Origin of the sequence: Streptomyces megasporus (genome assembly GCF_000718985.1) — a bacterium.
In the GTDB taxonomy this organism is placed as follows: Bacteria; Actinomycetota; Actinomycetes; order Streptomycetales; family Streptomycetaceae; genus Streptomyces; species Streptomyces megasporus.
This window is the reverse complement of record NZ_JODL01000003.1, coordinates 171,320-227,716: the sequence shown is the minus strand read 5'-3', so window position 1 is coordinate 227,716 and position 56,397 is coordinate 171,320. Positions and strand designations below refer to the sequence as shown.

Below are 56,397 nucleotides of genomic sequence, written 5' to 3'. Positions count from 1 at the left end.
GAGGTTGCTCGCACCGGACAGCTCCAGCGCCTTGACGACCTGGCCGTCGGGCAGGGTGACCCGCGTGCCGGCCGTCAGGTACAGGCCCGCCTCCACGATGCAGTCGTCGCCGAGCGAGATGCCCAGGCCCGCCTCGGCGCCGAGCAGGCAGCGCTTGCCGATGGAGATGGTCTGCTTGCCGCCGCCGGAGAGGGTGCCCATGATCGAGGCGCCGCCGCCGATGTCGGAGCCGTCGTCGACGACGACGCCCGCGCTGATCCGGCCCTCGACCATGGAGGTGCCCAGCGTCCCGGCGTTGAAGTTGACGAAGCCCTCGTGCATCACGGTGGTGCCGGAGGCGAGGTGGGCGCCCAGCCGCACACGGTCGGCGTCACCGATGCGCACGCCCTTGGGGATGACGTAGTCGGTCATCCGCGGGAACTTGTCGACGCTGGTGACCGTGAGCTGCTTCCCGGCGGCGCGGGCGGCCAGACGGGCCTGCTCGATCCGCTCGACGGGAACGGGCCCGAGGTTCGTCCAGGCCACGTTGGCGAGGAGGCCGAAGACACCGTCGAGGTTCTGGCCGTGCGGCTTGACCAGACGGTGGCTGAGCAGGTGCAGCCGCAGGTAGACGTCGTGCGCGTCCAGCGGCTTGTCCTCCAGGGAGGAGACCACCGTGCGGACGGCGATGACCTCGACGCCGCGGAGCGGGTCCGGGCCCAGCGCCTGCGGCGCGGCGTCGCCCAGCAGCTCGGCGGCGCGCTCGGCGGTCAGCCGCTCGGTTCCGGCCGGGCCGGGCTCCTCGACCAGTTCGGGGGCGGGGAACCAGGTGTCCAGGACGGCCCCACCGTCGGAGGCGATGGTGGCGAGTCCGGCGGCGGCGGCGCCGGTCCTGCGGGGGGAGGGTGCGGGTGCTTCGGTCATGCTCAAACGCTAACCGGACGTGCTCCGCGAAGGCGAACCGGTCCACCGGCCGGACGCGCCCGCACGTGTCGGAACGGCACGGGCGACACGGGCGACACAAACGGCACAGGCGCCACGGACGGCACGGACGGCACGGACGCCACGGACCGCGCCCGAGCGCGCCGATCGCCGTCCGCGCTGTGAAGAGGAGATGGAGGGGCGATGGAGGATCGTCGGAGGAGGAGGATCCGATTCCCGATTGGTGACGGCAGGCCGCTTGAAGCGAGCGAACATCCCTAGGATGATCAGGCATTCCAGCGCCCGTGACGGACGTGGGTGGGCCCTGGCCTCACCAGAGCCGCGCTCGGCCCGCCGCCTCGAATCCGATGGACCGTCGGAGCCGGCCACTTCCGCGTGTCGCGTTCCCTCCCGGGCCTGACGCCCTGCCCTCCCCTGCCCGAGGACCCGATGACACAACACATACCGGAGGCGGTGTTCTGGTGCCTCGCCACGGCCGCTCCCGCGGCCGTGCTGCTGGTGCGCCAGAGCCGGATCAGCGCCCGCCTGCGCCGTCGCCTGACGAGTTCCGAAGCCGCCCTGCGCTCTCGTGAGGAAGAGGTCCGGCATCTCGTCGAGGTCCGGCTCGCCGCGCTGGTCGAGACGCCGCACGGTGCCGCGTCCGTACCCGGCCCGCTCGACGCGGAACTCGCCACGACGGCGTACGGGGCGAACCTGGAGAAGGTCGTCGAGATGTTCGCCAACGCCGCCGCGGCGGCGCGCTCCCGCGCCGACCAGTCGGCGAAGACCGCGCTGAAGGGCGCGGTGCGCGCCCTGCAGGCCCTGGCGAACGAACAGCAGTTGTCGATCTCGGACATGCAGGACCGCCACGACAACCCCGACGTGCTCCGCGACCTGCTGGAGATCGACCACGCCAACGCGCAGTTCGGCCGGAGGGCCCAGGCCATCGCCGTGCTCTGCGGCTCGTGGCCCGGACGGCAACGGGACGCCTCGCCGCTGATCGACGTCGTGCGCGGGGCCACGTCGCGCATCCGGGACTACCGGCGCGTCAAGGTCCACTCCCAGATGGAGACGGCCGTGGTCAGCCGGGCCGTCGAGCCGGTGGTCCTCGCGGTCGCCGAGCTGCTGGACAACGCGGCGCGGCACTCCCAGCCGAACACCACCGTCGAGGTCGGCATCCGCCCCGCGCACAACGGCGCCAGCATCATCATCGACGACGCGGGCGTCGGCATGGACACGCACGAGGTCGAGGAGGCCACCCGACGCCTGTCCGGCCGGGAGGACATCGACATCAACCGGCTCGGCGACCCGCCGCAGTTCGGTTTCGCCGTCATCGGCGTGCTCGCCGCCCGGTACGGCTTCAGCGTCTCCGTCGACACGCAGTCCCCCTACGGCGGTGTGCGAGCCGTCCTCTTCCTCCCCAACACGCTTCTCGAGCGGAAGGCGCCCGTGGAGCCGGCCGCCGCCCGGCGGACCGAGGCCCCGGCCTTCCCGTCCGGGACCGCCTCCGCCGGGGAGGCCGCGGGCGAGCCGGCCGCTCCGACGGCTCCCGCCCTCTCCCTGCCGACCGCCCGGACCTCCCCGGCGGAGGCGGCGGTGCGGGAGTCCACGGCCGGGGGGCTGCCCAAGCGGCGCCGGCGCGAGCCCCGACCCCTCACCCCCGCCGACGGCGCGACCCCGACCGACTCCGGTCCCGCGCTGGTCCGTCCGGCCACCGAAACCGCCTCGCGCATGAGCGCGTTCGCCCGCGGCACCCGCTCGGGCCGCGGCGCGTCCCAGGACAGTGAAGGGAATCCCCAGGAATGAACGGCCACATGACCAACGAGCTGGGCTGGATGCTCGACGAGGTCCTCAAGGTGCCGGAAGCCCGCCACGCCATCCTGCTCTCCGCGGACGGCATGCTCCGCGCCCATTCCCAGGGCATCCAGCGCGACGAGGCCGAACGGCAGGCGGCGGCCCTGTCCGGCCTCCAGTCGATCAGCCGCAGCACCGCCGAGTTCTGCGCGGACGAGTCCTCGCCGTGGCAGCAGACGCTCGTGGAGTTCGTCGACGGATACGTCTTCCTGGTGGCCGCCGGCTCGGGCGCCTACCTGGCGGTCTCCGCCGGTCACAACGTCGACATGGAGGCGGTCACCTACAGCATGCACAAGCTGGTCGACCGGCTGGGCAAGGAGCTCACCACTCCGCCCCGGCAGGACTCCGTGTTCGGTAACTCATGACTCCGCCGCGTCCCCGGCGTGACAGAGGACTCGTACGGCCGTACGTCGTCACGGACGGCCGAGCCCATCCGACGCGCAACACACTCGATCTCGTGACGCTGGTGACCGCGGTGAGCGGCCGCTCCCTGAGCGGTCTGAGCCCGGAGAAGCGTCGCGTCATGGAGCTGTGCCGGGGAGGGGCGCTGTCGGTCGTCGAGGTCTCGGGGCACCTCGGTCTGGCCACGAGCGTCACCAAGGTGCTGCTCAGCGACCTCGTCGACAGCGGCCACATCAGCATTCGGCCCCCCATCCCCAAGGCACAACTCCCCGACGCCCAACTCCTGCAGGAGGTACTCGATGGGCTCCGCTCTCGTTTCTGACCGGGTCTACGTCGCGGACACGGTCACCACCGCGGTCAAGATCCTGATCGTGGGACACTTCGCCGTGGGCAAGACCACGTTCGTCGGCACGCTCTCCGAGATCCGGCCGCTGCGCACCGAGGAGGTCATGACGCAGGCCGGCGAGCTGATCGACGACCTGGCCGGCGTCCCCGACAAGACCACCACCACCGTCGCCATGGACTTCGGCCGCCTCACGCTCAGCGACTCGCTGGTGCTGTACCTGTTCGGCGCCCCCGGGCAGAAGCGCTTCATGCGGCTGTGGAAGGACATGATGCAGGGCGCCCTCGGCGCGCTGGTGCTGGCGGACACCCGACGGCTCGACCAGTCCTTCGACATCATGAGCGTGCTGGAGGAGCACGGCATGCCGTACGCCGTCGCCGTCAACCAGTTCGACGACGCGCCGGTCTTCCCGGAGGCGGAGATCCGCGAGGCTCTCGACCTGCTCCCGGAGACGCCGCTGGTCATCTGTGACGCGCGGGAGGCCGAGTCGTCCTCCAAGGCGTTGATCTCCCTCGTCGAGTACCTCCGGACCCTCACTTCCCAGGAGCAGCGATGACCATGTCCCGACCCGAGTCGGGTCCCGTACCGCCGCCGGGCTGTCCGGCGCACACCGGGCACGCCGGCGGGGCCGCGGCCCCACAGACCGGCTCCCCCGCCCTCGAGCGCCTGTACGGTCCGGAGTTCGCCGCCGACCCCATGGGGACCTTCACCCGTCTGCGCGCCCACGGCTCCGTCGTCCCCGTGGAGATAGCGCCGGGCGTCGACGCCTGGGCGGTCATCGGGTACGAGACCGCCCTGGAGGTGCTGCGCAGCCCGGACCGGTTCTCCAAGGACCCGCGCCGCTGGAAGGCGCTCGCCGACGGGAGGGTTCCGGCGGACAGCCCGGTCGTCCCGATGATGATGTACCGGCCGAACGCCCTGTGGACCGACGGTGAGGAGCACGACCGTCTGCGCGCCGTCATCGCCGACAGCCTCGGCCGTGTGGACCCCGCCGCGCTGCGGGATCACGTGGAGCGCGGCGCCGACACCCTCATCGACCGGATCGGCCCCGAGGGACGGGCCGACCTGCTCGGCGAGTACAGCGCCGTGCTGCCCCTGCTGGTCTTCCAGCAGCTCTTCGGCTGTCCGGAGGACATCGGGAGGAAGCTGGTCCAGGGCACGGCCGGGATCTTCGACGCCGACGCCGACTCCGAGAGGGCCAACGCCGTGCTGGCCGAGGGCCTCGCCGAACTGGTCGCGCTCAAGCGGAGGCAGCCGGGGCCGGACGTGACGTCCTGGATGATGGCCCACCCCCACAAGCTCACCGACGAGGAGATGATCCACCAGTTGGTGCTGCTGCTGGGCGCGGGCGTCGAGGCCGAGCAGAACCTGATCTGCAACGGCCTGCGGCTGCTGCTCTCCGACGACCGGTTCGCCGGCGACCTGGCGGGCGGCAGCATGCCGGTCGAGGACGCGCTCGACGAGGTGCTGTGGAACGACCCGCCGATGGCCAACTACGCCATCCACTACGCGATCCGGGACGAGGAGCTCGACGGGACCCTGGTGCGCGCGGGCGAGCCCATGCTGATGAGCTTCATCGCCCTGAACAACGACCCGGCCCTGGCCGGTGACCGCCGGACCGGCAACCGCGCCCACCTGGCCTGGGGCGTGGGCCCGCACACCTGTCCGGCGAAGAGCCCCGCCCGGCTGATCGCCACGGTCGCCGTGGAGAAGCTCCTCGACCGCATTCCCGACATCGAGCTGGCCGTCGGGGAGGAGGAGCTGCGGTGGCGGCAGGGGCCCTTCAACCGGAGCCTGGTCTCCCTGCCGGTGCGCTTCCCCCCGATCGCCCCCGCACAGCCGGCCGCCGCGCAGCCGACCGCCGAGGGCCGCGGGCGGGGCACGGAGCCCGCCCCCGCGCCGTCGCCGTCTCCGTCGCCGGCCTCTTCCGCGCCGGCGCCCGGGTCGGGAGCGGCCGGAGCCGCGCACGGCGCTCCGGGGCGCTGGCGGGGCTCCCTGGCGAGGTGGTGGCACGGGCGTTAGCGAGCCCGGCGACGAACGCCACGGCCCGGGCCCGCCGGTGTGTGCCGGCGGACCCGGGCCGTGTCCGTGTCGTGTCGCCCGCGCCCTCGAAGGTCGCCCCTCGGCGCGGGAGCGTCAGACGTTGAAGCCCAGGGCTCGGAGCTGCTCGCGCCCCTCGTCGGTGATCTTGTCCGGGCCCCACGGCGGCATCCAGACCCAGTTGATCCTCAGCTCGTTGACCAGGCCGTCGGTCGCCGACCGGGCCTGGTCCTCGATCACGTCGGTCAGCGGACACGCCGCGGACGTCAGGGTCATGTCCAGGGTGACGCTGTTGTCGTCGTCGACGTGGATGCCGTAGATCAGGCCCAGGTTGACGACGTCGATGCCCAGCTCGGGGTCCACCACGTCGTAGAGCGCCTCGCGGACCTCGTCCTCGCTCACCGGTGTCGTCGTGGTCGGGGTCTCGCTCATACGGTCTTCTCCTCGGACCTCTCCTCGGCAAAGCCGCCGCCCAGGGCCTGGGCGGTGGCGTCCTTCCATGCCATCCAGCTCAGCAGTGCGCACTTGACGCGCGCCGGGTACTTCGAGACCCCCGCGAACGCGACCGCGTCCTCCAGGATCTCCTCCATCGCGTCGTCCGGCTCGATCCGTCCTTTGGACTGCATCAGCTCCAGGAAGGTCTCCTGGATCCTGCGTGCCTCGTCGAGCCCCTTGCCGACCAGCAGTTCGTTCAGCACCGAGGCGCTGGCCTGGCTGATGGAGCAGCCCTGCCCCTCGTAGCTGACGTCCGCGATGGTGGAGCCGTCGAGTTTCACCCGCAGCGTGACCTCGTCTCCGCACGTCGGGTTGACATGGTGCACCTCGGCGTCACCGTCGCGGAGTCCCCGTCCGTGCGGGTGCTTGTAGTGGTCCAGGATCACGTCCTGGTACATGGAGTCCAGCTTCACGAGTCACCTTCAGCCGCTGCAGTCGTCCGTCACGGTCACGGAACATCAACCGAAGAAGTTCCGTACGTGTTCCAGCCCCTCCACCAAGGCGTCGACCTCGGCGGGAGTGGAATACAGATAGAACGACGCTCGCGTGGTCGCGGGAATTCCGTACCGCAGGCAGACGGGCCGGGCGCAGTGGTGTCCGACCCGGACGGCGATGCCCAGCTCGTCGAGCACCTGCCCCACGTCGTGGGGGTGGATGTCGCCGAGCGTGAAGGAGATCGCCGCGCCCCGGTCCTCGGCCGTGGCCGGTCCGATGATCCGCAGGTCCGGGACCTCCCGCAGCCTGGAGACCGCGTACTCGGTGATCGCGTGCTCGTGGGCGGCGATGCGCTCCATGCCGATCGAGGTGAGGTAGTCCACGGCGGCGCCCAGCCCGACGGCCTGGGCGATCGGCGGGGTGCCCGCCTCGAACTTGTGCGGGGCGGGAGCGTAGGTGGAGGAGTGCATCGAGACGGTCTCGATCATCTCGCCGCCGCCGAGGAACGGCGGCAGGTCCTCCAGCAGCTCCTGCCGTCCCCACAGCACGCCGATGCCGGTCGGGCCGCACATCTTGTGGCCGGTGAAGACCACGAAGTCGGCCTGGAGCGCCTGCACGTCCAGCGGCATGTGGGGGGCGGCCTGGGAGGCGTCGACGACCACGAGGGCGCCGACCTCCTGGGCGCGGCGGACGATCGTCTCGACCGGGTTGACCGTGCCCAGGATGTTGGAGACCAGCACGAACGAGACGACCTTGGTCCGCTCGGTGATGATCTCCTCGATGTTCGACAGGTCCAGGCGCCCGTCGTCGGTGAGGCCGAACCACTTCAGCTTCGCGCCCGTGCGCTGCGCGAGCAGTTGCCACGGCACGATGTTGGAGTGGTGCTCCATCTCCGTGATGACGATCTCGGTCCGGTCGTCGACGCGGTAGGGGTCGTCCGCCCAGCCGAGCATGTTGGCCACGAGGTTGAGCGACTCCGAGGCGTTCTTGGTGAAGACCACCTCGTCGCGGCTCGGCGCGTTGACGAAGGCGGCGACCTTGTCGCGCGCTCCCTCGTACAGCGCCGTGGCCTCCTCGGCGAGCACGTGCACACCGCGGTGGACGTTGGCGTTGTGCCGCACGTAGTAGTCGTTCAGCACGTCGAGCACCTGGTTGGGCTTCTGCGAGGTCGCCGCGTTGTCCAGGTACACGATCTTCTTGCCGTCGTGGACCACGCGGTCCAGTACGGGGAAGTCCTTGCGGATCGCCTCTGTGTCGAGAAGGCCCGGCAGCTGTGTCACGCCCTTGTTCCTCCGTTCGCCCCGCCGTCCGGACGGCCGGGGACAGCCCCCGGCCACGGGGCCGGGGGCATGGTGCTGTCACCCGTCCGGCGGGGCCGGGCGGGACGGTCGGTGGCCCGCGGATCCGCGGTGGCCCGGCGCGTGGAGGTCACGCGGCCCGGCCGCCCTTCACATAGGCCTCGTAGCCCTCTTCCTCCAGCTTGTCCGCCAGCTCCGGACCGCCGGACTCGGCGATCCGCCCGCCCGCGAAGACGTGGACGTGGTCGGGCTTGATGTAGCGCAGGATACGCGTGTAGTGGGTGATCAGCAGCGTGCCGACCTCACCGTTCTCGCGGACGCGGTTCACGCCGTCGGAGACGATGCGCAGGGCGTCCACGTCCAGGCCGGAGTCGGTCTCGTCGAGGATCGCGACCTTCGGCTTGAGCAGCTCCAACTGGAGGATCTCGTGGCGCTTCTTCTCACCGCCGGAGAAGCCCTCGTTGACGTTCCGCTCGGCGAAGGCGGGGTCGATGTGGAGGCGCTCCATGGCCTCCTTGACCTCCTTCACCCAGGTGCGCAGCTTCGGGGCCTCGCCGCGGATGGCGGTGGCGGCGGTGCGCAGGAAGTTGGAGACGGACACGCCGGGGACCTCGACCGGGTACTGCATGGCGAGGAAGAGGCCGGCGCGGGCGCGCTCGTCGACGCTCATCTCCAGGACGTCCTCGCCGTCCAGGGTCACGGTGCCGCCGGTGATCGTGTACTTGGGGTGACCGGCCAGCGAGTAGGCGAGAGTGGACTTTCCGGAGCCGTTCGGGCCCATGATCGCGTGCGTCTCGCCCTGCTTCACGGTCAGGTCGACGCCGCGCAGGATCTCCCGGGGGCCGTTCTCGGCCTCGACGGAGACGTGCAGGTCGTGGATCTCAAGCGTTGCCATGGGGCTTCAGGACTCCTGGGTGACGGAGACGAGCACAGCCGCGTCGGGGCCGTCTCCTTCGATCTTGACGGGGTATACGGGGACGGGGCGCGTTGCGGGCGGGCCGGAGGGCTTGCCGGTGCGCAGGTCGAAGCTGGAGCCGTGCAGCCAGCACTCGATCCGGCAGTCCTCCACCTCGCCCTCGGACAGGGAGACGTTCGCGTGCGAGCAGATGTCGTTGATCGCGAAGACCTCGCCCTCGGTGCGGACGAGGGAGACCGGCGTGCCGGCGATCTCCACCCGACGGGGGGTGTCCTCCTCCAGCTCGCCGAGCGTGGCGACGCGGACGAAGCCCTCCACCGGGCCCGCCGTGTCTTCCGCGGTGCTCATGCGACCGACTCCTCCAGCTCTTCCTCGATCTTGGCGATCAGACGCTCCTGGAGGTCCGGCAGACCGATCTGCTGGACCAGCTCCGCGAAGAAGCCGCGCACCACCAGACGGCGGGCCTCCTTCTCCGGGACGCCGCGGGCCATCAGGTAGAACAACTGCTCGTCGTCGAAGCGGCCGGTGGCCGAGGCGTGGCCGGCGCCGACGATCTCACCGGTCTCGATCTCCAGGTTGGGGACCGAGTCCACCCGCGCGCCGTCGGTGAGGACGAGGTTGCGGTTGAGCTCGTAGGTGTCGGTGCCCAGGGCCGAGGCGCGGATCACCACGTCGCCGATCCACACCGCGTGCGCGTCCTCGCCCTGGAGGGCGCCCTTGTAGACGACGTTGCTGCGGCAGTTCGGGGCCTCGTGGTCGACGAGGAGCCGGTGCTCCTGGTGCTGGCCGTTGTCGGTGAAGTACAGGCCGTACAGCTCGGCCTCGCCGCCCGGGCCCGCGTAGTTGACGCGCGGGTGGAGGCGCACCAGGTCGCCGCCGAAGGTGACGACCACGGACTTGAAGGTGGCGTCCCGGCCCACCAGCGCGCTGTGCTGGGCGCAGTGCACGGCCGTGTCGTCCCAGTCCTGCACGGAGACGACCGTCAGCTTGGCGCCGTCGCCGAGCAGGTACTCGACGTTGGCGGCGCGCACGGCGTCACCGACGTGGTCGATGACGACCACGGCCTCGGCGAAGGCCCCCAGCTCGAAGACGGTGTGCCCGTAGGAGACACCGCCCTGGCCCTGCACGCTGAGCCGGATCGGCTCCTCCAGCACGGTCTCCTTGGGGACGGTGACGACCGTCGCCTTCTCGAAGGAGCTGTACGCCTGCGCCGCGACCCGGTCGACGGGGACACCGGCCCGGCCGAGACGGGAGTCGTCGCGGCCGACCGTCTCGACGGTCACGCCGTCGGGCGCGGAGACCTCGGCCTTGACGCCGCCGTTCGGGGTGGCGGTGCCGTCGTGCAGTCCGCGCAGCCGCTCCAGGGGAGTGAAGCGCCACTCCTCCTCGCGGCCGTGGGGGACGGGGAAGTCGGCCACGTCGAAGGACGGCGGCGCGCTCATCCTCGTGGCGACGGTGGACTCGGCGGCCACCGCGATCGCTCCGGTGGTCGTGGACCCCGCCGGAATGTTCTGAGCCTCAGCCATGGCTGTCGTGTTGCTCCTAATGTTTGTGTTCGCTCGCCTCGGGGCTTGCCGTCCGCCGCCGACGCTTCTCGACGGCGGCGCCCCCTTCGGCTCGCTCACGGTCACACGGGGTGGGCCGGGGGCCGGCCCGACCTGTCCCGGTCGGGAAACCGGCCGGACGGGGTGCCCGCCGGACGGACGGGGGACCGTCCGGCCGGCGGGACCGACCGCCGGTCAGCCGACCGCGCCCTCCATCTGCAGCTCGATCAGCCGGTTCAGCTCCAGCGCGTACTCCATGGGGAGTTCCTTGGCGATCGGCTCGACGAAGCCGCGCACGATCATCGCCATCGCCTCGTCCTCGGACAGGCCGCGCTGCATGAGGTAGAAGAGCTGGTCGTCGCTGACCTTGGAGACCGTCGCCTCGTGGCCCATCGTCACGTCGTCCTCGCGGACGTCGACGTACGGGTAGGTGTCCGAGCGCGAGACGGTGTCCACCAGCAGCGCGTCGCACAGCACGTTGGACTTGGAGTTCTCGGCGCCCTCCGCGATCTCGATCAGGCCGCGGTAGGAGGTGCGGCCACCGCCCCGCGCCACCGACTTGGAGACGATGTTGGAGGAGGTGTTGGGCGCCATGTGCACCATCTTGGCGCCGGCGTCCTGGTGCTGGCCCTCGCCCGCGAACGCGACCGAGAGGGTCTCGCCCTTGGCGTGCTCGCCCATCAGGTAGACGGCCGGGTACTTCATCGTCACCTTGGAGCCGATGTTGCCGTCGACCCACTCCATGGTCGCGCCCTCGTAGGCCACGGCGCGCTTGGTGACCAGGTTGTAGACGTTGTTCGACCAGTTCTGGATGGTCGTGTAGCGGCAGCGGGCGCCCTTCTTGACGATGATCTCCACGACCGCGGAGTGCAGCGAGTCCGACTGGTAGATCGGCGCGGTGCAGCCCTCGACGTAGTGGACGTAGGCGTCCTCGTCCACGATGATCAGCGTCCGCTCGAACTGGCCCATGTTCTCGGTGTTGATCCGGAAGTAGGCCTGGAGCGGGATGTCCACGTGGACGCCCTTGGGCACGTAGATGAACGAGCCGCCGGACCACACCGCGGTGTTCAGCGCGGCGAACTTGTTGTCGCCGGAGGGGATGACGGTGCCGAAGTACTCCTGGAACAGCTCCGGGTGCTCCTTGAGGGCCGTGTCGGTGTCCAGGAAGATGACGCCCTGGCTCTCCAGGTCCTCACGGATCTGGTGGTAGACCACCTCGGACTCGTACTGGGCGGCGACGCCGGCGACCAGGCGCTGCTTCTCCGCCTCGGGGATGCCCAGCTTGTCGTAGGTGTTCTTGATGTCCTCCGGAAGGTCCTCCCACGACTGGGCCTGCTTCTCGGTGGACCGCACGAAGTACTTGATGTTGTCGAAGTCGATGCCGCTGAGGTCCGACCCCCAGTTGGGCATGGGCTTCTTCTCGAAGAGCTTCAGAGCCTTCAGGCGGCGCTTCAGCATCCACTCCGGCTCGGACTTCTTCCCCGAGATGTCGCGGACGACCTCCTCGGAGAGGCCACGCTTGGCCGACGCGCCGGCGGCGTCCGGGTCGGCCCAGCCGTACTCGTACTTGCCCAGGCCCTCCAGCTCAGGGTGGGCAGTCTCCGTGGGGAGAGTCATGCGGGGTTCCTCCCGGCTGTGCTTGCAGATGCTGTGGTGGTCTTGGAGGTGGGTCCGGGGACTGTCCCGGGGATGAACGTCGTGCACACTCCGTCGCCGTGGGCGATGGTGGCCAGACGTTGCACGTGGGTGCCGAGCAGGCGGGAGAAGACCTCGGTCTCCGCCTCGCACAACTGCGGGAACTGCTCGGCGGCGTGGGCCACCGGGCAGTGGTGCTGACAGAGCTGCTCTCCACCGGCGGCGGGCGCGCTGCGCGCAGTGGCAGCGTACCCGTCCTTGGAGAGGGCCTCGGCCAATGCCCTGGCGCGGTCCTCGGGGGCCGCCCGCTCCAGTTCCTCGCGGTACCGCTCGGCCTGCGCGGCGACCCGCGCGCGGGCGAAGGCCGCCACCGCGGCCCGGCCCTTCTCGCCGCCGCCCGCCGCCTGCGCTATCCAGCGCATGGCGTCGACGGCGAGTTGGTCGTACGCCTGGTCGAACGCGCCGCGACCGCGGTCGGTGAGCGCGAAGACCTTGGCGGGACGGCCCCGGCCGCGTGAGCCGTAGACCCGCTTCTCGCGGGGCTCCACGACCCCCTCGGAGACGAGGGCGTCGAGGTGGCGGCGGACCGCGGCCTGGGTCAGCTCCAGGCGTTGGGCCAGTTCGGCCGCGGTGGAGGGGCCGTGGTCGAGGATGGAACGCGCGACCCTGTTGCGGGTGCCGTGCTGCTCCTCCGGAGCGGAGGACGTGGGGGTGCGCGTGTCGCCGCCGCCCTGTCGGACCGCCATGATCGTTCGCGCCTCCTCACTTCCGTGCCGTTCCGCCGGGCCGGATCACCGTCCCGCCGGGCGCGCGTTTTTCGCAACGCTATTGTTGCGTAATTCAAAGGACGGCGGCAAGTCGCGCCCCGACCGGCCGGGATGGTATGCGTCACGTAAGGCATGCCTAACTCTCCGGAACCGTCCGCGGCCCGGCGCCGCCGCGTGGCCCCCGCGTGACCCTCTCGTGGCCCCAGGACCCCGCCGTCGCCCGCCGCTCCCTAGACTCGCCCCTATGCGAGACACGGCGGCCGTCGAGGTCACAGGGCTGGTGAAGCGGTACGGGGACCGGACCGCGGTGAACGGGTTGGACCTCACCGTCCGGCGCGGCACCGTCACCGCCGTCCTCGGCCCCAACGGGGCCGGGAAGACCACCACCATCGAGACCTGCGAGGGCTACCGCCGCCCCGACGCGGGCACCGTCCGCGTCCTGGGCCTCGACCCGATCTCCGACGCGACCGCCCTGCGGCCCCGGATCGGCGTGATGCTCCAGAGCGGCGGCATCTACCCCACCGTCCGCGCCGCGGAGATGCTGCGGCACACGGCCGCCCTCCACGCCCACCCGCTGGACGTCGACGCCCTGATCGAACGCCTGGGGCTGGACGGCTGTGGCCGCACCCCCTACCGGCGGCTGTCGGGCGGCCAGCAGCAGCGACTCGCGCTGGCCATGGCCGTCGTCGGCCGGCCGGAGCTGGTCTTCCTCGACGAACCGACCGCCGGTCTGGACCCCCAGGCCCGCCGGTCCGCCTGGGACCTGGTGCGGGAGCTGCGCGCGGACGGCGTGACGGTGGTGCTCAGCACGCACTTCATGGACGAGGCCGAGGAACTCTCCGACGACGTCGCCATCATCGACGCCGGACGGGTGATCGCGCGGGGCAGCCCCGAGGAGCTGTGCCGCGGGGGCGCCGAGAACACCCTGCGTTTCACCGGCCGGCCCGGGCTCGACCTGCGCTCGCTGCTCAAGGCGCTGCCCTCGGGCACCGCGGCCGCCGAGCCGGTGCCGGGCTCGTACCGGCTGACCGGCGCCGTGGACCCCCGGCTGCTGGCCACGGTGACGTCCTGGTGCGCGCAGAACGGGGTGATGCCGGACAGCATCTCCGTCGAGCGGCACACTCTGGAGGACGTCTTCCTGGAGCTGACGGGCAAGGAGCTGCGGTCGTGAACACCAAGACCACCCGGACCACGGGGCACGGCACGTACTCCCCCCGACCGGGCGCCGCGCCGCTGTCGAGGATGATCGCGGCGCAGGCCGCGCTGGAGACGCGGCTGCTGCTGCGCCACGGCGAGCAGTTGCTGCTGACCATCGTCATCCCGACGCTGCTGCTGGTGCTGTTCGGCACCGTGGACGTCGTCGACCTCCCCGGCGCCGACGACGGGGCCGGGCGTGTGGACTTCCTGGCGCCGGGCGTGCTGGCGCTGGCCGTCCTCTCCACCGCCTTCACCGGCCAGGCCATCTCCACCGGCTTCGAACGCCGCTACGGCGTCCTCAAACGGCTGGGCGCCTCGCCGCTGCCCCGCTGGGGGTTGATGACCGCCAAGACCTGCGCGGTGCTGGCGATCGAGGTGCTGCAGGTGGCGCTGCTGTCGTCGGTCGCCCTCGCGCTGGGCTGGTCGCCGCACGGCGACCCGCTCTCCGTGGTGCTGCTGCTGGCCGCCGGGACGGCCGCCTTCTCCGGTCTCGGCCTGCTGATGGCCGGGACGCTCCGGGCCGAGGCGACGCTGGCGGGGGCGAACCTCGTCTTCCTCCTGCTGCTGGTCGGCGGCGGAGTGGTCGTCCCGCTGGAGAAGTTCCCCGCCCCGGTGCGCGACGTGCTGGAGTGGCTGCCGATCTCCGCGCTCTCCGAGGGACTGCGGGACGTGCTCCGCGACGGCGCCGGGATGCCGTGGGGGAACCTGGCCGTCCTCACGGTGTGGGCGGTGGCGGGCCTGGCCGCCGCGGCCCGGTTCTTCCGCTGGGAGTGAGTCCGCCGCCGGGAGCGTGGGCGGAACGGCGTGAGCGGGAGCGCGTGAGAGGGACGGCACAGGTTTTCCCGCCCCCCTCGTGAAAGTTCGCACAAGCACGCGCCTACGATGGGCCCGTGCCCAATCTGCTCGAATTCGCACGGAACCCCGTCGCGTACGTCGCCAGGCGCTGGACCCCCGCCCAGCGCACCGTGGAACGCGCCACCCTGACCGCGCTCACGATGAGCGTGGTCATCGTGGTCACCGGTGGGGTGGTGCGGCTGACCGGCTCGGGGCTGGGATGCGAGACCTGGCCCAAGTGCAGCGGCGACAGTCTGGTCGCCACGCCCGAGATGGGCCTCCACGGCGCCATCGAGTTCGGCAACCGTCTGCTGACGTACGTGCTGTGCGCCGCCGTCGGCTGGGCGATCCTGGCCGTGCGCTCCGCCGAACCGCGCCGCCGGGGCCTGTCGCGGGCGGCCTGGGCGCAGTTCTGGCTGGTCGTCGCCAACGGCCTGCTGGGCGGCGTCACCGTGCTGATGGAGCTCAACCCGTACACCGTCGCCGCGCACTTCCTGCTCGCCACCGCGCTGATCACCGTCGCCGCGGTGACCTGGCTGCGCGCACGCGAGGGCGACGAGGAACCGCGCCCGCTGGCACCCCCGCGGGCCGGACGGCTCGCGGTGGCGTTGACGGCCGTGACCGTGGCGCTGATCGTCGTCGGCACCATGGTGACGGGCGCGGGGCCCCACGCGGGCGACAGCAGCGACGTGCCGCGGATGGGCGTGGACTGGGAGGCGACCACGCGGGTGCACGCCCTCCTCGCCTGGGCCGTGGTGGGCCTGACGGTGCTGCTCTGGCTGGCGCTGCGCGCCGCGGACGCGCCCTCGGGGCCGCTCGCCCGCACCCGGGAGCTGCTGCTGGTGCTGCTGGCGCAGGGCGCGATCGGGTACGTCCAGTACTTCACCGAACTGCCCGAGGTGCTGGTGGCGCTCCACCTGTTCGGCTCCTGCCTGGTGTGGATCTTCACCCTGCGGACGCTGCTGTCCCTGCGCGAGAGGGGTCTGCCTCCCACGGCGGACGCCGTCGCGGCTCCCGTGCCCGCCGTGGTGCGGGAGCGGCCCTCGGACGCCACCCCGGCCGGTTCCGCGTCCGGTCTGTGAACCAGGATTCCGGCCGATCCCGGCCGTGTGCGTGGTGCCCGCCGCCCCTAGGGGCGGCGGGCACCACGCACACGGCCGAAAGTGTGTTCGCTCCACTCCGCACGGACGCCCGGGCCCCGGCGGTCACGGACGCCGGGGGCGGTGACGACGGCGGTCGCGGGCGCGGCGTGCGGGAGCGCGGCACGGTCGGAGCCGCTGGTTCGAGACGGGGCGGTTGGAGACGGTGGTTCGGGGCGGGGTGGCCCCGGGTGCCGGAGGACGCCTCCGCTCCCCGTGAACGGTCGGCCTTCCCCCGTCGGACCCGCCAAAAGGCCGGTCACGGCGGCGCGCGCGACGCCCGGTGGGTGTCGCGCGCGGTGCGGCCTCAGCGGTTCTTCGGGCCTCCGACCTGGATGCCGGCCATCCGCTCCCACTCGTAGGGGCCGGTGCGGATGCGGGCGGCGAGGTCGCCGTCGAGGTCCTCGTGGAGGGTGACCCCGGCCTTCTCGGCGGCCTTCTCCGCCACCTCCCGCGAGGGGGCCACCAGGTCGCCCCAGCCGCCGTCGGCGCCGACGAGGACGAGGCGCACGCCGCGCTGCCCGATGTAGGCGATCTGGCCGTCGGCGCCGCCGCCGCGCTCCTTGGCGAACGCGGTGATCTCCTTGGCGAGCTTCGTCACCCAGCGCTGGGCCCGGGCGTCGGGCCTGGTCTCTTCCGCCTGCTGTGTCTTGGCCATGCACAGGATGCTACCGATGGGTAGATCACCTGGCGACCGCGGCCGTCAGTGGCTTGTGCCACTCCCCGTTCCTGCGCGGCGTCAGCGCAGGAACGGGTCCACCGCCACCGCCACGAACAGCAGCGACACATAGGTGATCGACCAGTGGAACAGCCGCATCTCCTTGAGCTTCGCCCCGGTGACGCCGGCCTTGGCGCGGGCGTGGAGGGCGTGGGCCTCCCACAGCCACCAGGCGCCCGCGGCGATCGCGACGAGCGGGTAGAACCAGCCGACGTACCCCAGCGGCCACAGGGTCAGCGAGACGGCCACCATGACCCAGCTATAGATCACGATCTGCCGGGCCACGGCCTTGTTGCCCGCGATCACCGGGAGCATCGGCACCCCGACGCGCGCGTAGTCGTCCTTGACCTTCATCGACAGCGGCCAGTAGTGCGGCGGCGTCCAGAAGAAGATGACCAGGAAGAGGACGACGGCGGCCCAACTGACCTCGTTCTTCACCGAGGACCAGCCGATGAGGACCGGCATGCAGCCCGCGATGCCGCCCCAGACGATGTTCTGGGCGGTGCGCCGCTTGAGGATCATCGTGTAGACGACGACGTAGAAGAGCAGCGCGCCCAGGGAGAGGGCGGCGGAGAGCCAGTTGACGAGCAGCCCGAACCACGCCGTGGAGATCACGGCCAGGGCGAGGCCGAAGACCAGTGCCTCGCGCGGCGAGATCAGCCCGGTCACCAGCGGACGCCGCTCGGTGCGGTGCATCAGCGCGTCGATGTCCCGGTCGAGGTACATGTTCAGCGCGTTGGCGCCGCCCGCCGAGAGGTAACCGCCCACGCAGGTGGCCAGCACCAGCCACAGGTCGGGCACTCCCTGCTCGGCGAGGAACATCACCGGAATGGTGGTGATCAGCAGCAGCTCGATGATCCGCGGCTTGGTCAGCGCCACGAAGCCCTTGATGCGGGCCCCGAGCGGCCGGTGCACTGGGCTCGGATCGAGCTCCCCCACAGCCCTCCGGGCGTGGGCGGTACCCCCACCCGTGGGACGGGATTCGACGGCCGTCACGGACACCCCTGATCACGATGCGACATGTGCGGCTCGCGCCGCATGGGACAAGCGAGCAGCGACCGGCACCCGGTCGCGACTCGCGCATACCACGCCACTGTAGACGCCGGCCATGCGTCGCCCCTCCCCGGGGTGGCCCGTACCGCCCCCTCCTCCCCCGGAAGGCGTCGTCACGGAGAGTGGGCGCCGGCCTGTCGACGGACGCCCGCGCTCATGTGCGCTCCGTGTTCATCACTTGCCCGACGGACGCCCGCCGAGCGTCCGATTCGAGGTGTTTCGCACCCCGCCTCGTCGCCGTGTTGCCCGAAGGATGAGCAGTCGAAAAGGGGGAACACCGGCGGGGGTACGCTCGACAGCGCCCGGTGTGACCCAACCGACACCGGCCTTCGACATGTGGAGAGGAGCCCTGACGCAGGGTGAGCACCAAGCCGACCACCACAGATCTCGAGTGGACCGAACTGGATCAGCGGGCTGTCGATACCGTCCGAGTCCTGGCCATGGACGCCGTGCAGAAAGTCGGCAACGGCCATCCGGGTACGGCCATGAGCCTGGCGCCCGCGGCGTACCTGCTCTTCCAGAAGCTGATGCGGCACGACCCGTCCGACGCGCAGTGGGTCGGCCGGGACCGGTTCGTCCTCTCCCCGGGCCACACCAGCCTGACCCTCTACATCCAGCTCTACCTGTCCGGCTACGGTCTGGAGCTGGACGACCTCAAGGCCTTCCGCACCTGGGGCAGCAAGACCCCCGGTCACCCGGAGTACGGCCACACGGTCGGGGTGGAGACCACCACCGGTCCGCTGGGCCAGGGCATCGCCAACGCCGTGGGCATGGCGATGGCCGCCCGTTACGAGCGGGGCCTGTTCGACCCGGACGCCGCTCCGGGCACCTCCCCCTTCGACCACACCATCTGGACGATCGTCTCCGACGGCGACCTGGAGGAGGGCATCTCCGCCGAGGCGTCCTCGCTGGCCGGCCACCAGAAGCTGGGGAACATCGTCGCCCTGTACGACGACAACCACATCTCCATCGAGGGCGACACCGCGACCGCGATGTCCGAGGACGTCCTGAAGCGGTACGAGGCGTACGGCTGGCACGTCCAGCGCATCGAGCAGGCGCCCAACGGCGACTTCGACGTGCGGGCGCTGTACGCGGCGCTGAGGGCGGCGCAGGAGGAGACCGAGCGGCCCTCGATCATCGCCGCCCGGACGATCATCGCCTGGCCCGCGCCGAACGCCCAGAACACCGAGGCCTCGCACGGTTCCGCGCTCGGCGCGGAGGAGGTCGCCGCCACCAAGCGCGTGCTGGGCTTCGACCCCGAGAAGGACTTCGAGGTCACCGAGGAGGTCCTCGCGCACGCCCGCAAGGTGGTCGACCGGGGCCGCGAGGCGCGCGCCGAGTGGGAGAAGCGGTTCGCGCAGTGGCGCGACGCCAACCCCGAGCGCGCCGCCGAGTACGACCGGATCGCCGCCGGGAAGCTCCCCGAGGGCTGGGAGAAGGTCCTGCCGGTCTTCGAGGCGGGCAAGGACGTGGCGACCCGCAAGGCGTCCGGCGCGGTGCTCAAGGCGCTGGGCGGGGTGATCCCCGAGCTGTGGGGCGGCTCCGCCGACCTCGCGGGGTCGAACAACACCACCATCGACGCCTCGTCGTCGTTCCTCCCGGCGGACAACCCGCTGCCGGAGGCGGACCCGTACGGCCGCACGATCCACTTCGGCATCCGCGAGCACGCCATGGGCTCGACCATGAACGGCATCGCGCTGCACGGCAACACCCGGATCTACGGCGGCACCTTCCTGGTGTTCTCCGACTACATGCGTCCGGCGGTGCGGCTGGCGGCGCTGATGAAGCTGCCGGTCACCTACGTGTGGACGCACGACTCCATCGGTCTGGGCGAGGACGGTCCGACCCACCAGCCGGTGGAACACCTGGCGGCGCTGCGCGCCATTCCGGGGCTGAACATGGTCCGCCCGGCCGACGCCAACGAGACGGCCATCGCCTGGCGCGAGATCATGCGCCGCCACGGTGAGCGCCCGGCCCCGCACGGCATCGCGCTGACCCGGCAGAACGTGCCGACCTACGAGCCGAACGAGGACGCCGCCCGCGGCGGGTACGTGATGTTCGAGGCGGAGGACTCCCAGGGCGGCGCCACCGAGCCGCGGGTCGTGCTCATCGCCACCGGCTCCGAGGTGCAGCTCGCCGTCGCCGCCCGCGAGACGCTCCAGGCCGAGGGCGTGCCCACCCGGGTGGTGTCGATGCCGTGCCTGGAGTGGTTCGAGGAGCAGGACCGGACGTACCGTGACAGCGTGCTGCCGCCGCAGGTGAAGGCGCGCGTGGCGGTCGAGGCGGGCGTCGGGCTGACCTGGCACCGGTACGTCGGCGACGCCGGTCGGATCGTCTCCCTGGAGCACTTCGGCGCCTCGGCCGACTACAAGGTGCTCTTCCGGGAGTTCGGACTGACGTCGGAGGCCGTCACCGCCGCCGCCCGGGAATCGATCGACGCCGCCGCACGCTGACGCCAAGAGGCCGTCAAGAAGGCAGAATCAGGAGATGCATTTCCCATGACAGACGCACTCAAGCGCCTCACCGACGAAGGCGTCGCGATCTGGCTGGACGACCTGTCGCGCCAGCGCATCACGTCCGGCAACCTCGCCGAGCTGCTGGACGAGCAGCACGTGGTGGGCGTCACCACGAACCCGTCCATCTTCCAGAAGGCGATCTCCGAGGGGCACGGTTACGACCGGCAACTGACCGACCTGGCCTCGCGCGGGGTCACGGTGGAGGAGGCCATCCGGATGATCACCACCGCCGACGTCCGGGACGCCGCCGACGTGCTGCGCCCGGTCTACGACGCCACGGGCGGTCTGGACGGTCGGGTCTCCATCGAGGTGGACCCGCGGCTGGCGCACGCCACGCGGCCCACGGTCGCCGAGGCCAAGCAGCTCGCCTGGCTGGTGGACCGCCCCAACACCTTCATCAAGATCCCCGCCACCCGCGCCGGCCTCCCGGCGATCACGGAGACCATCGCCGCGGGCATCAGCGTCAACGTCACGCTGATCTTCTCCATCGAGCGCTACCGGATGGTGATGGACGCCTACATGGCGGGTCTGGAGAAGGCCCGGGAGAAGGGTCTGGACCTGTCGGGGATCCACTCGGTGGCGTCGTTCTTCGTCTCCCGGGTGGACACCGAGGTCGACAAGCGCCTGACCGCCCTGGGCACCGACGAGGCCCTGGCGCTGAAGGGCAAGGCGGCGCTGGCCAACGCCCGGCTGGCCTACCAGGCGTACGAGGAGGTCGTCGCCTCCGACCGCTGGGCGTCCCTGGAGTCCGCCGGCGCCAACCGGCAGCGCCCGCTGTGGGCCTCCACCGGCGTGAAGGACCCGGCCTACCCCGACACCCTCTACGTCACCGAGCTGGTCGCCCCCGGCACCGTGAACACCATGCCGGAGGCCACCCTGGCGGCCGTCGGCGACCACGGCGAGATCACCGGCGACACGGTGCGCGGCACCTACGAGCAGGCCCGCGCGGACCTCGACGCGATCGCCAAGCTCGGCATCGACTACGACGAGGTCGTCGAGCTGCTGGAGGTGGAGGGCGTCGAGAAGTTCGAGAAGGCCTGGAGCGACCTGCTGGCCTCCACCGAGGCCGAGCTGAAGCGTCTCGCCCCGAAGGAGGCATGACGCAGGTGACCGACGCAGCCAACCCGCTGCGTGACGCACAGGACCGACGGCTCCCGCGCATCGCGGGGCCGTCGGGCCTGGTGATCTTCGGCGTCACGGGCGATTTGTCACGGAAAAAGTTGATGCCCGCCGTCTACGACCTCGCCAACCGGGGTCTGCTGCCGCCGGGCTTCTCCCTGATCGGCTTCGCCCGTCGCGACTGGGAGGACCAGGACTTCTGCCAGGTCGTGCACGACTCGGTCAAGCAGTACGCCCGCACCCCCTTCCGCGAGGAGGTCTGGCGGCAGCTCGGCGAGGGCATGCGCTTCGTGCCCGGCGTCTTCGACGACGACGACGCCTTCCGCAACCTGAAGGCGACCATCGAGGACCTGGACAAGTCGCGCGGCACCGGCGGCAACTTCGCCTTCTACCTCTCGGTGCCCCCGAAGTTCTTCCCCACCGTCCTCCAGCAGCTCAAGAAGCACGGGCTGACCGACGCCCCGGACGGCTCCTGGCGCCGCGCGGTCATCGAGAAGCCCTTCGGCCACGACCTGGCCAGCGCCCAGGAGTTGAACCGGGTCGTCCACCGGGTCTTCCGCCAGTCCGACGTCTTCCGAATCGACCACTACCTGGGCAAGGAGACCGTCCAGAACATCCTGGCGCTGCGCTTCGCCAACACGATGTTCGAGCCGCTGTGGAACCGTTCCTACGTCGACCACGTGCAGATCACGATGGCCGAGGACATCGGGATCGGTGGCCGTGCCGGCTACTACGACGGCATCGGCGCCGCGCGCGACGTCATCCAGAACCACCTGCTCCAACTGCTCGCCCTGACCGCCATGGAGGAGCCCTCCTCCTTCGACGCCAAGGCGCTGGTCACCGAGAAGCTCAAGGTGCTCAACGCCGTGCGGCTGCCGAAGGACCTGGGCCGCTACACCGTGCGCGGGCAGTACCAGGCCGGCTGGCAGGGCGGCCGGCGGGTGCCCGGCTACCTGGAGGAGGAGGGCATCGACCCGGCCTCCCGGACCGACACCTACGCCGCCATCAAGCTGGAGATCGACAACCGCCGCTGGGCGGGCGTCCCCTTCTACCTGCGCACCGGCAAGCGGCTGGGCCGCCGGGTGACCGAGATCGCGGTGGTCTTCCAGCGCGCCCCCTACTCCCCCTTCGACGCCACCGACACCCGCGAGCTGGGGCAGAACGCCCTGGTCATCCGGGTGCAGCCGGACGAGGGCATCACCATCCGGTTCGGCTCCAAGGTGCCGGGCACCTCGATGGAGATCCGCGATGTGACGATGGACTTCGCCTACGGCGAGTCCTTCACCGAGTCCAGCCCCGAGGCGTACGAACGGCTCATCCTGGACGTCCTCCTGGGCGACGCCAACCTCTTCCCCCGGCACCAGGAGGTCGAGCGGTCCTGGGAGATCCTCGACCCCATCGAGGAGTACTGGGACGCGCACGGCAGGCCCGAGCCGTACACCGCCGGGACCTGGGGTCCCCGGGCGGCCGACGAGATGCTCGCACGCGACGGACGGAGCTGGCGGCGGCCATGAACATCGACCTGACCGACACCACTTCCGGCGAGATCAACGTGACCCTGGTGAAGGCCAGGCGGGCGATGGGCAGCCCGGCCGTCGGCATGGTGCTCACGCTCGTGATCGTGACGGACGAGGGCAGCCACTACGACGCGCTGAAGGCCGCCAACGAGGCGTCCAAGGAGCACCCCTCGCGGATCCTCGTCGTCATCCGGCGCCCGGGGCGCTCCCCCCGGGACCGCGCCATGGCCCGGCTCGACGCCGAGGTGCGGATGGGCGGCGAGACCGGCACCGGCGAGACGGTCCTGCTGCGGCTCCACGGCGAGCTGGCCTCCCACGCCCACAGCGTCGTGCTGCCCCTGCTGCTGCCGGACGCCCCGGTCGTCGTCTGGTGGCCCGCCGACACACCCGAGCACCCCTCGAAGGATCCGCTGGGCACCCTCGCCCAGCGCCGGATCACCGACGCGGCGGAGACCGAGGACCCGGTCATGGCCCTCCGGACGCGCGCCGGGTCCTACGCGCCCGGCGACACCGACCTGGCCTGGACCCGCATCACCCTGTGGCGCAGCGTGCTGGCCGCCGCGCTGGACCAGAAGCAGGCCCGCGTTCTCAGGGCGGAGGTCCAGGGCGAGGAGTACAACCCGAGCACCGAACTGCTGGCGCTCTGGCTCGCCGACCGGCTGAACGTCCCCGTGGAGCGCACCGTCTCCGACGGTCCGGGCCTCACGGCCGTACGGCTGGTGACGGAGGAGGGCGACATCTGCCTGAGCCGTGGCGACGGCGCCCTGGCCCGGCTGACCGTGCCCGGCCAGCCCGACCGGAACGTGGCCCTCCACCGGCGTTCCAACGCCGAGCTGATCGCCGAGGAGCTGCGGCGCCTGGACCCGGACGAGACCTACGCCCGAACGATCCGCTTCGGCCTCGACCGGCTGCTCGCCGCCTCGGAGCCGACGGCGGACGGGACGGCCGGCGACGGGGGCGGCGCCACGGGCGGCGAGGAGACCGCCGAGGAGACCACCGAGAAGGCCGCCGAGGGGAAGGGCGACGGCGAGAGCGCCGCGGAGAGCCCCGGAGAGGCCGTCGTGGACCGATCCGGCGGCAAGGGCAAGGCGAAGGGGAGGACCCGATGACCACCTCCGAGCGGACACCCCCGCGGATCGTCGTCCACCCCGACAAGGAACGGATGGCCAGGGCCACGGCGGCGAGCCTGATCACCACCGTCGTGGACGCCCAGGCCACCCGCGGCCACGCGTCCGTCGTGTTGACCGGTGGCCGCAACGGCAACGCCCTGCTGGCGGCCCTGGCCGAGGCGCCGGGCCGGGACACGGTCGACTGGTCCCGCGTCGACCTGTGGTGGGGCGACGAGCGGTTCCTGCCCGACGGCGACCCGGACCGCAACCACACCCAGGCCCGCGCGTTCCTGGACGCGGTCCCGCTGGACCCGGCGCGTGTCCACGCGATGCCCGCCTCCGACGGACCGCACGGCGACGACGTGACGGCCGCGGCCGAGGCGTACGCGGCGGAGCTGGCCACGGCGGCGGAGGCCGAGGGCTCCGGGGGAGGCGAGAACACCGAGGGCACGTCCGTGCCCCGGGTGCCGTCCTTCGACGTCCTGCTGCTGGGGCTGGGCCCGGACACCCACGTCGCCTCCCTCTTCCCGGAGCACCCGGCCGTGGCGGAGACCGGGCGCTCGGTCGTCGGCGTCCGCGAGGCCCCCAAGCCCCCGCCCACCCGGATCTCCCTCACGCTCCCGGCCCTGCGGGCGGCCCGGGAGGTCTGGCTGCTGGCGGCGGGCGAGGACAAGGCGGAGGCGGCGGACTCCGCGCTGAAGGGCACGGACCCGCTGCGGACCCCCGCCTCCGGCGCCCGGGGCCGCGAGCGCACCCTGTGGATCCTCGACGAGGCCGCGGCGGCCCTCCTCCCCGCCTCGGCACGGGACTGACCCGGCACCGGCCGGAACACCCGGGAAGACACCCGGGGAGAGGACGAACGGCGGTCTCGCTCCCACCGGTGGGAGCGAGACCGCCGTTTCCGTCACTCGGGGCGCGTGGGGCGCTCGGGGCGCGTGGGACCGTGTCCGGCCGTGCCCCGCGCCCCGTTTGCCCCGCTGCGCCCGTTGCCGCGTCAGCGACCGCGCAAGGCCCGGTAGCGGGCCACCAGGGCCGCCGTGGAGGCGTCCAGACCCTCCACCTCGGCGCCCTCGGTCAGCGCCGGCTCGACCCGCTTGGCCAGGACCTTGCCCAGCTCCACACCCCACTGGTCGAAGGAGTCGATGTTCCAGATCGCGCCCTGGACGAACACCTTGTGCTCGTACAGCGCGACCAACTGCCCCAGCACCGACGGGCTCAGCTCGGAGGCCAGGATCGTCGTGGTGGGGTGGTTGCCCCGGAACGTGCGGTGCGGGACCTGCTCCTCGGCGACGCCCTCCGCGCGGACCTCCTCCTCGGTCTTGCCGAAGGCCAGGGCCTGGCCCTGGGCGAAGAAGTTGGCCATCAGCAGGTCGTGCTGGGCCGCGAGCGCGGGCGGCAGGGCCTCCACCGGCCGGGCGAAGCCGATCAGGTCCGCGGGGATCGTCCTGGTGCCCTGGTGGAGGAGTTGGAAGTAGGCGTGCTGGCCGTTGGTGCCGGGGGTGCCCCAGACCACCGGGCCGGTCTGCCAGCTCACCGGCTCGCCCTGCCGGTCCACCGACTTGCCGTTGGACTCCATGTCGAGCTGCTGCAGGTACGCGGTGAACTTCGACAGGTAGTGGCTGTAGGGCAGGACGGCGTGGGACTGCGCGTCGAAGAAGGCTCCGTACCAGACGCCCAGCAGGCCCAGCAGCAGCGGGGCGTTCTCCTCGGGAGGGGCGGTGCGGAAGTGCTCGTCGACGGTGCGGAAGCCGTCCAGCATCTCGCGGAAGCGGTCCGGGCCGATGGCGATCATCAGCGAGAGGCCGATGGCCGAGTCGTAGGAGTAGCGTCCGCCGACCCAGTCCCAGAACTCGAACATGTTGGCCGTGTCGATGCCGAACTTCGCGACCGCCGCCGTGTTGGTCGACAGCGCCACGAAGTGCCTGGCCACCGCGGACTCGTCGGCGTCCAGGCCCTTCAGCAGCCAGTCCTTGGCCGCGCCGGCGTTGGTGATGGTCTCGATCGTGGTGAAGGTCTTGGAGGCGACGACGAACAGCGTCTCGGCCGGGTCCAGGTCCCGCAGCGCCTCGTACAGGTCGGCGCCGTCCACGTTGGAGACGAAGCGAACGTCCAACTCCCGGTCGGTGTAGGCGCGCAGCGCCTCGTACGCCATGGCGGGCCCGAGGTCGGAGCCGCCGATGCCGATGTTGACGACCGCCCTGATCCGCTTCCCGGTGTGCCCGGTCCACTCGCCGGCGCGCACCTTCTCGGCGAAGGCGGACATCCGGTCGAGCACGGCGTGCACGGCGGGGACGACGTTCTCCCCGTCGACCTCGATCACCGCGTCCCGCGGGGCCCGCAGGGCGGTGTGGAGCACGGCCCGGTCCTCGGTGACGTTGATCTTCTCGCCGCGGAACATCGCGTCCCGCAGCCCGGCGACGTCGGTCGCCTCGGCCAACTCGCGCAGCAGTCGCAGCGTCTCGTCCGTGACCAGGTTCTTGGAGTAGTCCAGGTACAGGTCCCCCACCCGGACTCCGTACCGCTCGCCGCGCCGTGGGTCGTCGGCGAACAGTTCGCGCAGATGCACCTCCCCCAGCTCCTCGCGGTGCCTGGCCAGCGCCTGCCACTGCGGCATACGGTCGAGCCTTCCGCGGCCTTCAGCGTTCATCTGCGAATTCAGTCCACTTCTCTCGTGACAAACCCCGCCGCACCCCAACCTAATGGAACGACGGCCCGTCCGCGCGCCCTGTCAGGGCGTGCGGACGGGCCGTCGTCGGCGTCCTCGCCGGCCGTTCCCCCGTGGTGGGATCCGCGGTCAGATCTCCCCGCGGAGTTTGGCCAGCGCCTCGGCGAGGATGGCCTCGCCGTCGGCGTCGCTGCGCCGCTCGCGCACGTACGCCAGGTGCGTCTTGTACGGCTCGGTGCGCGGAGGGTCCGGCGGGTTGTCCCGGTCCTTGCCGGCCGGGAAACCACAGCGCGGACAGTCCCAGGTGTCCGGGATCTGCGCGTCACTGGCGAAGCTGGGCTGGGTCTCATGCCCGTTCGAGCACCAGAAGGAGATGCGGATGCGCGGCGCGGACTCGCCTCGCTCGGCCTCCCCCATCGGCCCCGCTCCGACCCGGCTTCCCCGGATCGCGTTGCCACTTGCCACGGTCGTAACTCCCTGCCTCATGGTGCCGCGGAGCATGGGCGGCTCCGCTGCGGGTGCCCCAGTGTACGTAGGGCCCAACGCACGTCCACAGACCGGAGTTACCGCCCCGGGCCCGTTGGACGCGAGCCTCATGATAGGCCGGGAAAACGGCGCCGCGTCAGGAGTCGAGCTTCATCAGGACACCGAGCGCGACGATGATGGCGAACCAGATCAGGCCCACCACGACCGTGATCCGGTCGAGGTTCCGCTCGGCGACCGAGGAGCCGCCGACGGAGGACTGCATGCCGCCGCCGAACATGTCGGAGAGGCCGCCGCCCTTCCCCTTGTGCATCAGCACGAGCAGCATCAGCAGCAGGCTGAAGACGACGAGGGCGATGGAGAACCCCATGATCACGGCTGGACCAACTCTCTCGGACGGATGACTGTGGACAACTCTCGGGACTTGCAGGGTACGGGGCCGGGAGACCCGTGTGGGTTCGCTCCCGGCCCCGTCAGGGTACGACGTGCGCGGCCCCGACGTCACCGGCCGCCGATCGTGTCACTGGTCGCGGAAGCGGACGATCTTCACGAACTCGTCCACGTCCAGCGAGGCTCCGCCGACCAGCGCGCCGTCCACGTCCGGCTTGGCCATGATCGCGGCGACGTTCCCGGCCTTCACCGAACCGCCGTACTGGATGCGGACCTTCTCGGCCGTCTCCCGGTCGTACAGCTCGGCCAGCCGGCCGCGGATCGCGCCGCACACCTCCTGGGCGTCCTCGGGGGTGGCGACCTCGCCGGTGCCGATGGCCCACACCGGCTCGTAGGCGATCACGATGCTCGCCACCTGCTCGGCCGGGACGTCCTTCAGTGCCCCGTCGACCTGGGCGAGCGTGTGGGCGACCTGGTTGCCGGCCTTGCGGACGTCCAGGCCCTCGCCAACGCACAGGATCGGAGTCAGACCGTGCCGGTACGCGGCCTTGACCTTGGCGTTGCACAGCTCGTCGGTCTCGTTGTGGTACTGGCGCCGCTCGGAGTGGCCGATCACCACGTAGGCGCAGTTCAGCTTGGCCAGCATGGCTCCGGAGACCTCGCCGGTGTAGGCGCCGGAGTCGTGCGCCGAGATGTCCTGGGCGCCATAGCGGATCTTCAGCTTGTCGCCGTCGACCAGGGTCTGCACCGAGCGCAGGTCGGTGAAGGGGGGCAGGACCGCGACCTCGACGGCGTCGTGGTCCTTGTCGTTCAGGGCGAAGGCGAGCTTCTGGACGTGGGCGATGGCCTCGAGGTGGTTGAGGTTCATCTTCCAGTTGCCCGCCATCAGCGGAGTGCGGTTCGCCATGCCTCTGCCTTTCCGTTCGCTCCGCCGCGGCAGCGGCTTCCGTCGGTGTGGCCCGCGCGACCCGGGTGCGCGGGCGTCGTGGTCGTCCGCGGCCCGAGGGCCGCGCGTTCTGTCCCGGCTGCCGCCGGGGGGTACCCTCGGCGCACGGGCTCAGCCCTCCAGGGCGGCGAGGCCGGGGAGCGTCTTGCCCTCCAGGTACTCCAGGCTGGCGCCGCCGCCGGTCGAGATGTGGCCGAACGCCTTCTCGTCGAAGCCCAGGATGCGGACGGCCGCCGCGGAGTCCCCGCCGCCGACGACGGTGAAGGCCGGGCTGTCGATCAGCGCCCGGGCGACGGCCCGGGTGCCCTCGGCGTAGTCCGGGTGCTCGAAGACGCCCATGGGGCCGTTCCAGAAGACGGTGGCGGCGTCGGCGAGCTTCGCGGCGTACAGCTCGCGGCTGCGGGGGCCGATGTCCAGGCCCATCAGGTCGGCCGGGATGGCGTCCGCGGCGACGACGGTGGGGTTGGTGGGGGCCTTGGCCCCCAGGTCCGGGAACTCGGCGGCGGCCATGACGTCCACGGGCAGGACGAACTCCACGCCGCGCTCCTTCGCGCGCTCCAGGTAGCCCCGGACGGCCGGGAGCTGGTCCTCCTGGAGCAGCGAGGCGCCGACCTCGTGCCCCTGGGCCTTGAGGAAGGTGTACGCCATGCCGCCGCCGATGACGATGCGGTCGGCGCGCTCCAGCAGGTGCTCGATGACGCCGAGCTTGTCGGAGACCTTGGCGCCGCCCAGGACGACGGTGTACGGGCGCTTCACGTCCTCGGTGAGCCGGCGCAGGACGCCGACCTCGGTGGCGATGAGGTCGCCGGCGGCGTGCGGGAGCCGCGCCGGGAGGTCGTAGACGGAGGCGTGCCTGCGGTGCACGGCGCCGAAGCCGTCGCCGACGTAGAGGTCGGCGAGGGCGGCGAGGCTGTCGGCGAAGGCGCCGCGCTCGGCGTCGTCCTTGCTGGTCTCGCCGGGGTTGAAGCGCAGGTTCTCCAGCACCGCGACCCGGCCGTCGCCGAGGGCGGCGACGGTGGACTTCGCGGAGTCCCCGACGGTGTCGGTGGCGAACTCCACGTGGGCGTCGAGGAGTTCGCCCAGCCGCTTGGCGACGGGGGCGAGGGAGAACTTCGGATCGGGGGCGCCCTTGGGACGGCCCAGGTGGGAGGCGACGATCACCTTGGCGCCGGCCTCGGCCAGCCTGGTGATCGTCGGGAGGGCCGCGCGGATGCGGCCGTCGTCGGTGATCGTCTCACCGTCGAGGGGGACGTTCAGGTCGGCGCGGACGAAGACCCGCCTGCCCGCGACCTGAAGGTCGTCGATCGTCTTCATGTGCGGCTCCGTGGTGATCCGTGGAGTGGTCCGTGGGGTGGTCGGTCATGGGAGAGGGCCCGCGGGACGCGGCATCGCGCCCTGCGAGCCCTCTCCTCTCACAGTCCCGTGTCCTCTTCTACCGGACTTCTGTCGGAACTTCTGTCGGACGGTGTCAGAGCCGCTCGCCGACGTAGAGGGTCAGGTCCACGAGACGGTTGGAGTAGCCCCACTCGTTGTCGTACCAGCCGACGATCTTGACCTGCTTCCCCTGGACCATGGTCAGGGAGGAGTCGAAGGTGCAGGAGGCCGGCCAGTTGACGATGTCCGAGGAGACGATCGGGTCCTCGGTGTACTCCAGGATGCCCTTCAACTGGCCCTCGGCGGCCTTCTGGAAGGCGTTGTTGACCTCGTCCTTGGTGACCTCGCGGTCGAGCTCCAGCACGAGGTCGGTGACCGAGCCGGTCGGGACCGGCACGCGCATGGCGATGCCGTCCAGCTTGCCCTTGAGCTGCGGCAGGACGAGGGCGGTGGCCTTGGCGGCGCCGGTCGAGGTGGGGATGATGTTCTCGGCGGCGGCGCGGGCCCGGCGCAGGTCCTTGTGCGGGAAGTCCAGGATGCGCTGGTCGTTGGTGTAGGCGTGAACGGTCGTCATCATCCCCTTGACGATGCCGAAGTTCTCGTCCATGACCTTCGCCATCGGCGCCACGCAGTTGGTGGTGCAGGAGGCGTTGGAGACGACGTGGTGCTTCTCCGGGTCGTAGGAGTCGTTGTTGACCCCCATGACGACGGTGATGTCCTCGTTCTTGGCCGGGGCCGAGATCAGGACCTTCTTGGCGCCGGCCGTCAGGTGCTTGGCGGCGTCGTCGCGCTTGGTGAAGATGCCGGTGGACTCGATGACGATGTCGGCGCCCAGGTCGCCCCACGGGAGGGCGGCCGGGTCGCGCTCGGCCATCGTCTTGAAGGTCCGGCCACCCACCGTGATGGTGTCGGAGGTGTGGCTGATCTCCTGCTCGAGGCGGCCCAGGATGCTGTCGTACTTCAGCAGGTGCGCCAGGGTCGCGTTGTCGGTCAGGTCGTTGACACCGACGATCTCGACGTCCGCGCCCTGCTCAAGGAGCGCGCGGAAGTAGTTGCGACCGATGCGGCCAAAGCCGTTGATGCCTACGCGGATCGTCACGAACCGATCTCCTCGTTGGTACGCCGGTGCGGACACCGACGAGTGTTGTTAGGGACGTCCCCGACCACTTACGACCCTACCGCGCCAGGGGCCGCCGAGTGACATCGACCACCCGCCGGGCGCGGTGCGGCGAACGGGTCGCGCGACGGCCCGAAGCCCCGCGGGAGACGGGAGGGGGCGGCGGTGAGAAAGGTGCGTACGTGACGAAAGGGGCGGCCGTGGCGACGGGCGTCAGCCGACCATCTCCTCCGTCAGGTTGGACTCGGTGCCCGGAATGCCCAGGTCGGCGGCGCGCTTGTCGGCCATGGCGAGCAGGCGACGGATACGGCCGGCGACGGCGTCCTTGGTCAGCGGCGGGTCGGCCAGCGCGCCCAGCTCCTCCAGGGACGCCTGCTTGTGCTCCATCCGCAACCGGCCGGCGGCGGCCAGGTGCTCGGGCACGTCGTCGCCCAGGATCTCCAGCGCGCGCTGCACGCGGGCGCCCGCGGCGACGGCGGCCCGCGCCGAGCGGCGCAGGTTGGCGTCGTCGAAGTTGGCGAGCCGGTTGGCGGTGGCGCGGACCTCGCGGCGCATCCGCCGCTCCTCCCAGGCCAGCACGGACTCGTGGGCTCCCAGCCGGGTGAGCAGGGCGCCGATGGCGTCGCCGTCGCGGACGACGACGCGGTCCACGCCCCGCACCTCGCGGGCCTTGGCGGCGATCTGAAGCCGGCGGGCCGCGCCGACGAGGGCCAGGGCGGCCTCGGGGCCGGGGCAGGTGATCTCCAGGGAGGAGGAGCGGCCGGGCTCGGTGAGCGAGCCGTGGGCCAGGAAGGCGCCGCGCCAGGCGGCCTCGGCGTCGCAGGTGGCCCCGGAGACCACCTGCGGCGGCAGTCCGCGCACGGGACGGCCGCGGCCGTCGACCAGTCCGGTCTGCCGGGCGAGCTGGTCGCCGCCCGCCACCACCCGTACGACGAAGCGGCTGCCGCGGCGCAGGCCGCTGGGGGCCATCACCACCAGGTCCGAGGTGTGCCCGAAGATCTCCAGGATGTCCTTGCGGAGTCTGCGGGCGGCGATGCCGGTGTCCAGCTCGGCCTCGATCACGATGCGCCCGCTCACCAGGTGCAGTCCACCCGCGAATCGCAGGACCGACGAGACCTCCGACTTCCGGCAGCAGGTCCGGGTGACGGGGAGCCGGGAGATTTCGTCCTTCACCGCTGCCGTCATCGCCATGGGCCGATCCTTCCATGCATTCGAAAAATACGGTCGTACGCGGCGGCCAACAGTTCCGGGTCGTGTCGGGGCGGACCCTCGCCGGACGCGGCCACCGGCGCCAGCTCGACCGTGCCGCCGAGCCGCCGGGCGGCGTCACGGAGGCCCTCCTCGTCGGGCACGGCGGCCCGGTCGGCCAGCACCACGTCGAAGGCGAGTTTAGGGGCGTGTCGGGCCAAAACCTCCAAATGACGCTGCGGGGAGAAGCCGTCGGTCTCCCCCGGCTGCGGCGCGAGGTTGAGGGACAGCACCCGGCGCGCCCGGGTCTCGGTGAGCGCTTTGAGCAGTTCGGGCACCAGCAGGTGCGGGATCACGGAGGAGAACCAGGAGCCCGGTCCGAGCACCACCCAGTCCGCGTCGAGGACCGCCTCGACCGCCTCGGGGACGGCGGGCGGGTCGTGCGGGACCAGGTGCACCTGCTGCACCTCTCCGGGGGTGAGGGCGACGGTGGCCTGTCCGCGGACGGTGGTCACCTCGTCCGGTCTCGCGGGGTCGTGGCCGCGCACCAGCGCCCGCAGCTCCAGCGGGACGGCGGACATGGGGAGCACCCGGCCGTGCGCGCCCAGCAGTCTGCCGACCAGGTCCAGGGCCTGGACGTGGTCGCCGAGCTGCTCCCACAGGGCGACGATGAGGAGGTTGCCCACCGCGTGTCCGTGCAGCTCGCCCCCGCTGACGAAGCGGTGCTGGACGACCCGGGCCCAGGTCCGGCCCCACTCGTCGTCGCCGCACAGCGCGGCCAGTGCTTTGCGGAGGTCCCCCGGAGGGAGCACGTCCAGTTCGTCGCGGAGGCGTCCGCTGGAGCCGCCGTCGTCGGCGACGGTGACGACGGCGGTCAGGTCGCGGGTGATCCGGCGCAGCGCGGCGAGCGAGGCCGACAGCCCCATGCCGCCGCCGAGCGCCACCACCTTCGGGGTCCCTCCGCGGCTCGCGCGGGCGGTGACCAGCCGCCGCAGCCGCCGGGTGCGGATGGTCACTCGCGTCCCATGTCCCGGTGGACCACGACCGTCTCGACGCCCTCGGAGGCCAGGCGACGGGCGAGCTTCTCGGACATCGCGACGCTGCGGTGCTTGCCTCCGGTGCAGCCCACGGCGATGGTCACGTACCGCTTCCCCTCCCGACGGTAGCCCGCGGCGATGAGCTGGAGCAGTTCCGCGTAGCGGTCCAGGAACTCCTTGGCGCCGGGCTGGTTGAAGACGTACTGGGCGACCTCGTCGTTGAGTCCGGTGTACGGCCGCAGTCCGGGCACCCAGTGCGGATTGGGCAGGAAGCGGCAGTCGACGACGAGGTCGGCGTCGACCGGGAGGCCGTACTTGTAGCCGAAGGACATCACGGTCGCCCGCAGTTCGGGCTCCTCCTCGCCGGCGAACTGGGCGTCGAGCTTGGCGCGCAGTTCGTGGACGTTGAGGGCCGAGGTGTCGATGACCAGGTCGGCGTCGCCGCGCAGTTCGCGCAGCAGGTCCCGCTCGGCGGCGATGCCGTCCACGATCCGCCCGTCGCCCTGGAGGGGGTGGGGGCGGCGCACCGACTCGAAGCGGCGCACCAGGGCCTCGTCGGAGGCCTCCAGGAAGACGATCCGGCGGGTGACGTTCTTGGCGTCGAGGTCGGCCAGGGACTCGCGCAGGTTGTCGAAGAAGCGGCGCCCGCGGACGTCGACGACGACGGCGATCTTCGCGACGTTGCCCTGCGAGCGGGCGCCCAGGTCGACCATGGTCGGGATCAGGGCCGGCGGCAGGTTGTCCACCACGAACCAGCCGAGGTCCTCCAGGCACTTGGCGGCGGTGCTGCGGCCCGCGCCGGACATCCCGGAGATGATCACCAGTTCGGGGATGGCGGCGGTCCCGTCGCCGCCGGCGCCGCCGGTGTCGGTCGCCGTGCCCGTGCCCGTGTCCGTCGACGTGGACGTGTCTGTGGGCGCGGCGGTCGTGGCCTCCGTGCCCGTGTCGGTGCCCACCCGCGCTCCGCCTCCTGCTCGCTCGCTCATCCGCTCTCTCCCCCGTTGTCCGTACCCTCGTGCCACTCGTGTCCGCTCGTGCTCACCGGTCCTCCAGGATCTCACCCGTGGCGGTGTTCACCGCCGGCGCGGTCGGAGCCGCCTGTCGCAGGGCCTCGGCCACGGTCTCGGCGGTCTTGCGGCCGATGCCCGGGACCTCGCAGATCTGCTCGACCGTGGCGGCCCGCAGCCGCTTGACCGAGCCGAAGTGCTTGATCAGCGCCTGTTTGCGGGTCTCCCCGAGGCCGGGGACGGCGTCGAGGGGGCCCGCCTTCATCGATTGTGACCGCTTGCCCCGCTGGTAACGGATGGCGAAACGGTGGGCCTCGTCACGGACCCGCTGGAGCAGGTACAGCCCCTCGCTGGTGCGGGGCAGGACCACCGGGTCGTCCTCGCCCGGCAGCCACACCTCCTCCAGGCGTTTGGCCAGCCCGCACACGGCGACGTCGTCGATGCCCAGTTCGTCCAGGGCCCGCCGCGCGGCGGCCACCTGGGGTTGCCCGCCGTCCACCACGACCAACTGCGGCGGGTAGGCGAACTTCGGCGGCGCCGTCCTGCCGGGGGGCCGGCCGACGTCCCCGTCCGCGGTCGCGTTCCGCTCGGCCGGGGCCGTGCCGTCCGTCTCCGCCGCTCGGTCCTCGAGGGCGCCCTCGGGGCCGTCCTCGGGTCCGCCCGTGGCCCACTCGCCGGTGCGCTGCCTCTCCTGGAGGTAGCGGCGGAAGCGGCGGCCGATCACCTCGTGCATGGCGCGGACGTCGTCCTGGCCCGCGAAGCTCTTGATCTGGAACCGCCGGTACTCGCTCTTGCGGGCCAGACCGTCCTCGAAGACCACCATCGAGGCCACCACGTCGTCGCCCTGGAGGTGGGAGATGTCGAAGCACTCGATGCGCAGCGGCGCCGAGTCCAGTCCCAGGGCCTCGGTGATCTCCTCCAGGGCGCGGGAGCGGGTGGTGAGGTCGGAGGCGCGCTTGGTCTTGTGCAGGGCGAGGGCCTGCTGCGCGTTGCGCCGCACCGTCTCCAGCAGGGAGCGCTTGTCGCCGCGCTGCGGGACGCGCAGGTTCACGTTCGAGCCCCGCCGGCCCGTCAGCCACTGGGCGACCGGCTCCACGGGTTCCGGCAGGGCCTGGACCAGCACCTCCCGGGGTACGGCGTCGCCGCTCTCCTCGCCGTAGAGCTGCTGGAGGGCATGCTCGACGAGCCCGGCGGTGCCCACCTCCTCCACCTTGTCGGTGACCCAGCCGCGCTGGCCGCGCACCCGGCCGCCGCGGACGTGGAAGATCTGGACGGCGGCCTCCAGCTCGTCCTCCGCCACCGCTATCAGGTCGGCGTCGGTGGCGTCGTCGAGGACCACGGCGCTCTTCTCCATCGCGCGCTTGAGCGCCTCGATGTCGTCGCGCAGCCGGGCCGCCCTCTCGTACTCCATCTCCTCGGCGGCGTCCCGCATCTCCTGTTCCAACCGGCGGAGGTGGGCGCCCGTACGTCCGGCCATGAAGTCGCAGAACTCCTCGGCCAGTCGACGGTGGTCCTCGGCCGAGATCCGGCCGACGCAGGGTGCCGAGCACTTGCCGATGTAGCCGAGCAGGCAGGGCCGGCCGATCTGCGCGGAGCGCTTGAAGACCCCGGCTGAGCAGGTGCGCACCGGGAAGACCCGCAGCATCAGGTCCACCGTCTCGCGGATCGCCCAGGCGTGCGCGTACGGCCCGAAGTAGCGCACGCCCTTGCGCTTGGGGCCGCGCATCACCTGGACGCGCGGGTACTCCTCGTTCAGCGTCACCGCGAGGGAGGGGTAGCTCTTGTCGTCGCGGTACTTGACGTTGAACCGGGGGTCGAACTCCTTGATCCAGGAGTACTCCAGTTGGAGCGCCTCGACCTCGGTGGAGACCACCGTCCACTCCACGGAGGCGGCCGTGGTGACCATCGTGCGGGTGCGCGGATGGAGGTTCGCCAGGTCCTGGAAGTACGAGGAGAGCCGCTGGCGCAGGCTCTTCGCCTTCCCGACGTAGATCACCCGGCCGTGTTCGTCGCGGAACTTGTAGACCCCCGGCGAGTCGGGGATCTCTCCCGGCTTGGGACGGTAGCTGGAGGGGTCGGCCATGTGGCCAACCCTACTGTCGACGTGCGACGGAGGGGACGCGCCCGGAGGCGCTCCGCGTCCCGCCCCGTCGTCTCCCGTCGTGTCCCCGTCTCGTTCTCCGGGTGTTCCTCGGGCGTCACCGGCCCTCGGACGCCGTCACCAGCCGCGCTCGCGCCACTCCGCCAGGTGGGGGCGTTCGGCGCCCAGGGTGGTGTCGGCGCCGTGGCCGGGGTAGACCCAGGTCTCGTCGGGCAGTTCGCCGAAGAGCTTGGTCTCCACGTCGTGGAGCAGGGTGGCGAACGCCTCGGCGTCTCCGTGGGTGTTCCCCACGCCGCCGGGGAAGAGGCAGTCGCCGGTGAACAGGTGCGGGTGGCCGTGGGGGTCGTCGTAGACCAGGGCGATGGAGCCGGGGGTGTGGCCCCGCAGGTGGCGGGCGGTGAGCGTGATCTCGCCGAAGGTGACGGCGTCGCCGTCCTCCAGCGGGACGTCGGTGGGCACGGGGATGCCCTCGGCGTCGTGGCGCCCGGCGTAGGTGCGGGCGTCGGTGGCCTGGACGACGGTGTCGAGGGCCTGCCAGTGGTCGGGGTGGCGGTGGGTGGTGACGACCCCGCCGACGCCGTCCTCGCCGATGAGCTTGAGCAGGGTGTCGGGCTCGCTGGCGGCGTCGATCAGGAGCTGCTCGCCGGTGGCGCGGCAGCGCAGCAGGTAGGCGTTGTTCTCCATCGGGCCGACCGCGACCTTGGAGATCACCAGGTCGGTCAGCTCGTGGACGTCCGCCGGGCCGCCGACCGCGACCTTTCCTGTGTACGGCATGGGACTGGGGCTCCTTCCGAGGGGGGTGGCGCGGTCGGCGATCAGTGTCTCAGAGAGGCGGCAGGGGAGGCAGGACTCCGCCGGACGCGGTGAGTCCGGTGCCCGTCGCGCGGCCGGTGAGCCAGCCCACGAGGGCGGTGGGCGAGCCCGCGACGACCACGGCCCGCTCCCCTTCCCCGGCCTCGCGGCCGGTGCGCAGGACGCGGCCGTCCTCGGCGCGCAGTTCCAGCGGGTGCACGCGGGGGTGGCCGGCGAAGCGTCGGGCCATGACGTCCAGCTCGCGGTCGACGAAGTCGCCGGGGAGGTCGTCGAGGGTGTAGCCGACGCCGAGGTCCACGTGGTGGAGCTCGACCTCGATCCGGCGGCGGAAGGGGACGGAGGAGGCGAGGTCGGTGACGCCGTTGCGCAGCGCGACGGTGACGCCCCACTGCTCGTCGGGGCGGTCGACCATCGCCCGCTCCAGGGCGGCGGCGCTGGTGCGCAGATCCTCCAGGTGGGCCGCCGGGGAGCGGGGCGCGTCGCGCTCGATGTCGGCCTCGCGCGTCTCGGCGTCGGTGTACATCGGGCGGCCGGCGAGCACGTTGCCCAGGGCGTCGGCGTTGCGGGCGAGGTGGGCCAGGACGTGGCCGCGGGTCCAGCCGGGCAGCAGCGAGGGGGCGGCGACGGAGGAGTCGTCCAGCTTCTCCACGGCGGCCAGGAGGCGGTCGGTGGAGTCCCGCAGGGCGGCGATGTCGTCGGCAGGAGAGGTCATGATCCAAAGCTAGCGCCACCACCCCTTCGGGTGAAGTGAAAGAGGAGCGCCCGTAAATCGAATACACGTGCTATAAGCTCGCGATGCGCACCGATTTTCCGCATCACGGCGGCGCTCCCCCTACCCTGGGGCGGGGGCTCCGTCCCCTCCAACCCACACGAAAGGTGCCAACCGGCGTGGCCGACCGTCTCATCGTTCGTGGCGCTCGCGAGCACAACCTCAAGAACGTCTCGCTCGACCTCCCCCGCGACTCCCTCATCGTCTTCACCGGGCTGTCGGGGTCGGGCAAGTCATCGCTCGCCTTCGACACGATCTTCGCCGAGGGACAGCGTCGCTACGTGGAGTCGCTGTCCTCCTACGCCCGGCAGTTCCTGGGCCAGATGGACAAACCGGATGTGGACTTCATCGAGGGCCTGTCCCCGGCGGTCTCCATCGACCAGAAGTCCACCTCGCGCAACCCGCGCTCGACGGTCGGCACCATCACGGAGGTCTACGACTACCTCCGCCTGCTGTTCGCCCGGATCGGCAAGCCGCACTGTCCCGAGTGCGGGCGCCCGATCTCCCGGCAGTCCCCGCAGGCCATCGTGGACAAGGTCCTCTCCCTGGAGGAGGGCAGCCGCTTCCAGGTGCTCTCCCCGCTGGTGCGCCAGCGCAAAGGCGAGTTCGTCGACCTCTTCGCCGAGTTGCAGGCCAAGGGCTACAGCCGCGCCCGGGTGGACGGCGCCACGGTCCAGCTCTCCGATCCGCCGACGCTGAAGAAGCAGGAGAAGCACACCATCGAGGTGGTCGTGGACCGCCTGACGGTGAAGGAGAGCGCCAAGCGGCGGCTGACCGACTCCGTGGAGACCGCGCTCGGACTCTCGGGCGGCATGGTCGTCCTGGACTTCGTCGACCTGGACGAGGACGACCCGCAGCGCGAGCGGATGTTCTCCGAGCACCTGTACTGCCCGTACGACGACCTGTCGTTCGAGGAGCTGGAGCCGCGCTCGTTCTCCTTCAACTCTCCCTTCGGCGCCTGCCCGGAGTGCACCGGCATCGGCACCCGGATGGAGGTCGATCCGGAGCTGATCGTCCCGGACGAGGACAAGTCCCTGGACGAGGGCGCCATCCACCCCTGGTCGCACGGGCACACCAAGGAGTACTTCGGCCGGCTGGTCGGCTCGCTGGCCGACGCCCTGGGCTTCCGCACCGACGTCCCCTGGGCCGGGCTGCCGCAGCGGGCGAAGAAGGCGCTGCTGCACGGCCACAAGACCCAGATCGCGGTCCGGTACCGCAACCGCTACGGACGGGAGCGGTCCTACACCACGGCCTTCGAGGGCGCGGTGCCCTATGTGCGGCGACGGCACTCCGAGGCCGAGACGGACTCCAGCCGGGAGCGCTTCGAGGGCTACATGCGCGAGGTGCCCTGCCCGGCGTGCGAGGGGACGCGGCTGAAGCCGATCATCCTGGCCGTGACGGTGCAGGGGAGGTCGATCGCGGAGGTGTCCGCGATGTCGATCAGCGAGTGCGCCGAGTTCCTGGGCTCCCTGAAGCTGAGCGACCGGGAGAAGGTCATCGCCGAGCGGGTCCTGAAGGAGGTCCACGAGCGGCTGCGCTTCCTGGTCGACGTCGGCCTGGACTACCTCTCCCTCAACCGCGCGGCCGGAACGCTCTCGGGCGGCGAGGCACAGCGCATCCGGTTGGCGACCCAGATCGGCTCCGGCCTGGTGGGCGTGCTCTACGTCCTGGACGAGCCCTCCATCGGCCTCCACCAGCGCGACAACCACCGGCTGATCGAGACGCTGGTGCGGCTGCGCGACCTGGGCAACACCCTGATCGTCGTCGAGCACGACGAGGACACCATCAAGTCCTCCGACTGGGTGGTGGACATCGGCCCCGGCGCGGGCGAGCACGGCGGCAAGGTGGTGCACAGCGGCCCGTTGAAGGAGCTGCTGGCCAACGACGGGTCGCTGACCGGGCAGTACCTGTCGGGGCGGAAGGCCATCCCGACCCCCGCCGAGCGCCGTCCGGTGGACCGCGAGCGGATGCTCACCGTGCGCGGGGCCAAGGAGAACAACCTGCGGAACATCGACGTCTCCTTCCCCCTGGGCGTGCTCACCGCCGTCACGGGCGTCTCCGGCTCGGGCAAGTCCACCCTGGTCAACGACATCCTCTACACCCACCTGGCGCGCGAGCTGAACGGCGCGAAGTCGGTGCCCGGGCGGCACGTGCGAGTCGAGGGCGACGAGAAGGTGGACAAGGTCGTGCACGTCGACCAGTCCCCCATCGGCCGCACCCCGCGCTCCAACCCGGCCACCTACACGGGTGTCTTCGACCACGTGCGCAAGCTCTTCGCGGAGACGACGGAGGCGAAGGTGCGCGGCTACCAGCCGGGGCGCTTCTCCTTCAACGTCAAGGGCGGTCGCTGCGAGAACTGCTCGGGCGACGGCACGATCAAGATCGAGATGAACTTCCTCCCCGACGTGTACGTGCCGTGCGAGGTCTGCCACGGCGCGCGCTACAACCGGGAGACGCTGGAGGTCCACTACAAGGGCAAGTCCATCGCCGAGGTGTTGGACATGCCCATCGAGCAGGCCTTGGGGTTCTTCGAGGCCGTTCCCGCCATCGCCCGTCACCTGCGCACCCTCAACGACGTCGGGCTCGGCTACGTTAGGCTCGGCCAGCCCGCCACGACGCTCTCCGGCGGCGAGGCGCAGCGGGTGAAGCTCGCCGCCGAGTTGCAGAAGCGCTCCACCGGGCGCACGGTCTACGTCCTGGACGAGCCCACCACCGGCCTGCACTTCGAGGACATCCGCAAGCTGATCGAGGTGCTGTCCGGGCTGGTCGACAAGGGCAACACGGTGATCGTCATCGAGCACAACCTCGATGTGATCAAGACGGCGGACTGGGTCGTGGACATGGGCCCGGAGGGCGGCAGCGGCGGTGGCCTGGTCGTCGCCCAGGGCACCCCGGAGCAGGTCGCGGACGTCCCGGAGAGCCACACCGGCAAGTTCCTCCGGGACATCCTGCCGTCGAAACCCTGAGGCACCGGAAGTCCGGGCGCCCTCCACCCCCGCACCGGCGGGCGGAGGGCGCCTGCGATGATGGCGACGGTCGCCTCCCTCGACACCGCGAGGCCGACGGATCGACGGGGGCCGCGAGAGAACGAGGAGAGAACGACCATGAGCACCCCGTCCCCCGGTCGCCGTACGGTGCTGCGCGGCGCGGCACTCACCGGGGCCGCCGGATTCGGCCTGACCGGTCTGACCGCCTGCTCGGGTTCGGGCTCGGGCGGCCGGGATCCCCGGCAGGCCGTCCCGACCGCTCCGGTGGACCTCGGCCCCGCCGACGACGTTCCGGTCGGCGGCTCCCGCCTCTACCGGGAGCGGAGGCTGGTCGTCTCACAACCCACCCGGGGCGACTTCAAGGCGTTCGGAGCCGTGTGCACCCACGCCGGCTGCGTGCTGACCTCGGTGAAGGAGTTGGAGGGCGACTGCACCTGTCACGGCAGCCGCTTCGACACCACCAACGGCGAGGTGCTGACGGGCCCGGCGAACGCGCCGCTGCCCGAGGTCCCGATCCGGGTGGAGGGCGGCAGGCTCATCGCCGGCCCCGGCGACTGATCGACGGGCCCCGCCGCCCTCCCGTCCTTCAGACGCCTCCCGTCGTCCGTACGCCCGTCCGACCCAACGGCCGGACGGGCGGCGTGCGTTGTGCCCTCCGAGTTGTTCTCCCGGAGTTCGCGCACGCCCTCTGGTGTGGACCGGTCGGCCTTGGAACCCTGTGACGCCGACGCGCAAGAAGCGCGTGTTTCCCTGCGTCTGTGGGTGGTGTCGTGTCACTGGGGTCGCAAGGCAGAAGATCCTCCCGACGTGCCGTGGTGTCCCTCGCGGCCCTCGCCGTGCTCGGGGCGGCGCCGGCGCCGCCCGCCCTCGCGGAACCGGGCGGCGGGCCGGTCGCCGCCCTCTCCGCCTCCTCCACCGCTCCCCCGTCCTTCCATCCGCTCGGTGTCGTCGACGGCGACGGCATGGAGCTGTCCCGCACCACGCGCCCCGTGGCGCCCGGCACCACACTGACCTCGTTCGATCGGCTGGAGTCGGACAAGTGGCTGCGTGCCGACGCCCTCAGCGTCGATCTCGACGGCGGCGCCGAGGTCGACTACCTGTCCGACGCGGTGTCCGACCGGGCGACCGTCTCGGAGCTGGCGGCGAGGCACGACCCCGGCGACGGCCGGCGCACCGTCGCCGCCTTCAACGCCGACTTCTTCGACATCAACGAGACCGGCGCGCCGCTGGGCCCCGGGCTCGACGAGGGAGAGGTCACCCACTCTCCGGCGCCGGGCGTCACCGAGGCGGTCGGTTTCGGCCCCGACAGCGCGGGCCGCATCCTCGACCTGTACTTCACCGGCACCCTCACCCTGCCCGACGGCACCGAGCCGTTGGCCGCGTACAACGCCGCCAACGTCCCCGCCGGGGGCATCGGCGCCTACAACGCCCGGTGGGGCGAGGCCGACCGCGCCCTGACCGTGGACGGCGCGGCGGAGGTCACCGAGGTCACCGTCGCGGACGGCCGGGTCACCGCCGTCGACGACGAGCCCGGCGACGGCCCGATCCCCGAGGGCACCACCGTGCTGCTCGGCCGTGACGCGGGGGCGAAGGCGCTGGCCGAGCTGGCCCCCGGGGAGGCGGTGAGCTGGGAGTACGAGCTGCGCACCGAGGACGGCGGGAAGACCCCGACCACGGCGGTCGGCGGACGCGGCGTGCTGGTCGTGGACGGCGAACCGCAGAACTGGGAAGGGCGCCCCAACAACGCCGCCGCGCCCCGGACGGCCGTCGGCTTCTCCGCGGACGGCACCACCATGCACGTGCTGACCGTGGACGGGCGCCAGGCCGCCTCCGGCGGGGTCACCCTCACCGAACTGGCCGTGCTGATGCACGAGTTGGGCGCGCACAACGCTCTCAACCTCGACGGCGGCGGTTCGTCGACCCTGGTCGTCCGGGAGCCCGGCTCGGACACCCCGCGGGTGGAGAACAGCCCCTCCGACGGCGTCGAGCGCGAGGTGCCCAACGCGCTGGCCGTCACCGCCCCCGACGGCAGCGGAAGGCTGGAGGGCTTCTGGGTGGAGCCGGTCGCGGACCCGGCCCTGGCCCCGTCGGCGGACAACGTGCCCGGCGGACACCCGGAGCGGGTCTTCCCCGGACTGACCCGCACGCTCACCGCCGCCGGACACGACGAGACGTACGGCCCGGCGAGCGGCGCCCCCCGCTGGCGCAGCACCCGCCCCGACGTCGGCCGGGTGGACGGCGACGGCGTCTTCCGCGCCCGTGCCAAAGGCAGCACCGAGGTCGTCGCGCACCGAGGTCGGGCCCGCGGCTCCACCACCCTGACCGTGTTGGGCCCGCTGGAGCGGATCGTCCCGACCCGGGAGCGGGTCGGGCTCGCCGAGCCCGGCGCGACGGCCGACCTCGGTTTCGTCGGCTTCGACGCCGAGGGCCACAGCGCCCCCATCGAACCGACGGACGTGCGGCTCGACTACGACCGCTCGCTCTTCCGCGTCGAGGCCGACCCGGCGAGCGGCGGGTTCACCGTGACCGCGAACGGCGACACCGGCTCCGTCTCCGGGACGATCACGGCGACCGTGGCGGGACGGACGACCGTCCTGGCCGTCACCGTCGGCCTGGAGGACCGCCCGGTCGCCGCGTTCGAGGACGCCGCCGAGTGGACCCTCACCACCGCCCGCGCCTCCGGCTCCCTGGCCCCCGAACCCGAGGGGCACGAGGGCACCGGGCTGCGGATGACCTACGACTTCACGCAGTCCACCGCGACTCGCGCCGCCTACGCCAATCCGCCCGGCGGCGACCTCCCCGTGCCGGGCCAACCGCAGAGCTTCACCCTGTGGCTCAAGGGCGACGGCCACGGCGCCTGGCCCTCGCTCCACCTGGTCGACGGGGAGGGCACCTCCCAGGTGCTGCGCGGCCCGTACGTCACCTGGACCGGTTGGCGGCGGATCACCTTCGAGGTGCCGGCCGGCACCGCCTACCCGCTCCGGGTCAGGCGGTTCTACGTGACCGAGACCCGGCCCGCCGAGCAGTACCGCGGCGAGGTCGTCGTGGACGGGCTGACCGCCCGGGTCCCGCCGGACGTCGAGCTGCCCGCCGCGAGGGCTCACCACGACCCGCTGATCTCGACGGCCGCCGACACCGCGGGCCGCGACTGGCGGTTCGCCGTGGTCTCCGACGCCCAGTTCGTCGCCCGCGATCCGAACGGCGCGGCGGTGCGCCAGGCGCGGCGCACCCTGCGGGAGGCGAGGGCGGCCCGGCCCGACTTCGTGGTGATCAACGGCGACTGGGTGGACGAGGGGGCCCCCGAGGACCTCGCCTTCGCCCGCCGGGTGATCGAGGAGGAACTCGGCGCCGAGGTGCCCTGGTACTACGTGCCGGGCAACCACGAGGTGATGGGCGGTTCCGTCGACCACTTCCGCGCGGAGTTCGGCGCGACCCACCGCTCCTTCGATCACAAGGGCACGCGCTTCGTCACCCTGGACACCTCCTCGCTGACCCTGCGCGGCGGCGGCTGGGCCCAGCTCCGGCAGTTGCGGGAGCGGCTCGACGCGGCCGCGGAGGACGACGGGATCGACTCGGTGGTCGTCCTGGCGCACGTGCCGCCGCGCGACCCCACCCCCCAGCGGGCGAGTCGCCTCACCGACCGGCTGGAGGCCGACCTGCTGGAGGACTGGCTCGGCGACTTCCGTCGCCGCACCGGCAAGGGCGTGGCGTTCATCGGATCGCACGTGGGCGTCTTCCACGCCTCCCGGGTGGACGGCGTGCCGTACCTGATCAACGGCAACGCGGGCAAGGCGCCGGCCGCGCCCGCGGCGGCGGGCGGCTTCAGCGGCTGGTCCCTGGTGGGCGTGGACCGGGACGCGCGGCGGGACTGGATCTCCGTGCGGACCCACGCCCATGTGGACGGGCTCTCCCTGGACGCGCCACGGACGGTGGCGGTGGGCGGCGAGCCGGGGAAGGTCCTTGCGCACGTCGTCCAGGGCTCCGGGAGCACGGCGCGGACGGTGCCGGTGGGGTGGCCGCTCAGCGCGGACTGGTCCGGCTCGGCGGGCCTGTGCGTGGAAGAGGCGGAACGGGCGCGGGGTCGCGGCCGGTGCGTGGCCGCCCTCGATCCCGAGGCGGGCACCCTGACGGGGCTGCGGCCGGGCACGGTGACCCTGGCGGTGACCGTGAGCGGCGAGCGGCGGGAGACGACCGTCGCGGTGGTGCGCGGCGAGCGGTGAGACGGCGGCGGTCCGGCGGGGCGGGAGCCCCGCCGGCCGCCGCGGGCACCGGTTCAGCTCCGGGAGGCTGACTCCCGCTCCGCCTGCTTGCGGGAGGCGCGCAGGCTGGTGAGCGTCGTGACGACCAGCACCGCGCAGATCACGGCCAGGGACACCGGGGTGGAGATCTCCGGCACGTGGACACCGGCCTCGTGGAAGGCGTGCAGCACGAGCTTGACGCCGATGAAGCCGAGGATGATCGACAGCCCGTAGGACAGGTGGACCAGCCTCTTCAGCAGTCCGCCGATGAGGAAGTACAACTGGCGCAGGCCCATCAGCGCGAAGGCGTTGGCGGTGAAGACGATGTACGGGTCGTCGGTCAGGCCGTAGATCGCGGGGATGGAGTCCAGGGCGAAGAGGAGGTCGGTGCTGCCGATGGCCAGCATGACGATCAGCATCGGGGTGATCAGCCGCTTGCCGTTCTCGACGACGAACAGCTTGGTGCCGTGGTAGTCCGGGGTGGAGGGGAAGCGCCGCTCGACCATCTTCAGCAGGCGGTTCTCCTCGTACGCCTCCTCCTCGTGGCCCTGGCCCTCGGCGCGGGCCTCGCGGACCAGCTTCCAGGCCGTCCAGATCAGGAAGGCGCCGAAGATGAAGAACACCCAGGAGAAGGCGGAGATCAGCGCGGCGCCGAGCGCGATGAACACGGCGCGCATGACGAGCGCGATGAGCACGCCGACCATCAGCACGCGCTGCTGGTAGATCGACGGCACCGCGAACTTCGCCATGATCAGGACGAAGACGAAGAGGTTGTCGACGCTGAGGGACTTCTCGGTGATGTAGCCGGCGGCGAACTCGCCCGCCGGCGCGGCGCCTTCGGCGACGTAGAGACCGACGCAGAAGAGGACGGCGAGGACGATCCAGACGATCGTCCAGATGCCGGCCTCCTTGACGGAGACCTCGTGCGGCTTGCGTCCGATGAAGAAGTCGACGGCGATCAGAGCGCACAGACCGACGATGGTCAGCGCCCAGGTGGTCATGGATACGTCCATGAAGGAATCCTCCGGCTCGGGGTGCCGGAGGTCTCTTCCGTCCGCGCCCGATCGGCTCACGGACCGACGCCCCGGAGCCGGTCACACCCGGCCCGTACTGACGGAACGCCGCAGTCTGGGAATACTCCCCTCCGCTCAGGCGAGCGTAAGGCACGACCAAGGAACGGTAAAGCCCAGGGGGGTGGTGGCGGGGCGCGGGAGGGGTGCGGACGTCAGCGGCCGTACCGTCCGCGGGCCTCGGCCACCTTCTCCAGTACCCGCGTCAGGATTCGGCCGCCCTCGGGGACCAAGGGCGGCTCGTACGTCCAGGCGTGGCCCACCCAGGGGTCGGCGAGGTGGTCGTCGGGCACCGGGGTGATCCGCAGCAGCGAGCGCCACAGCGGGTCCAGCACGGGGCCGTGGGCCCGCGCCTCCTCGCGGTCGGCGACCATCACCAGGTGCACGCCGACGGACGGCCCCTCGTCCGCGAGGTAGCGGAGCCGGGTGACGGCGCGGTCGTCGAAGCCGTGCGGGAAGTCGTGGACGACCAGCAGCCGCCCGGCGGTGTCCGCCTCCGGTGGGAGGGAGTCGACGGTCCGGCCGCGTGTCGCCATCCGCGCCAGGTCGACGTGGCGGGTCAGCCGGTCGAGCACCGAGGCGACGCCGCCGGGGCCCGTGGCGGGCGGCTCGCACAACAACCCGAAGTCCACCGGCGGGGCCGGGGAGAGGGCGGTGCCCGTCGGGTCGAGCACGTGGACGGCGATGTCGCCGACCGGGTGGACGGCCAGCATCCGGCCCACGACGGCGGTGGCCAACTCTCCCCCGAGGCGGCGCAGTTCGTGGGGATCGGCGGCGAGGGACGCCGGTGAGTGGCCGCGGCCGATGTCGATCCACAGTCCGCGCTCCAACGGCAGCCGCACCAGCATGGGGATGCGCAGGTCGCCGTGCTCGGGGAGGCCGAGATCGCCCAGACGCAGCGCCATCGGCGTCTCCGTCGGCACCCGGTAGGCGTGCCAGACGGGGCTGTCCCAGCGGGCGAAGGCGGGCGGCAGGGCGGGCTCGACGACCTCGGACTCGGCGGCGAGCCGGGCGAGGTCGCGGTCCAGTGCGGCGCGGGCCCGGTCGACGAGTTCGGCGTGGCGGACGCGGGCCCGCTCGCGGGCGGCGTCGGCGGCGGCGCTCATCCGGGAGCGCGGGTCGGACAGCACTTCGTCGAGCTCCTGCTCCCGACGGGAGTCGGCGAAGTCGACGGCGCCGCGGTAGGCAGCGGTGGTGCGGGCCAGGTCCTCGAACATGCCCCAGACCTGGTTGTAGAGCCGCTCCTCCGTGCTCCAGCCCGGGGCGTCGCCCGCCACGGGCCGCGGCGGCTCGTCGGCGCTGGACGGCGGGGCGGCGGGCGACGGGTCGGCCGACGAGTCGGAGGCCGGTGGCGGCGGCTCGATCGTTCGCCGTCGGGGGTGGCGGTAGTCGATCGGGCCCGCTCCACCGGGCGGCGGGACGGGCGGCGCGGCCTCGGAGCGGGCCGTGCCGCGGGCGACGGCCTCCTCAATGGCGGCGGCCAGCTCACGGGCCCGGGGCAGGCCCTGGTCCTCCAGCAGGGCGGCGAGGCCGCCCGCGTATCCCTGGCCGACCGCGCGGACCTTCCAGGCGCCCTGTCTGAGGTAGAGCTCCACGGCCACGACGGCGGACTCGGCGTCGAGGCCGGTGACGGTGTAGGTGGCGACCTCGGCGCCGTCCGGGCCGGTGACGGCGACAAAGGGGGCGGCCAACGCCCCGAAGGACGCCGGCCCGCCGGCCCCGGTGGGCAGGGCGAGGAGTACGTTGACCCGGTGCGCGCCCTCCGGGAGCGCCGCCAGGTCCACCGCGAGCCGGTGGTCGGCGGCGGCCTGCCGCGGGACCTCCACCCCGGGCAGACGCGGGGAGCCGGGGTGCGCCGTCCAGCCCGGATCGCGCAGCCGCCCCTCCTCGTCGTTGAGCGTCGCCCCGGCCACGACCGGCGTTCCGGCGGACACCCGGATCTCCACACGGGTCTCGGACAGCGGGTGGTTCTGCCCCCGGACCAGCTCGGCCGGCATGGCCGCGCCCCCCTCCTGGTGTGTTCTCTCGTGCCCCGCGATGTTCCCCGGCGTGCCCCGGCGTTCCCCGGCGCCGTGCCGCCCCGCCACGTGCCGCGGCGACGGGCCCGGCGGAGGCGGCGCCTCCGCCGGGCCCGGGAGCCGTCGTTCCGCCGTGCCCTACAGCAGCGGCAGCATCGCCGGCAGCAGGTCCTGGAAGGTGCGGCCGTTGGTCGGGGTGCCCAGGGCCGTCATCTGCCAGCCGCCGCCCTGGCGGTGCACCTTGGCCATGATCTGCGCGGTGTACTCGCCGCCGCCGGTGAGGGTGTAGCGCGCCAGCTCCTCTCCGTTGGTCTCGTCCACCAGCCGGCAGAACGCGTTCTGCACCTCGGCGAAGGTCTGACCGGTGAAGGAGTTCACGGTGAAGACGATCTGGTCGATGTGGACCGGGACCCGCTGGAGGTCCACCAGGATCGACTCGTCGTCGCCGCCCTGTCCGGCGCCGCCGACCAGGTTGTCGCCGGTGTGCCGCACGGAGCCGTCGTCGCTCACCAGGTGGCGGAAGAAGACGACGTCCACGGGCTGCTTGTCGGCGAAGAGCACGGCCGAGGCGTCGAGGTCGATCTCCCGGGTGCGTCGTCCGAACAGCCCCCGGCGGGGAGCGGCCTGCCAGCCGAGCCCCATCCGCACCGCGGTCAGAGTGCCGCCGTCGGTCTTCCGCAGGCTGACCGCCTGCCCCTTGGACAAGTTGACCGTCACGTGCGTTCCCCTCTTTCCATCACTGCGTCGGCCGTCATCACCGACGGCTGCCTCGAACCCTACGCACCGCGGCGGACACCCCGGACGGCGTCGAGCGGCTTTGTGTCGCTCTTGCAACACTTCCCGCTATCGCAGGCCCGCCTCCTTCATCTGCCGCAACTCCTTCTTCAGTTCGCTCACCTCGTCACGCAGGCGGGCGGCCACCTCGAACTGCAGCTCGGCCGCCGCAGCCCGCATGCGTTCGGTCATCTCCTCGATGAGTTCGGCGAGTTCGGCGGCGGGACGGTCGGTGGGGCGCCCGGCGCCCTTGCCGCCCGATCCGGCGCCGTCTCCGCGCGCCTCGCGGCCGAGCGCGGGCACCGGGGCCCGGCCCCCGCGCCCCTCCCCCGCGCCCGACTTGCGGTAGCCGGTGTCCAGCAGCTCCCGCGTGTCGACCTCCTCGCGGGCGATCGTCGCCACGATGTCGTTGATCTTCTTGCGCAGGGGCTGGGGATCGACGCCGTTCGCCTCGTTGTAGGCGATCTGCTTGGCCCGGCGCCGGTTGGTCTCCTCGATGGCCTTCTCCATCGCCGGAGTGATCTTGTCGGCGTACATGTGCACCTGGCCGGAGACGTTGCGCGCCGCACGGCCGATGGTCTGGATCAGGGAGGTGCCCGAGCGCAGGAAGCCCTCCTTGTCGGCGTCGAGGATGGCCACCAGCGAGACCTCCGGCAGGTCCAGTCCCTCGCGCAGCAGGTTGATGCCGACCAGCACGTCGTACTCGCCGGCGCGCAGCTCGCGCAGCAGCTCCACCCGGCGCAGGGTGTCCACGTCGCTGTGCAGGTAGCGGACCCGGATGTCCAGCTCGGTGAAGTAGTCGGTGAGGTCCTCGGCCATCTTCTTGGTCAGCGTGGTGACCAGGACCCGCTCGTCCTTCTCGACGCGGGTGCGGATCTCGTGCACCAGGTCGTCGATCTGCCCCTCGGTGGGCTTGACCACGACCTCCGGGTCGACCAGCCCGGTGGGTCGGATGATCTGCTCCACCACGCCGTCGGAGCGCGACAGCTCGTACTGCCCGGGCGTGGCGGACAGGTAGACCGTCTGCCCGATGCGCTCCAGGAACTCCTCCCACTTCAGCGGCCGGTTGTCCATCGCGGACGGCAGCCGGAAGCCGTGGTCGACCAGTGTCCGCTTCCGCGAGGCGTCGCCCTCGTACATGGCGCCGATCTGCGGGACGGTGACGTGGGACTCGTCGATGACCAGCAGGAAGTCATCGGGGAAGTAGTCGAGCAGGGTGTGCGGCGGGGAGCCCTTCTCACGGCCGTCGATGTGCAGCGAGTAGTTCTCGATGCCGGAGCAGGTGCCGATCTGCCGCATCATCTCGATGTCGTACGTCGTCCGCATGCGCAGCCGCTGGGCCTCCAGCAGCTTGCCCTGCCGCTCCATGCGGGCGAGGGTCTCCTCCAGCTCCGCCTCGATCCCGGCGATGGCCCGCTCCATGCGCTCGGCGCCCGCCACGTAGTGGGAGGCGGGGAAGACGTACAGCTCCTCGTCGTCGGAGATCACCTCGCCGGTGATCGGGTGGAGGGTGGAGAGGGCCTCGATCTCGTCGCCGAACATCTCGATGCGGACGGCCAGCTCCTCGTACACCGGGAAGATCTCGATGGTGTCGCCGCGGACCCGGAAGGTGCCGCGGGTGAACGCCATGTCGTTGCGGGTGTACTGGATGTCGACGAAGCGGCGCAGCAGCTCGTCCCGGTCGATCTCCTCGCCGACCCTCAACGGCACCATCCGGTCGACGTACTCCTGCGGGGTGCCCAGGCCGTAGATGCACGAGACGGAGGCCACCACCACGACGTCGCGCCGGGTGAGCAACGAGTTGGTCGCGCTGTGCCGCAACCGCTCGACCTCCTCGTTGATGGAGGAGTCCTTCTCGATGTAGGTGTCCGTCTGCGGGACGTACGCCTCGGGCTGGTAGTAGTCGTAGTACGACACGAAGTACTCGACGGCGTTGTTCGGCAGCAGCTCGCGGAACTCGTTGGCGAGCTGGGCGGCGAGCGTCTTGTTCGGGGCCATCACCAAGGTCGGCCGCTGGAGCCTCTCGATCATCCACGCGGTGGTCGCCGACTTGCCGGTGCCGGTCGCGCCGAGCAGGACGATGTCCTTCTCCCCCGCTTTGACGCGCTTCTCCAGCTCGTCGATGGCAGCCGGCTGGTCACCGCTGGGGCGGTAGGGGCTGACGACCTCGAAGGGCGCCACCTTGCGTTCGATCTGAGTCACGGGCCGCATGCCCCCACGGTACGGCGCTCCACCGACAACCGGTGCCGGTACCGGGCCACCGGCGGGCGGGGGGCTTCCTTGGAGCGTTCAGGTTCTGTCCACTTCTCGCCCATGTATCCGCCCCCGAATGCCGGAATGCTCTTGAGGTCAGTGCACCGAAGACGTGAGGAGTCCCCGTGTCCCTACGCCCCGCCGCCGTCGTCACCGGTTCACTCGCCGGCCTCTGCGCGCTCGTCCTCGCCGCCGTCCCCGCCCAGGCCGCGCCCCGCACGGACGCCCCGGCCGCCGCCGACGGGCGGGCCCCCCTGCCCGTCGCGCACCGCGGCGCCTCCGCCTACGCCCCCGAGAACACCCTGGCCGCCGTCGACGCCGCCCACGCGCTGGGCATCGAGTGGGTCGAGAACGACGTGCAGCGCACCAAGGACGGCGAACTCGTCGTCCTGCACGACGACAACCTGGCCCGGACCACCAACGTCGAGCAGCTCTTCCCCGACCGCGCCCCGTGGAAGGTCGCGGACTTCACCGCCGCCGAGATCGCCCGGCTGGACGCGGGAAGCTGGTTCGCCCCGCGGTTCGCGGGCCAGCGGGTGCCCACCCTGGAGCAGTACCTGCGGCGCCTCGACCGCACCGGCCAGAACCTGCTGCTGGAGATCAAGAAGCCCGAGCTGTACCCGGGCATCGAGGCCGAGATCCTGCGGGAGCTGCGGCAGGAGGGCTGGCTGGACCGCCGGCACGTGCGGGACAAGCTGATCGTCCAGAGTTTCGGCGCCGACTCGGTGCGCACCGTCCACCGGCTGGCCCCGGACGTCAAGACCGGTTTCCTGGGCACCCCGGCCGTGGGCGACCTGCCGCGGTACGCGCAGTTCGCCGATCAGATCAACCCGCCCCACACGGCCCTGTCCGCGGAGTACGTGCGGGAGGTCCATGCGCTGAAGGGGCCGCACGGCAAGCCGCTGGAGGTCTTCACCTGGACGGTGAACGACGCGGAGACGGCCCGCCGGGTCGCCGGGATGGGCGTGGACGGGATCATCTCCAACAACCCCGACGTCATCCGGGACGCCACCCGGAGCGCTTCCGGGGAGGACGCCGAGGAAGCGCGGGAAGAGGCTCGGGAGGAGGCCGAGGAAGCACGAGAGGAGGCCGAGGAAGCACGAGAGGACGCCAGGGAGGACGCCGAGGAGGCGCGGGAGGAGGCCCGGAGGGGCACCGCGACCGACACCGACTCCTTCGTGGACTCCCGCCTGGCGGGCGTCGGCGACCTGCTCCGCGGCGTCCTCCCGAGCTGAGCGTCAAAACGGGAGCCGGGGACGAGGGCGCCGGCCGTCGGCGGCGCCCCGTAGGCTCGGGGACATGACCGAGACCTCGGCCGGGCCCACGCCCGCGCCCCCGGTGTGGACGGTGCGGGAGACCCCGATCGGTCCGCTGCTGCTCGTGGCGACCGGACGGGGGCTGGTGAACGTCGTCTTCCACGCCGACGGGCCGACGGTGCGCCGCGCCCTGAGCCGACTCGCCGGACGGCTGGGCGCCGAACCCGTGCGCGACGACGACGCTCCGGTGCCGGCTCGGGCGGCCCGTGAGCTGGACGCCTACTTCCGCGGCGAGCTGCGGGAGTTCTCCGTGCCCCTGGACTGGTCGTCGACGTCCGGGTTCAACGGGCGGGTGCTGCGGGTCCTGGCCGAGTCCGTGCCGTACGGCGCCGTCGTCGACTACGGGACCCTCGCCCGCCGCGTCGGCGAACCGGGCGCGGCGCGCGCGGTGGGCGTCGCCATGGGCTCCAACCCGCTGCCGGTGGTGGTCCCGTGCCACCGGGTGGTGGAGAGCGACGGCGGGATCGGCGGCTTCGGCGGCGGGCTGGAGACCAAACGGGCCCTGCTCGCGCTGGAGGGGGTCCTTCCCGCGCCGCTGTTCTGACCCGCGCCGCTGTTCTCGCCCCGCTGTTCCGAGCGGCCCCGAGCCGGTTTCGAACCGGCGCGGAGTCGGTGCGGAAGCGGGATGGAGGCGGTGCGGAGGCGGTGCCGGGCGCGCTCCCCCGACGCACCTCCGGGGAGGTTCCTCCCTCGGCGAACCGCCCTCGGCGCCCCTTCCCGGGCCTCGGTTCCCTGGCAGACTGCCCACCGTGACCGACACCTCCAAAGCGGCCGACGCCTCCGACGGCCCCTCGGACATATCCCTCGGCACCGCCGCGCTCCCGTCCGGGGGCGGGCCGGCCGCGCTGCGCCGCCGCACCACCGTCGTGCTCGTCGTGAGCCAGATCCTGGGCGGTCTGGGGGTGGCGACGGGCATCGCCCTGGCCGCCGTGCTGGCCGAGGAGATCGGCGGTTCCGAGAGACTGGCCGGGCTGGCGACGACGTCCTCGGTCCTGGGCACGGCCGTGCTCTCCCTGCCGTTCGCCGCCCTGACGGCGGCCCGCGGTCGCCGCGCGGGCCTGACCGCGGGCTACCTGGTCGGCGCGGTGGGCGGCGGCATCGTGGTCCTCGCCTCCGTCGCCGGTCACTTCCCGCTGCTGCTGCTCGGCACGGCGGTCTTCGGGGCGGGGTCCTCCGCCAACCTCCAGGCCCGGTTCGCCGCCGCCGACCTCGCCGAGCCCGCCCACCGCGGCCGGGCCATCTCCACGGTGGTGTGGGCCACGACCGTCGGCGCGGTCCTCGGCCCCAACATCGCCGCTCCCGCCGGACGTGCCGTGGCCGGCCTGGGCATCCCCGAGGCCGCGGGTCCCTTCCTGTGGGGCGGGGCGGTCTTCCTGCTGGCCGCCGCGCTGGTGTTCGCCCTGCTGCGCCCGGACCCCCTGCTCACCGCCCGTGCCCTGGCCGCCGCCGCGTCGCCCTCCGCCGCGTCGGCCGAGCGCCGGTCGCTGCGGGCCGGACTGGCCGCCGTCGCCGCGTCGCCGCACGCCCGGCTGGCCCTGACCGCCGTCGCGTGCTCCCACACCACCATGGTCTCGATCATGGTGATGACGCCGGTCGACCTCGGTCACCACGGCGCGGACATCGAGCTGATCGGCCTGGTGATCAGCGTTCACATCGCGGGCATGTACGCCTTCTCCCCGGTGATGGGCCGGCTCTGCGACCGGCTCGGCCGGTTCTCCCTCATCTCGATCGGCGTCGCGCTGTCGGCGTGCGCGGCGCTGTTGGCGGGCACCGCGGACGGCGACCACGTGCAGAGCGCCGCGGGCCTGTTCCTCCTGGGTCTGGGTTGGTCGGCGGGGCTGGTCGGCGGGTCCACCCTGCTCACCGACTCGGTGCCGCAGGAGACCCGCGCGGCCGTGCAGGGGCTGTCCGACCTGGCCATGAACGCCGCGGCGGGCGCGGGCGGCGCGCTCTCCGGCCTCGTCGTCGCCGGGGCGGGCTACGGCTGGCTCAACGTGATGGGAGCCGCCCTGCTCCTGCCGGTCGTCGCGCTCGTCCTGCTCGCCCGGGCCCGCCGGCCGGCCGCGGAAGGCCGGTGACGCGGCCGGCCGGCGGAGGACGCGGGCGCCTCAGCCTCTCGGGTACAGCCGGAAGGCCACGGCCCGCCGCCCCTCGGTGCGGCCGGCGAGTTCGTCCATCGCGCCGGTGATGATCTCGCGGGCGTACTCGGCGGGCTCCTTGTCGCTGAGCGCCGTGATGTACGCGCGGTGTTCGGCGAGCGAGGCGACGGCCCGCTCGACGTCCTCCTCTCCCACCTCCACGGCGTGCGTCGGCTCCGGCGATCCGGCGACCGCCACCCACCGCACCCCGTCCCAGGGCCGGAGGCCGTCCTCGGCCAGGTCCGTGAAGATCCAGCGGTTGCCCGCGTCCCCGACCGCGTCCAGCACGGCGCGCCCGACGACCCGGTGGTCGGGGGTGTTCCACCAGTTCCGCCCCCAGGTGTCCTGGTGGTTGAGGGTGACGACCACCTCGGGGCGGTGACGGCGGATCGCGGCGGCCAGGTCGCGGCGCAGGGCGACGCCCTCCTCGATCACCCCGTCCTTGTGGTCCAGGAACTCCACGCTCTCCACCCCGACCACGGCCGCGCTCGCCCGCTGCTCCGCCTCGCGCACGCGTGCCGCCTCCGCCGGTTCCATGGTGTCGATCCCGGCCTCGCCTCGCGTCACCAGCAGGTAGGCGACCTCCTTCCCGGCCGAGGTCCAGCGCGCGACGGCGGCGGCGGCGCCGTACTCCAGGTCGTCCGGGTGGGCGACGATCGCGAGCGCGCGCCGCCAGTCCTCGGGCATGGGGACGAGCCGGTCTTCCACAGGGCCTCCTGGTTCACGGGTGACGGTCCGTCGGCGGACGGTGCGTCGGCGGACGGTGCGCGAATGTGACGGTCTGCCGGTGTGACGCCGCGCGGACGGGTCAGCGCACGCCGTACAACTGTTGGATGCGGTGCACGACGGCGTTGAACCTCGCCCGGTCCAGCGCGCACGCCTCGCGCCGCATCCCCAGCGGGTGGAGCCTCAGCACCCGGCCCAGGTCCACCCACGAGTCGCGTCCGGAGCGGTCCCACGGCCCGGAGCCGATCGGCATCCAGTCGCGGTGTCCGTCCCGGGGTCTGCTGGAGAGCTGGACGGCCAGCAAGGTCCCGGCCGCCTCGCGGCCCACGACGAGGACGGGGCGGTCCTTGCCCCTCCCGTCCGTCTCCTCGTAGGGCACCCAGGTCCACACGATCTCGCCGGGGTCGGGGTCGCCGTCCGGGTCGGGCGCGTAGACCGTCCGTACGGCGCCCAACTCGTCCATCCGTGCCTCGACGGTCGCGGTCGGGCCCCACCGGCCCGGGTTCTCCCGGAGTTCGTCGACCGTCTGCGCCTCGTCCATCGCCATGGGCCCACGTTAACGGTGGCGCTCCGTGTCCCACACGGCGCGTACGGCCATCCGCGGCTCCGCGCCCGTGTCCGCGTCCGGCGCGTGCCGCACACCGTCGCGCGACCGCCGGGTGCGGCGCTGTGGTCGGCCGTGGGGGGATGAGGAAGCATACGGTCCATGCGCAGCGATCTCTTCGCCTCCGAGAACACCGTCCGGCCGGCCACCGCTCCGGGGATGTCCCTGCAGAACCCCAAGTCGATCAGGTACGTGGTGGACGGCGAGTGCCACGCCCGGCAGGGTTCGATGATCGCCTTCCGCGGCGATCTGCGGTTCGAGCGGAAGGGGCAGGGGGTGGGCAAGTTCCTCAAGCGGACCATCACCGGCGAGGGGTTGCCCCTGATGGCCGTCCGCGGGCGGGGCGAGGCGTGGTTCGCCCATGACGCGGCCAACTGCTTCATCGTCGACTTCGAGCCCGGTGACAGCCTCACCCTCAACGGGCGCAACGTGCTGTGCTTCGACGCGAGCCTCGGCTACGAGATACAGGTCGTCAAGGGCGTGGGCATGGTCGGCGGCGGTCTGTTCAACAGCGTCTTCACCGGGCAGGGCAGGCTGGGCCTGGTCTGTGAC

At 72.0% G+C, this 56,397-nt stretch carries 48 protein-coding genes and 1 pseudogene (2 of these 49 only partly in view); 20 read left to right on the top strand and 29 right to left on the bottom strand.

Annotation, left to right across the window (positions count from 1 at the left end):
* Positions 1-903: the 5' portion of a 2,3,4,5-tetrahydropyridine-2,6-dicarboxylate N-succinyltransferase gene (gene dapD / locus IF47_RS0104545; protein WP_031506820.1), read on the bottom strand. It extends 96 nt beyond the left edge of the window; 903 of the gene's 999 nt are visible here — the first part of the coding sequence; it begins with the start codon at positions 901-903; its stop codon lies off the left edge, out of view.
* A gap of 447 nt (positions 904-1,350) precedes the next feature.
* Here dapD and IF47_RS0104540 point away from each other — a divergent pair, with 447 nt between their 5' ends.
* Genes IF47_RS0104540 through IF47_RS27450 form a run of 5 tightly spaced genes read left to right on the top strand, consistent with a single transcriptional unit; the run spans position 1,351 to position 5,521 of the window.
* Positions 1,351-2,706, top strand: coding sequence for an ATP-binding protein (locus IF47_RS0104540; RefSeq protein WP_031506818.1), 1,356 nt, complete (start codon positions 1,351-1,353; stop codon positions 2,704-2,706).
* The gene (locus IF47_RS0104535; protein WP_031506817.1) at positions 2,703-3,119 is read left to right on the top strand and encodes a roadblock/LC7 domain-containing protein; all 417 of its coding nucleotides are present in this window, start codon (positions 2,703-2,705) and stop codon (positions 3,117-3,119) included. The genes IF47_RS0104540 and IF47_RS0104535 overlap by 4 nt, the downstream gene beginning before the upstream one ends.
* Positions 3,116-3,478 (top strand): DUF742 domain-containing protein, encoded by a 363-nt coding sequence (locus tag IF47_RS0104530; protein ID WP_031506816.1) that lies wholly within the window; start codon positions 3,116-3,118, stop codon positions 3,476-3,478. Before IF47_RS0104535 ends, IF47_RS0104530 begins: the two co-directional genes overlap by 4 nt.
* Positions 3,456-4,055, top strand: a complete 600-nt coding sequence (locus IF47_RS0104525) for a GTP-binding protein (protein ID WP_031506814.1) — start codon at positions 3,456-3,458, stop codon at positions 4,053-4,055. Before IF47_RS0104530 ends, IF47_RS0104525 begins: the two co-directional genes overlap by 23 nt.
* Positions 4,052-5,521 (top strand): cytochrome P450, encoded by a 1,470-nt coding sequence (locus IF47_RS27450; protein WP_031506812.1) that lies wholly within the window; start codon positions 4,052-4,054, stop codon positions 5,519-5,521. The genes IF47_RS0104525 and IF47_RS27450 overlap by 4 nt, the downstream gene beginning before the upstream one ends.
* A 114-nt stretch (positions 5,522-5,635) precedes the next feature.
* Here the strand turns inward: IF47_RS27450 and IF47_RS0104515 are convergent, their stop codons facing one another.
* The 8 genes from IF47_RS0104515 to IF47_RS0104480 all read right to left on the bottom strand — a co-directional run bounded on the left by IF47_RS0104515 (position 5,636) and on the right by IF47_RS0104480 (position 12,608).
* A complete protein-coding gene (locus tag IF47_RS0104515) occupies positions 5,636-5,971 on the bottom strand; it encodes a metal-sulfur cluster assembly factor (RefSeq protein WP_031506811.1) in 336 nt (111 codons plus the stop codon).
* Complete coding sequence (sufU, locus tag IF47_RS0104510; protein ID WP_031506809.1) at positions 5,968-6,447, bottom strand: Fe-S cluster assembly sulfur transfer protein SufU; 480 nt, start codon at positions 6,445-6,447, stop codon at positions 5,968-5,970. Before sufU ends, IF47_RS0104515 begins: the two co-directional genes overlap by 4 nt.
* A 45-nt stretch (positions 6,448-6,492) precedes the next feature.
* A complete protein-coding gene (locus IF47_RS0104505) occupies positions 6,493-7,749 on the bottom strand; it encodes a cysteine desulfurase (protein ID WP_031506807.1) in 1,257 nt (418 codons plus the stop codon).
* A gap of 148 nt (positions 7,750-7,897) precedes the next feature.
* The gene (gene sufC / locus IF47_RS0104500; RefSeq protein ID WP_031506806.1) at positions 7,898-8,662 is read right to left on the bottom strand and encodes a Fe-S cluster assembly ATPase SufC; all 765 of its coding nucleotides are present in this window, start codon (positions 8,660-8,662) and stop codon (positions 7,898-7,900) included.
* A gap of 6 nt (positions 8,663-8,668) precedes the next feature.
* Positions 8,669-9,031: a non-heme iron oxygenase ferredoxin subunit gene (locus IF47_RS0104495; RefSeq protein ID WP_051716975.1), complete on the bottom strand. Its 363-nt coding sequence runs from the start codon at positions 9,029-9,031 to the stop codon at positions 8,669-8,671.
* Positions 9,028-10,209 carry a Fe-S cluster assembly protein SufD gene (gene sufD / locus IF47_RS0104490; protein ID WP_031506803.1) on the bottom strand — a complete coding sequence of 394 codons (1,182 nt, stop codon included), beginning with the start codon at positions 10,207-10,209 and terminating at the stop codon, positions 9,028-9,030. The genes IF47_RS0104495 and sufD overlap by 4 nt, the downstream gene beginning before the upstream one ends.
* 213 nt (positions 10,210-10,422) lie before the next feature.
* Positions 10,423-11,844 carry a Fe-S cluster assembly protein SufB gene (gene sufB, locus IF47_RS0104485; RefSeq protein ID WP_031506801.1) on the bottom strand — a complete coding sequence of 474 codons (1,422 nt, stop codon included), beginning with the start codon at positions 11,842-11,844 and terminating at the stop codon, positions 10,423-10,425.
* A complete protein-coding gene (locus tag IF47_RS0104480) occupies positions 11,841-12,608 on the bottom strand; it encodes a helix-turn-helix transcriptional regulator (protein WP_031506799.1) in 768 nt (255 codons plus the stop codon). The genes sufB and IF47_RS0104480 overlap by 4 nt, the downstream gene beginning before the upstream one ends.
* Positions 12,609-12,873: 265 nt before the next feature.
* On the opposite strand from IF47_RS0104480, the gene IF47_RS0104475 reads away from it, so the two are divergent.
* The 3 genes from IF47_RS0104475 to IF47_RS0104465 all read left to right on the top strand — a co-directional run bounded on the left by IF47_RS0104475 (position 12,874) and on the right by IF47_RS0104465 (position 15,742).
* Positions 12,874-13,800, top strand: coding sequence for an ABC transporter ATP-binding protein (locus IF47_RS0104475; protein WP_031506798.1), 927 nt, complete (start codon positions 12,874-12,876; stop codon positions 13,798-13,800).
* A gap of 71 nt (positions 13,801-13,871) precedes the next feature.
* Positions 13,872-14,600 carry an ABC transporter permease gene (locus tag IF47_RS0104470; RefSeq protein ID WP_051716993.1) on the top strand — a complete coding sequence of 243 codons (729 nt, stop codon included), beginning with the start codon at positions 13,872-13,874 and terminating at the stop codon, positions 14,598-14,600.
* Between the two features lie 116 nt (positions 14,601-14,716).
* Complete coding sequence (locus IF47_RS0104465; protein ID WP_031506795.1) at positions 14,717-15,742, top strand: COX15/CtaA family protein; 1,026 nt, start codon at positions 14,717-14,719, stop codon at positions 15,740-15,742.
* Between the two features lie 364 nt (positions 15,743-16,106).
* Here the strand turns inward: IF47_RS0104465 and IF47_RS0104460 are convergent, their stop codons facing one another.
* Both IF47_RS0104460 and IF47_RS0104455 read right to left on the bottom strand, forming a co-directional pair.
* Positions 16,107-16,457, bottom strand: coding sequence for a hypothetical protein (locus IF47_RS0104460; protein ID WP_031506793.1), 351 nt, complete (start codon positions 16,455-16,457; stop codon positions 16,107-16,109).
* 81 nt (positions 16,458-16,538) lie between these two features.
* A complete protein-coding gene (locus IF47_RS0104455) occupies positions 16,539-17,513 on the bottom strand; it encodes a heme o synthase (RefSeq protein ID WP_031506791.1) in 975 nt (324 codons plus the stop codon).
* Between the two features lie 416 nt (positions 17,514-17,929).
* Here IF47_RS0104455 and tkt point away from each other — a divergent pair, with 416 nt between their 5' ends.
* From tkt to pgl, 5 genes are read left to right on the top strand one after another with little or no spacing between them, the layout of a single operon-like run.
* Positions 17,930-20,023 carry a transketolase gene (gene tkt, locus IF47_RS0104450; protein ID WP_031506789.1) on the top strand — a complete coding sequence of 698 codons (2,094 nt, stop codon included), beginning with the start codon at positions 17,930-17,932 and terminating at the stop codon, positions 20,021-20,023.
* A gap of 45 nt (positions 20,024-20,068) precedes the next feature.
* Positions 20,069-21,187, top strand: coding sequence for a transaldolase (gene tal / locus IF47_RS0104445; RefSeq protein ID WP_031506788.1), 1,119 nt, complete (start codon positions 20,069-20,071; stop codon positions 21,185-21,187).
* Entirely contained in the window at positions 21,184-22,719 is a 1,536-nt protein-coding gene (zwf, locus tag IF47_RS0104440) for a glucose-6-phosphate dehydrogenase (RefSeq protein WP_031506787.1), read from the top strand. Before tal ends, zwf begins: the two co-directional genes overlap by 4 nt.
* The gene (gene opcA, locus IF47_RS0104435; RefSeq protein ID WP_031506784.1) at positions 22,716-23,831 is read left to right on the top strand and encodes a glucose-6-phosphate dehydrogenase assembly protein OpcA; all 1,116 of its coding nucleotides are present in this window, start codon (positions 22,716-22,718) and stop codon (positions 23,829-23,831) included. Before zwf ends, opcA begins: the two co-directional genes overlap by 4 nt.
* Positions 23,828-24,643 (top strand): 6-phosphogluconolactonase, encoded by an 816-nt coding sequence (gene pgl / locus IF47_RS0104430; protein ID WP_031506783.1) that lies wholly within the window; start codon positions 23,828-23,830, stop codon positions 24,641-24,643. Before opcA ends, pgl begins: the two co-directional genes overlap by 4 nt.
* A 182-nt stretch (positions 24,644-24,825) precedes the next feature.
* On the opposite strand, the gene pgi is transcribed toward pgl, so the two are convergent.
* The 12 genes from pgi to IF47_RS0104370 all read right to left on the bottom strand — a co-directional run bounded on the left by pgi (position 24,826) and on the right by IF47_RS0104370 (position 37,664).
* Positions 24,826-26,478 carry a glucose-6-phosphate isomerase gene (gene pgi / locus IF47_RS0104425; protein ID WP_031506782.1) on the bottom strand — a complete coding sequence of 551 codons (1,653 nt, stop codon included), beginning with the start codon at positions 26,476-26,478 and terminating at the stop codon, positions 24,826-24,828.
* Positions 26,479-26,625: 147 nt separating this feature from the next.
* Positions 26,626-26,961: an RNA polymerase-binding protein RbpA gene (locus IF47_RS0104420; RefSeq protein WP_078591561.1), complete on the bottom strand. Its 336-nt coding sequence runs from the start codon at positions 26,959-26,961 to the stop codon at positions 26,626-26,628.
* Between the two features lie 157 nt (positions 26,962-27,118).
* On the bottom strand, positions 27,119-27,355 hold the full coding sequence (gene secG / locus IF47_RS0104415; protein ID WP_031506780.1) for a preprotein translocase subunit SecG: 237 nt from the start codon (positions 27,353-27,355) through the stop codon (positions 27,119-27,121).
* A gap of 144 nt (positions 27,356-27,499) precedes the next feature.
* Positions 27,500-28,276 carry a triose-phosphate isomerase gene (gene tpiA / locus IF47_RS0104410; protein ID WP_031506777.1) on the bottom strand — a complete coding sequence of 259 codons (777 nt, stop codon included), beginning with the start codon at positions 28,274-28,276 and terminating at the stop codon, positions 27,500-27,502.
* A 150-nt stretch (positions 28,277-28,426) separates the two neighbouring features.
* Entirely contained in the window at positions 28,427-29,629 is a 1,203-nt protein-coding gene (locus tag IF47_RS0104405; protein WP_031506776.1) for a phosphoglycerate kinase, read from the bottom strand.
* A gap of 154 nt (positions 29,630-29,783) precedes the next feature.
* The gene (gene gap, locus IF47_RS0104400) at positions 29,784-30,788 is read right to left on the bottom strand and encodes a type I glyceraldehyde-3-phosphate dehydrogenase (RefSeq protein WP_031506775.1); all 1,005 of its coding nucleotides are present in this window, start codon (positions 30,786-30,788) and stop codon (positions 29,784-29,786) included.
* Between the two features lie 231 nt (positions 30,789-31,019).
* A complete protein-coding gene (gene whiA / locus IF47_RS0104395; protein WP_031506774.1) occupies positions 31,020-31,997 on the bottom strand; it encodes a DNA-binding protein WhiA in 978 nt (325 codons plus the stop codon).
* Positions 31,988-33,010: a gluconeogenesis factor YvcK family protein gene (locus IF47_RS0104390; RefSeq protein WP_031506772.1), complete on the bottom strand. Its 1,023-nt coding sequence runs from the start codon at positions 33,008-33,010 to the stop codon at positions 31,988-31,990. The genes whiA and IF47_RS0104390 overlap by 10 nt, the downstream gene beginning before the upstream one ends.
* The gene (gene rapZ, locus IF47_RS0104385) at positions 33,007-34,017 is read right to left on the bottom strand and encodes an RNase adapter RapZ (RefSeq protein ID WP_078591560.1); all 1,011 of its coding nucleotides are present in this window, start codon (positions 34,015-34,017) and stop codon (positions 33,007-33,009) included. Before rapZ ends, IF47_RS0104390 begins: the two co-directional genes overlap by 4 nt.
* A gap of 52 nt (positions 34,018-34,069) precedes the next feature.
* Positions 34,070-36,121 carry an excinuclease ABC subunit UvrC gene (gene uvrC / locus IF47_RS0104380; protein WP_031506768.1) on the bottom strand — a complete coding sequence of 684 codons (2,052 nt, stop codon included), beginning with the start codon at positions 36,119-36,121 and terminating at the stop codon, positions 34,070-34,072.
* Between the two features lie 135 nt (positions 36,122-36,256).
* Positions 36,257-36,913 (bottom strand): MBL fold metallo-hydrolase, encoded by a 657-nt coding sequence (locus IF47_RS0104375; protein ID WP_031506767.1) that lies wholly within the window; start codon positions 36,911-36,913, stop codon positions 36,257-36,259.
* A 49-nt stretch (positions 36,914-36,962) separates the two neighbouring features.
* Complete coding sequence (locus IF47_RS0104370) at positions 36,963-37,664, bottom strand: maleylpyruvate isomerase family mycothiol-dependent enzyme (protein ID WP_031506765.1); 702 nt, start codon at positions 37,662-37,664, stop codon at positions 36,963-36,965.
* A 176-nt stretch (positions 37,665-37,840) separates the two neighbouring features.
* Between IF47_RS0104370 and uvrA the strand changes: the two genes are divergently transcribed.
* The 3 genes from uvrA to IF47_RS0104355 all read left to right on the top strand — a co-directional run bounded on the left by uvrA (position 37,841) and on the right by IF47_RS0104355 (position 44,928).
* Positions 37,841-40,687, top strand: a complete 2,847-nt coding sequence (gene uvrA / locus IF47_RS0104365; protein WP_169745196.1) for an excinuclease ABC subunit UvrA — start codon at positions 37,841-37,843, stop codon at positions 40,685-40,687.
* A gap of 138 nt (positions 40,688-40,825) precedes the next feature.
* Positions 40,826-41,266 carry a Rieske (2Fe-2S) protein gene (locus IF47_RS0104360; RefSeq protein ID WP_031506763.1) on the top strand — a complete coding sequence of 147 codons (441 nt, stop codon included), beginning with the start codon at positions 40,826-40,828 and terminating at the stop codon, positions 41,264-41,266.
* A gap of 404 nt (positions 41,267-41,670) precedes the next feature.
* Positions 41,671-44,928, top strand: a complete 3,258-nt coding sequence (locus IF47_RS0104355) for a phosphodiester glycosidase family protein (RefSeq protein WP_106982485.1) — start codon at positions 41,671-41,673, stop codon at positions 44,926-44,928.
* Positions 44,929-44,981: 53 nt separating this feature from the next.
* Here the strand turns inward: IF47_RS0104355 and IF47_RS0104350 are convergent, their stop codons facing one another.
* From IF47_RS0104350 to uvrB, 4 genes are all read right to left on the bottom strand, one after another.
* Entirely contained in the window at positions 44,982-45,959 is a 978-nt protein-coding gene (locus tag IF47_RS0104350; protein ID WP_031506760.1) for a TerC family protein, read from the bottom strand.
* Between the two features lie 212 nt (positions 45,960-46,171).
* Complete coding sequence (locus tag IF47_RS0104345; protein ID WP_031506758.1) at positions 46,172-48,013, bottom strand: TerD family protein; 1,842 nt, start codon at positions 48,011-48,013, stop codon at positions 46,172-46,174.
* A gap of 159 nt (positions 48,014-48,172) precedes the next feature.
* Complete coding sequence (locus IF47_RS0104340; RefSeq protein ID WP_031506757.1) at positions 48,173-48,751, bottom strand: TerD family protein; 579 nt, start codon at positions 48,749-48,751, stop codon at positions 48,173-48,175.
* Positions 48,752-48,877: 126 nt separating this feature from the next.
* A complete protein-coding gene (gene uvrB / locus IF47_RS0104335) occupies positions 48,878-51,019 on the bottom strand; it encodes an excinuclease ABC subunit UvrB (RefSeq protein ID WP_031506756.1) in 2,142 nt (713 codons plus the stop codon).
* 167 nt (positions 51,020-51,186) lie between these two features.
* On the opposite strand from uvrB, the pseudogene IF47_RS0104330 reads away from it, so the two are divergent.
* From IF47_RS0104330 to IF47_RS0104315, 3 genes and pseudogenes are all read left to right on the top strand, one after another.
* Positions 51,187-52,080, top strand: a pseudogene (locus IF47_RS0104330) (glycerophosphodiester phosphodiesterase); the annotation flags it as partial.
* A 280-nt stretch (positions 52,081-52,360) separates the two neighbouring features.
* Complete coding sequence (locus tag IF47_RS0104320; protein WP_051716972.1) at positions 52,361-52,921, top strand: methylated-DNA--[protein]-cysteine S-methyltransferase; 561 nt, start codon at positions 52,361-52,363, stop codon at positions 52,919-52,921.
* Between the two features lie 205 nt (positions 52,922-53,126).
* Positions 53,127-54,455 carry an MFS transporter gene (locus tag IF47_RS0104315; protein ID WP_051716969.1) on the top strand — a complete coding sequence of 443 codons (1,329 nt, stop codon included), beginning with the start codon at positions 53,127-53,129 and terminating at the stop codon, positions 54,453-54,455.
* Between the two features lie 30 nt (positions 54,456-54,485).
* Here the strand turns inward: IF47_RS0104315 and IF47_RS0104310 are convergent, their stop codons facing one another.
* The gene (locus IF47_RS0104310; protein ID WP_211257163.1) at positions 54,486-55,202 is read right to left on the bottom strand and encodes a PIG-L deacetylase family protein; all 717 of its coding nucleotides are present in this window, start codon (positions 55,200-55,202) and stop codon (positions 54,486-54,488) included.
* A 121-nt stretch (positions 55,203-55,323) separates the two neighbouring features.
* Positions 55,324-55,788 carry a type II toxin-antitoxin system PemK/MazF family toxin gene (locus tag IF47_RS0104305; protein ID WP_078591558.1) on the bottom strand — a complete coding sequence of 155 codons (465 nt, stop codon included), beginning with the start codon at positions 55,786-55,788 and terminating at the stop codon, positions 55,324-55,326.
* Between the two features lie 159 nt (positions 55,789-55,947).
* Between IF47_RS0104305 and IF47_RS0104300 the strand changes: the two genes are divergently transcribed.
* Positions 55,948-56,397: the 5' portion of an AIM24 family protein gene (locus IF47_RS0104300; protein ID WP_031506748.1), read on the top strand. 228 nt of this gene lie beyond the right edge of the window; only the first 450 of its 678 coding nucleotides appear in the window; its start codon is at positions 55,948-55,950; its stop codon lies beyond the right edge, outside the window.

What these genes read in the sequence shown, in the direction of transcription:
- IF47_RS0104540 (WP_031506818.1), top strand. Translation starts at nt 1,351, where the DNA reads ATGACACAACACATACCGGAGGCGGTGTTCTGGTGCCTCGCCACGGCC.
- IF47_RS0104535 (WP_031506817.1), top strand. Translation starts at nt 2,703, where the DNA reads ATGAACGGCCACATGACCAACGAGCTGGGCTGGATGCTCGACGAGGTC.
- IF47_RS0104530 (WP_031506816.1), top strand. Translation starts at nt 3,116, where the DNA reads ATGACTCCGCCGCGTCCCCGGCGTGACAGAGGACTCGTACGGCCGTAC.
- IF47_RS0104525 (WP_031506814.1), top strand. Translation starts at nt 3,456, where the DNA reads ATGGGCTCCGCTCTCGTTTCTGACCGGGTCTACGTCGCGGACACGGTC.
- IF47_RS27450 (WP_031506812.1), top strand. Translation starts at nt 4,052, where the DNA reads ATGACCATGTCCCGACCCGAGTCGGGTCCCGTACCGCCGCCGGGCTGT.
- IF47_RS0104515 (WP_031506811.1), bottom strand. Translation starts at nt 5,971, where the DNA reads ATGAGCGAGACCCCGACCACGACGACACCGGTGAGCGAGGACGAGGTC.
- sufC (WP_031506806.1), bottom strand. Translation starts at nt 8,662, where the DNA reads ATGGCAACGCTTGAGATCCACGACCTGCACGTCTCCGTCGAGGCCGAG.
- IF47_RS0104495 (WP_051716975.1), bottom strand. Translation starts at nt 9,031, where the DNA reads ATGAGCACCGCGGAAGACACGGCGGGCCCGGTGGAGGGCTTCGTCCGC.
- sufD (WP_031506803.1), bottom strand. Translation starts at nt 10,209, where the DNA reads ATGGCTGAGGCTCAGAACATTCCGGCGGGGTCCACGACCACCGGAGCG.
- sufB (WP_031506801.1), bottom strand. Translation starts at nt 11,844, where the DNA reads ATGACTCTCCCCACGGAGACTGCCCACCCTGAGCTGGAGGGCCTGGGC.
- IF47_RS0104480 (WP_031506799.1), bottom strand. Translation starts at nt 12,608, where the DNA reads ATGGCGGTCCGACAGGGCGGCGGCGACACGCGCACCCCCACGTCCTCC.
- IF47_RS0104475 (WP_031506798.1), top strand. Translation starts at nt 12,874, where the DNA reads ATGCGAGACACGGCGGCCGTCGAGGTCACAGGGCTGGTGAAGCGGTAC.
- IF47_RS0104470 (WP_051716993.1), top strand. Translation starts at nt 13,872, where the DNA reads ATGATCGCGGCGCAGGCCGCGCTGGAGACGCGGCTGCTGCTGCGCCAC.
- IF47_RS0104460 (WP_031506793.1), bottom strand. Translation starts at nt 16,457, where the DNA reads ATGGCCAAGACACAGCAGGCGGAAGAGACCAGGCCCGACGCCCGGGCC.
- tal (WP_031506788.1), top strand. Translation starts at nt 20,069, where the DNA reads ATGACAGACGCACTCAAGCGCCTCACCGACGAAGGCGTCGCGATCTGG.
- zwf (WP_031506787.1), top strand. Translation starts at nt 21,184, where the DNA reads ATGACGCAGGTGACCGACGCAGCCAACCCGCTGCGTGACGCACAGGAC.
- opcA (WP_031506784.1), top strand. Translation starts at nt 22,716, where the DNA reads ATGAACATCGACCTGACCGACACCACTTCCGGCGAGATCAACGTGACC.
- pgl (WP_031506783.1), top strand. Translation starts at nt 23,828, where the DNA reads ATGACCACCTCCGAGCGGACACCCCCGCGGATCGTCGTCCACCCCGAC.
- pgi (WP_031506782.1), bottom strand. Translation starts at nt 26,478, where the DNA reads ATGAACGCTGAAGGCCGCGGAAGGCTCGACCGTATGCCGCAGTGGCAG.
- tpiA (WP_031506777.1), bottom strand. Translation starts at nt 28,276, where the DNA reads ATGGCGAACCGCACTCCGCTGATGGCGGGCAACTGGAAGATGAACCTC.
- IF47_RS0104405 (WP_031506776.1), bottom strand. Translation starts at nt 29,629, where the DNA reads ATGAAGACGATCGACGACCTTCAGGTCGCGGGCAGGCGGGTCTTCGTC.
- whiA (WP_031506774.1), bottom strand. Translation starts at nt 31,997, where the DNA reads ATGGCGATGACGGCAGCGGTGAAGGACGAAATCTCCCGGCTCCCCGTC.
- rapZ (WP_078591560.1), bottom strand. Translation starts at nt 34,017, where the DNA reads ATGAGCGAGCGAGCAGGAGGCGGAGCGCGGGTGGGCACCGACACGGGC.
- uvrC (WP_031506768.1), bottom strand. Translation starts at nt 36,121, where the DNA reads ATGGCCGACCCCTCCAGCTACCGTCCCAAGCCGGGAGAGATCCCCGAC.
- IF47_RS0104375 (WP_031506767.1), bottom strand. Translation starts at nt 36,913, where the DNA reads ATGCCGTACACAGGAAAGGTCGCGGTCGGCGGCCCGGCGGACGTCCAC.
- IF47_RS0104370 (WP_031506765.1), bottom strand. Translation starts at nt 37,664, where the DNA reads ATGACCTCTCCTGCCGACGACATCGCCGCCCTGCGGGACTCCACCGAC.
- IF47_RS0104360 (WP_031506763.1), top strand. Translation starts at nt 40,826, where the DNA reads ATGAGCACCCCGTCCCCCGGTCGCCGTACGGTGCTGCGCGGCGCGGCA.
- IF47_RS0104355 (WP_106982485.1), top strand. Translation starts at nt 41,671, where the DNA reads ATGGAGCTGTCCCGCACCACGCGCCCCGTGGCGCCCGGCACCACACTG.
- IF47_RS0104350 (WP_031506760.1), bottom strand. Translation starts at nt 45,959, where the DNA reads ATGGACGTATCCATGACCACCTGGGCGCTGACCATCGTCGGTCTGTGC.
- IF47_RS0104345 (WP_031506758.1), bottom strand. Translation starts at nt 48,013, where the DNA reads ATGCCGGCCGAGCTGGTCCGGGGGCAGAACCACCCGCTGTCCGAGACC.
- uvrB (WP_031506756.1), bottom strand. Translation starts at nt 51,019, where the DNA reads ATGCGGCCCGTGACTCAGATCGAACGCAAGGTGGCGCCCTTCGAGGTC.
- IF47_RS0104320 (WP_051716972.1), top strand. Translation starts at nt 52,361, where the DNA reads ATGACCGAGACCTCGGCCGGGCCCACGCCCGCGCCCCCGGTGTGGACG.
- IF47_RS0104310 (WP_211257163.1), bottom strand. Translation starts at nt 55,202, where the DNA reads ATGCCCGAGGACTGGCGGCGCGCGCTCGCGATCGTCGCCCACCCGGAC.
- IF47_RS0104305 (WP_078591558.1), bottom strand. Translation starts at nt 55,788, where the DNA reads ATGGCGATGGACGAGGCGCAGACGGTCGACGAACTCCGGGAGAACCCG.